We start from the raw sequence: 57,671 nt of genomic DNA, 5'->3' as shown, positions 1-57,671 counted from the left end.
TTCCAGTTGTGCCACCAGTGTGGCGATCTCTCTGTCCAGACGCAGGTAAGTGTCTTGTAGCTCCTTCTGACTGACCGACACCGGTCGGTGCCCGTAGGTACCGGCATAATAGGTCAGACATAACAGGTCGGTCACACCGTCATACCCCATGGCGAGGTTCGACTGACTATGCAGCGCCAGCTCCGTGATGTCGGCATTGATCAGTCCCGATGTCTGGTAGTCCTGATGCCGTCGGTCGCCCTTGAACGTATAACGGAAGTCGGGCTTCTGTTGAACAATCAATGGCTTCCATTCCCGCTTCCTGCTCTTATCTTCGTAAGAATATAACTCATTGAACGACAATAGCCATTGCGGCACTTCATTCATGTAATACTGCGATGTTGTCCAGCGCCCAGTCTGGGTGTCCAGCCACACCGCCCCGTCGGCGGCATGACCGGCCGATAGGATGGCGGCATCCTCAAACGGGGCGACGGCAAACACCTTCGCCTCCCCGTGCGTGGCCACCTTCAGTTCGTCGCCCATCGTCGACACGGCCATCTGCACGGGCGAGGGCACACTGTCCTGCTTCTGACTGTCCGTGCAGAGCACCGGTCGCAGGGTGGCCTTGTCCAACCACCGTGTACCGACGATACTATGGTAATAAGGGGTAGTACCTGTGACGACTGACGATATGGCAGAGGCCCTGTCGGGCTCGAAGAACGGATAGGTGGCATTCTCATAGACCACACCCTCCGCCAACAGCTTCTTGAAACCATTCGGCCCGTAGAGTGGGGCGAAGGTCTCCAGGTAGTCACTGCGCAGCTGGTCGATGGTGATGCTCACCACGAGCCGCGGTGCCTGTCGGGCACCGTCCTGCGCCAGTGCCTCGGCATGCCAGCCAACTACCGCCAGTAGTGTGATATAAATATATTTATTTTTCATTCACTAGCCCCCTTAACAGCAAACATAGTGCCACAATCATCATTCCCTCGGCATAGTGCTGGAAAAACCGTCCTACGGCAAACAGCACGACCATCACGATCAGGAGAGTCCACCAGTGCGTGCGACGCCGTCTGAGAACGGCTGGCAGGAAGAACAGTGGCAACGGGTTCAGCAACAGGATCTGCAGGTTGAGACTCGTGGTCGGGTGCTGTGAGAAGATCATGACGAAGAGCACACAGCCCGCCAGTCCTTGAACCGTCATCAACAGGGCATCCCAGTACTTAAATGTCTTCTTTCTGCGCCATTCCATCGCTACGATGACCAGTGAGAGCACCAGTAGCACATAGGCGCAGGCGGTCGGCGACAGCGGGAAATCCTCCTCAATCACCTGTACCCCCGGTTTGACCGCCATCCGACGCTCCTTGACCAAGGGCCGACGGCTACCGTCGCTCACGATCTGAGCCCTGTCGAAGTCGTACATCAGGTTGCCCGGCAGGAACTCCTGTTCCCGGAGTGTCGTCCTTCGGTCGGCCTTCACGCCCAACAGCATATCATTGCCGAAGGTAGCCCAGGGATGGTTCCTCGTACACACACTGATCATATCCCGATGCGATGGTGTATAGTCTTCACGCTGAGCATATTCTATTTTTCCGTTTAAGCATTTCTCAATGATGTCCCGAGGCCGTGTCGAACAGTTGTCGAAGAAGAAGTTATACCGGTACACACGGTTCTCCGGCTGCATATTCTCCGACAGAGCCAGATACATCGCCTCCTTCTCCTCGGCTGTCAGGTCGAGCACCTGTTCGGTGACACTACTGCCACATTGTCTGTATTCTTCGAGGAAATACTGGTAGGGCACCACGCCCAGCTCATAGTCGGTCAGTCCGAACACGAACCGCAGGGCGAAATAAGGCTTCTTGAAGTTGAACATCCCCCAGTTGAACGCCAGGTCGGTGTCGTTCCGTTGGTCGTGCCATCTGATGGCGGCATGACCGTACAGACTGTATATCTCCTCATGCGGCGAGCAGGTCAGTAGACTGACCTCCACGGAGTCCATGGGGTGCTTGTCGATGACATCCCCGTCAGCCGACACGGTCTGTGCCTGTACGACGGAGGCCGACATCATCAGAATGATGCCTAAAAATGTACAAAAATCCTTTCTGAAATGTTTCACGATGCAAAAATAGCTTATATTTTGCAGTAAAAAGCCATTTATTCCATTTTTTTTCAATAATTTTGCACGCTGAATAGATTTTCAACAGAATAAACATAAAAGACATGAATAGAATCATAGGTGGTCTGGTCTTGTCGGCCATCACCGCAACCGCCTTCGCACAGAGTAGTACCAACTCCCCGTATAGTCAGTTCGGCTATGGCGATCTGACCGATCAGGGCGTCGGTTTCAATAAAGGTATGAATGGAGTCGGCCTGGCTTTCCGTAAGGGAAACGAGGTGAACCCCCTGAATCCGGCTTCCTATTCCGCTGCCGATTCCCTCACGATGATCTTCGATGCCGGTCTGTCGGGTCAGATCACGAACTTCAAGGAGGGCAGCACCCGTTTCAGTGGCAAGGGGGCTGGCTTCGACTATGTCGTGGGTCTGCTCCGTGCTGCCAAGAACTTAGGCGTGTCGTTCGGTGTCCTGCCTTATTCTAATGTCGGTTATAAGTATAGCACCACGTCGTCCATCCCCGGGTCGCAGGCCATACAGTCCAGCACCTACGAGGGCGACGGCGGCATGCATCAGCTGTTCCTGGGTGCCGGTTTCCGCATCTTCAAGCCCCTGTCGGTCGGTTTCAATGCCGCCTATCTCTGGGGCGAGTTCGACCGCTCGTTTACCGGAGTCACCAGCATCAGCTCGGCGAAATACCTGGTGAAACAGTATTCCGCATCCGTCAGGAACTACAAGCTCGACTTCGGTATGCAGTACGAGCAGAAGCTTGGCAAAGGTGATCTGCTGACGCTGGGAGCTACCTATAGTCCCGGTCACAGTCTCAAGACCGATCCCACCTGTCGTATCATCAGTGTCAACACCTCTGCGAGTCAGAACGATACCACCTCTTATGTGGTGCACGACGGTCTGTCTTTGCCCACCGCCTATGGTTTCGGTCTGGCCTACAGCCATCATGACAAGCTGCGTGTGGGTGCCGACCTTCAGGTGCAGAAGTGGGGTTCTGTCGATATGCCCTCCGACGAGGGTGGCACCTATGCCCTGCGGAGCGGTCTGCTGAAAGATAGTTACCGTGCCAACCTCGGTGCCGAGTGGATTCCCAACCCCCAGAGCACCCGTCATGTCCTGAGTCATGTGCGCTATCGTATCGGTGCCGGCTATGCCACACCTTATTATAATATAAACGGTCAGGACGGTCCTAAGGAACTGAGCCTCAGTCTCGGTTTCGGTATTCCCATCATGAATGCCTATAACAACCGTTCCTTCCTGAATATCAGTGGTCAGTGGTCGCACCGTTCAGCCGATAATCTGATTACGGAGAACACCTTCCGTATCAACATCGGTCTGACCTTCAACGAGCGCTGGTTCTCTAAGTGGAAAGTAGAGTAAACATCCATGTTCAATAAAAGAACCCTCCCTCTCGCTGCCATCGTGCTGCTCGTGGTCGCCTGTAGCGACGTACAAGAGCATACCGCCCCGGCCGTCCACGACCGCGATTCCGTGTCGGTGATGACCTCCTATGGCGTGAACACCCTGATCAGCGACTCCGGTGTCATCAAATACCGCATCGTCACCGAGCGTTGGGATGTGAACACGGCGAAGAACCCCTCACGCTGGTCGTTCGAGAAAGGCGTGTTCTTTGAGCAGTTCGACGAGAAGTTCCATGTACAAGGCTACATCCAGGCCGACACCGCCTGGTACTACGACCAGAAGAAGCTCTGGCATCTGCGTGGTCGTGTCCGCATCCGTAATGTCAACGGTATGCTCTATGAGAGCGAGGAGCTCTACTGGGACGGCATAAGCCATGAGTTCTATTCTAACGTCTTCTCGCGGGTCACCACCCCCGAGCGCACGATGGAAGGCACCTACTTCCTCAGCGACGAGAAGATGACCCACTATACGGTCAGCAACTCCAAGGGCTCTTTCGAGCGTGAGGACATGACAGGCGAGACGAAGGACGAGGCGTCGAAGGGCGCCGCTCCCGCCGACACCGCGCAGCACCTTGCTCCCCAGCGCCCTCAACTCACCAAACACGCCAAGCGCCAGTAATGACCGTCCTGCTCATCTCCCTCATCATCTCGATGCTCCTCTCCGCGTTCTTCTCAGGCATGGAGATCGCCTTCGTGTCCAGTAACCGCCTGTTGGCCGAGATGGACCGTGAGAAGAACGGCCTGTCGCAGAAGGCCCTGGCAGTGTTCTACCAGCATCCCAACAACTTTGTGTCGACGATGCTGGTGGGCAATAATATCGCCTTAGTCATCTACGGCATCCTCTTCGCCCGTCTCTTCGATGCCACCCTGTTTGCACCGCTCAGCGACGGACTCCGTGTGATGGCCGACACCCTGCTCTCCACGGTGGTCGTGCTCTTCACGGGTGAGTTCCTGCCGAAGACCATCTTTAAGAATAACCCCAACACCCTGCTCACCGTCTTCGCCATTCCGGCCTACGTGTGCTATGTCATCCTCTATCCGATATCCCGCCTGGCCACCCTGTTGGCCAAGGGCCTGCTCCGCCTCTTCGGCATCCGCATGAGTCGTCAAGACGCGGAACACGAGTTCACGAAGGTCGATCTCGACTACCTCGTGCAGACCAGCATCGACAGTGCCGGCAATGAAGACGAGATCGGTGAGGAGGTACGTATCTTCCAGAACGCCCTCGACTTCTCTGAGACGAAGGTGCGCGACTGTATGGTGCCCCGTACCGAGATCGATGCCGTCGAAGATACCGCCACCCTCGAGACCCTCCGTCAGATCTTCATCGAGAGCGGTCACAGTAAGATTATCGTCTATCACGAGGATATCGACCATATCATCGGCTATGTCCACTCCTCCGACCTCTTCCGGCTCGATGCCGTGGCCGTGGCCGACAAGTCCCTGACATCGCTCCGTGGTCAGCTCTCCATCCGTGAGCTGAACTTCGTGCCCGAGACGATGCTCGCCTCGAAGCTCATGAAACTGCTCATGCAGATGAAACGCTCGTTGGCCATCGTCGTCGACGAGTTCGGCGGCACGAGCGGTCTGGTATCCCTCGAGGACCTCATGGAAGAGATTACCGGTGAGATCGAAGACGAGCACGATACCGATAGTGCCCTCGAGGCGAAGCAGTTGGGCCCCGACGAGTATATCCTCTCGGCCCGTCTGGAGATCGAGCGCGTCAACGAGCTCTACGACCTCGACCTGCCCGAGAGCGACGATTATATGACCCTCGGTGGTCTTATCCTCCATGAGTACCAGTCGTTCCCGAAGCTCAACGAGGTCGTCAGGGTAGGGCGCTACGAGTTTAAAATCCTGAAGAATACAGCTACTAAGATAGAGTTAGTGCGACTAAAGGTGATGGAATAGAATAATTTTAATGAAAAATTTCGCCGTTTCATTCCTTTTTTGTAATTTTGCACACGTTTGTTTTACAGAATTAAAAATTTAAAATTAAAATATTAGAAAATGGCAGCATTAGGAAAAATTAGAAAGAGGGGAATCACCCTCGTGATCATTATTGGTCTTGGCCTGTTTGCCTTCATTGCCGAAGAGGCGTTCCGTTCTTGCGAAGCAACCAAGAACCAGCAGCGCCAGCAGATCGGTGAGGTACTTGGTAAGAAGGTCAACGTGCAGGATTTTCAGGCACTTGTCGATGAGTATCAGGATGTGTTGAAGATGACCCAGGGCATCGACAACTTCTCTGAGGATCAGCTCAACAGCATCAAGGACGAGGTATGGAACTCGTATGTCAGCGAGCAGATCATCAACCACGAAGCCGAGCAGATCGGTCTCACCGTCACCGACGAGGAGATGCAGACGATCATGAAGGAGGGTCGCGACCCCATGCTGCTGCGCTCACCGTTCGTGAACCAGCAGACCGGCCGTTTCGACGTGACCATGCTCACGAAGTTCCTGGCCGACTATAAGAAGAACGCCACCAACCCGCAGCTCACTGAGTCCTATCAGAAGATCTACAAGTACTGGCAGTTCATCGAGAAGCAGCTCCGCCAGCAGACCCTGTCACGTAAGTATCAGGCACTCATGGCCAACAGTCTGCTCTCTAACCCCGTATCCGCAAAGATGGCCTTCGAGGGTCAGAACCAGGAGAGTGATATCCTGCTGGCTTCTGTCGCTTATTCGAGCATCAATGATAACGACGTGAAGATCGACGAGAGCGACCTCAAGGCAAAGTACAATGCCGAGAAGGAGATGTTCAAGCAGAGCGTCGAGACCCGCGACATCAAGTATGTCAGCTTCCAGGTTGTCGCATCTGCCGCCGACCGTCAGGGTCTGATGACCACCATGCAGGAGGCTTCTAACAAACTCCAGAGTGGTGCCAACCCCGCCGAGGTCGTCCGCAAGGCCCAGTCGCAGTTCCCCTACACGGGCATTGCCGCTACCAAGCGTGCTTACCCCTCAGATATCGCCGCTAAGCTCGATTCGATGGCTGTGGGTCAGACCACAGCCCCCTTCGAGACCAAGCTCGATAACACCCTTAACGTGGTGAAGCTCATCTCCAAGACGATGATGCCCGACAGCATCGAGTATCGTCAGATCCAGGTAGGTGGTGCTACCGCCGAGGCCGCCCGTAAGACCGCCGACAGCATCTACAACGCCCTTAAGGCAGGTGCCGACTTCGAGGCGCTCGCCAAGAAGTACGGTCAGACCGCCGCTAAGCAGTGGCTTACCTCTGCGATGTATGAGAACGCCACCACGATGGACGAGGAGTCGAAGAACTACCTCAACGCCATCAACAACCTCGGTGCCGGTGAGCTGAAGAACCTCGAGTTCTCTCAGGGTAACATCGTCATCCAGGTGACCGCCCGTAAGGCTATGGTCGAGAAGTACGACGTGGCTGTCATCAAGCATACCATCGACTTCTCTAAGGGCACCTATTCTGATGCCTATAATAAGTTCAGCCAGTATGTCAGCGAGAACAAGACCCTGGCCGACCTCGAGAAGAACGCCGCCAAGAGCGGTTTCCAGGTGCAGGAGCGCAAGGACCTCTTCAACTCAGAGCACAATGTGGCTGGCGTCCGCGCCACCCGTGAGGCCATGAAGTGGATCTTCGACGCCAAGGAGGGACAGGTGAGCCCGCTCTATGAGTGCGGTAACAACGACAACCTCCTCGTGGTAGCTCTCACCAAGATTCATCCTGTCGGTTATCGTTCACTCGACGACGTGAAGGATGCCGTCCGTCAGGAGGTGACACGTGACAAGAAATTTGACCAGATTAAGGAGAAGTTTGCCGGTGTGGCCGACATCGCTGCCGCCAAGGCAAAGGGTGCCCGTATCGATACCGTCAACCAGATCACCTTCTCTGCGCCTGTCTTCGTACAGGCAACAGGTGCCAGTGAGCCTGCTCTCGCAGGTGCTGTCGCTGCCAGCAAGCAGGGCGCATTCAGTAAGACACCCGTCAAGGGTAACGGTGGAGCCTACCTGTTCCAGGTGCTGAAGAAGGGCAACCGTCAGGATGCTAAGTTCGACGCTGCTGTCATGGAAAAGCAACTCCAGCAGAAGGCCATGCAGGCCGCTGGTCGCTTCATCCAGGAGCTCTATCAGAAGGCCGGTGTGGTTGACAACCGCTACCTGTTCTTCTAAGCGAGAAAAGTATTAAATTTGTCATATAAAAGAGCAGACATCTCCGGGTGTCTGCTCTTTTTGTGTTTCAATCATCCTATATCAAAATCTTTCAAAATACGAAAATTAACCATTTTTCCTTGGTTGAATGGATAAAATGTCGTATTTTTGCAACCAAGTCATGCGCCATTCATTTCGAAGAAATGGGCTTCGTGCCTTTCAATCAAATGAGTGTCAGGCGTTTGCGATAGGCTTATTTGTCGCTGTATGTCAGTACAAATTCACCGAATCGTGCCAACTGTATCACTGTTTTGTGCGCCCCACCATCAGGTTGGGTGACCCTCTCCTTTGTCTTTTATAATTTTTAAACAATATGAAACGAATACTTTTTTCCCTGTCGTTTCTGGTCTTGGCCCTGACGGGCTCTGCCCAGAGCATGAGTGACAGTCAGGTGCTCCAGTACGTCCAACGCGAGATGAAAGCTGGAACGAGTCAGTCACAGATCGTTGTCAAGCTGATGCAGAAAGGTGCCACCGTTCAGCAGATCCAGCGCCTGCGTAACCAGTACGAGAAGGCCGGCGGCAGCGTGTCCGATCTCGACGGCGCCTCCGCTTCGTCGTCATCCCTGTTGAAGGGCTTCTCGTCCAGCCGTTCTTCTGCCGCCACCTCTACGGCACTGCGTCAGAACAATGGATCGGTGATGGTCGACGAGGAGGGTAATCCGCTTTACTCGTCCACGAACGGCTTCATGTCAACCGACATGAGCGATCTCGACAGCCGTCCCAACGTATATATCCCCGACATGGTGGATAACACCGTCAACGGCAAGCCCGTCTTCGGTCGTGACATCTTCAACAAGCGTACCCTGTCGTTCGAGCCGAATATGAACATCGCCACGCCGACCAACTACATCATCGGCCCGGGCGACCAGATCGTCATCGATGTCTATGGTGCCTCTCAGAAGAGCGAGACCCTCTCTGTCTCTCCCGAGGGAACAGTCACCGTGACAGGCTACGGTCCCATCCAGGTGGCCGGTCTGACGGTTGCCGCCGCCCAGGCCAAGATCCGTCAGCAGCTCGGTCAGCGCTATAGCAGTTCGAAGATCCGCATGACCGTCGGTCAGACCCGCACCATCCAGGTCAACGTGATGGGCGAGGTCGCCGCCCCCGGTACCTATACGCTCTCAGCCTTCGCCTCGGTGTTCCACGCCCTGTATATGGCAGGTGGTGTCAACGCTATCGGTACGCTGCGTAGCATCAAGGTTTACCGTGGTGGTCGTCAGCTCACCGTGGTCGACGTCTACGACTATATCCTCAACGGCCGTCTCACCGGTAATGTACGCCTGGCCGACAACGACGTCATCGTCGTCGGTCCTTACGACTGCATCGTCGAGGTCGCCGGTAAGGTGAAGCGCCCGATGCTCTACGAGATGAAGAAAGGCGAGAGTGTCGCCTCCCTGATCAAGTATGCCGGCGGTTTCACGGGCGACGCCTATACCAAGGCCGTCCAGCTCAACCGTACCAGTGGCGACAAGCACTCCGGCTATAATATCCAGGAGTTCGATATGACCACGTTCAAGGTCCAGGATGGCGACTCCGTCACTGTCAGCTCCACACCGCTGCGCTACGAGAACACCGTCACCGTCACCGGCGATGTGTTCTATCCCGGTAACTACGACCTCGGCAATGGCGTCAACACCGTGCGCTCCCTCATCGAGGCTGCCGGTGGACTCAATGAGTATGCCTTCACCGGTCGTGCCGTCATCCGTCGTATGAACGCCGACCGCACCCGCCGTACCATCTCCGTCGATCTCGACGGTATCATGTCCGGCACCACCGCCGATATCCCCCTCGAGAACGAGGACGAGCTGATCATCGCCTCCAACGCCCAGCGCACCGGTGCCTACACCGTGGCCATCCGTGGTGAGGTGTACCAGGGCGGTGAGCTCGAGTACTCAGCCGACGAGACCATCGAGGACCTCATCGTCCGTGCCGGCGGTCTCACCGATGCCGCCTCCATGGCCCAGGTCGATGTCGCCCGTCGTATCGTCGATCCGAAGGCCACCGGTCAGTCCAAGGAGATCGCCAAGACCTACACCTTCCAGTTGAAGGACGGTCTTGTGGTCGATGGCGACCGTTCGTTCACCCTCCAGCCCTACGATGTCGTGACCGTTCACCGCAGTCCCGGCTATCAGATTCAGCGCGAGGTATCCATCGATGGTGAGGTGCTCTTCCGTGGATCCTACACCATGACCCATAAGAACCAGCGCATCTCCGAGATTGTCAAGGCCGCCGGTGGTGTCACCGACGAGGCCTACCTCCGTGGTGCCCGTATCGAGCGCCTGATGACCGAAGCCGAGAAGTTCCGTAACAAGCAGGTGCTCAAGCTCGTTGAGCAGCAGAAGGAGAACATGGGCTTCGAGGAAGAGCAGATCGACTCCGCCGAGGTACGTTACTCCGTCGGTATCGAGCTCGACAAGGCCCTGGCCAACCCCGGTTCCGACTATGATGTCGTGCTCCGTGAAGGCGATAAGATTATCATCCCCGAGTACAACGGTACTGTGAAGATCAACGGCAACGTGATGTTCCCCAACACCGTGGCCTTCAGCACCGGCAAGAGCTGGAAGTGGTACGTCAACCAGGGCGGTGGCTTCGGTGCCCATTCCAAGAAGAGCCGCACCTTCATCGTCTATGCCAACGGTATGGTGTCCAAGGCCAGCAAGGGCAAGGTAGAGCCTGGCTGTGAGATCATCGTCCCGAGCCGTACCAACACTGCACAGGAGACCATCTCGATGATTACCGGCATGGCTTCCTCATTTGCAACCATGGTCACCATGATTGCCACCGTCACGAACCTCATCAAATAGCATGAGGTTCGTGCCCCCTCCGGGCACTCCCCCCTCCGCGGTCCCTGAGCCTGTCGAAGGACAGAAGCGTAAAGGCATTGCGGGTGCTGCACCATCATCAATGCGCAGCCGAGAGCGACAAGCGGGACCTGTGATGGTCTCAGCTTACCTTAATGTAAGAGCGACAGGAGGAGCGGTTAAGCCCCTTGACAATGATTGGCGAGGGGTTTGGGGAGTGGTTCGAAGTCCCTTCTTAAGGACAAGAAGGGGTTGGGGTTGTTGGTGAACCTGCAGGGTGCAACCCTGCAAATAAAAAGAATTTTCTTAAAACTTTTCTTTAATGGAAGAAAATAAAAACAAAGAATTGAACTTTGAAGAAGAGAGTTCAATCGACTTTTCAAAGATCTGGGAAGCTTTGAAGAAACACAAGCGTCTCTACTATAAGGTGCTCCCAGCAACCTTCATAGTCGCCTGTTTCTTTTTGTTCAGCATCCCCAACTACTACAGTTGCACGGTGAAGCTTTCCCCAGAGCTCTCCAGCACCAAGAATGTCGGAGGTTTGGCCTCTTTAGCCAGCTCGTTCGGAATCAATCTTGGTGGTGCCTTGGGTAATGGCTCTGAGGCCCTGTTCCCGACGCTCTATCCCGACCTGATGAACTCCGTCGATTTCAAGACCTCGCTCTTCCCCGTGAAGGTCCGTCAGAAAGACAGCACCGAGTGCATCTCGTACTACGACTACCTGAAGGACCGCCAGCGTCGTCCTTGGTGGTCGTCGGCCGTCCGTGGCCTCTTCAGTCTGCTTCGCAGTCAGGAGGAGCAGCCCGACACCATCAACACCTTCGAGCTCACGAAGGAGCAGACCCGTATAGCGAAGTTCCTTGACAAGAAAGTGTCGTGCGATGTCGACAAGAAGACCATGGTCATCACCATCGATGTGATTGACCAGGATCCCCTGGTCTGTGCTTTGATGGCCGACAGCGTGAAGGAACGCCTGCAGAAGTTTATCACCGACTACCGCACCCAGAAGGCCCGTGTTGATCTCGAGTATAACAAGAAGCTCGCCCGTGAGGCCCGTGAGCGCTATGTCCATGCCCGTCAGCTCTATGTAGAGTTCGTCGATGCCAACCAGGCCTTGATCCTCGAGAGCGTCCGTGCTAAGCAGACCGATCTGGAGAATGAGATGCAGCTTCAGTACAATGCCTATAACACCGCCTCTGCCCAGCTCATCGCCGCCGAGGCGAAGGTGCAGCAGGAGACCCCGGCCTTCACCACGTTGCAGAGTGCTACGGTACCCGTCAAGAAGGCCGGTCCCCATCGCGCTAAGATTGTGCTTATCTGGCTCTTCCTGGCTTTCCTCGGCACCTCAGTCTGGATTCTCCACAAGGAGAACCAGCTCAAGCCCTTATTAGGTCTGAGTTAATGGCGATCACGCAGCTGTCGCTGATTCGATTATTGCTCGCAACGAATCCTAACACTCTTTGCTATTTTGAACGTCAGTTCTAAGCCTGAGTCGCATTACTATACTAATGATGATGTGGCTAATTGAAGTTTTTAGGCCAATGCGAGTTGAGTGTGGCTATCTGTTAAATCGAGAGTAATAGGTTATCCAATGAAGATTTGAATCATGAGATCCTTTGTGAAGGATATCATTACCCGTTAATGACACAAACAACAAATAGCATAACTTTTCCGTCATCTTCAATGACAACAGTGAATGTGAGAGATATTGACAAGGTCTTGCCCTTAATTGCGGCGGTATGGTTCTTTGTCTGTATAGACTCTATCTTTGTTTGGAACCCTTTTACTTCTATCATACATATATTTGCAGCATTAGGTGTTATTTGGGGATCGATGCTTTCTAAGTCTGTTTCGTATGTACGGAAGTATCGTCTTCTCTCTATTTTAATGCTATGTTATTTAATATGGTTATTGATATGCTTAACCAGTAATCTTGGTAATTTCGTAAAGCAAATATGTGTATTTGCACCAGTATTATTTCTTTTATTCTGGTCGAAAGATTTGTTAACCGGTTCTTATACAATTATCAAGAAGGTTGTTGTTTTCTTTGCAATAGGAGCTTCCATTGTATCTATATTAAGTCTGGTAGGCTTGATTTCATCTATTCCTCATTTCGTCGTTCCTCCGCAGGAAGCCTTGCATGAAAGGTTAGGATATGTCTATTATGTATATGGGCTGTTTGTCACTATTCAGGATCCCGCCCAGATGCTTATCTATAGAGCGTGTGGAATGATGAAAGAACCTGGCCATTTTGCTGTCATTCTAGGTTTTATATATCTGATAGACCGATATCAAGGCCAGAAGATTAACTTATGGCTTGTTTTATGTGGCATATTGACTTTCTCATCGAACTTTATTTTGATAGCCCTTTTTACAGAGCTTCATAACATATTTAGGATAAAGAATGTGAAGAAAATAGTGAAATGGGTTTTAATAGCAATATTCGCCATCTATATTATATATCTATTCTTGCCATCTGATATTCAAGATCAGATATATTATCTCATATATGGTCGCAATCTTGAGAAAGTGATGGACATATTGGCTTCTTCTTCCTCTATTAATGAAGCATTGGATGAGCGTGCCAGTGATCTTCCTTTGGCCATTTACAATAAGATGTCCTTTAATGAGATGATGGTAGGTGTTGGAGCTTATGACTCTGCTTATTGCCTTTCTGATTATCGTGGAATGATTATGGCCATCGGATGGATCGGCATGGTTCTGTCCATTTTCTCTTATCTGTTTCTTATTCGGGGTAGTCGCAAAGCTATGGCATGTTCTTTGTTAATGACTTTCGTTTTGATTATGATGCATCGTTCATGGATGTTATACTATCCTTATGTTTATTTTCTTTCTATGCTGGCAGTTGTAACGACATCTCCCCAGCATTTATACCGATATCATTCTAATGGAAAATGAAAATATAAAGACCCAAACGATATCTTCTATGTTATGGAGTGCCGTTGGCAGATTCGGAACCTTGGGGATATCATTTGTGTCAAATATGGTTTTGGCCCGTTTGCTTTCTCCTCAAGATTTCGGATATATAGGTATGCTATATATCTTTATTGCTTTATCTGACGTCCTGATTATTGGAGGATTTGGTGCAGCTTTGATACAAAAGAAGAATCCTACTCATTTGGATTATACATCAGTATTTTATTGGAATTTATTTGTTGCGATTATATTATATTTTATTTTGTATTTATCAGCTCCCTTAATTGCTGATTTTTACAATATGCCATTATTGTGCGAAGTCTTTAGGATACAAAGTCTTTCTTTGATCATTGGTGCCTTCTCGTTAGTTCAAACCACTCAGTTACAAAAGCAGTTAAGATTCAAGGAATTTTCTGTTAGAGGTATCGTTTCTGCATTATGTGGAGTAACGGTTTCAATTATCATGGCTTTTATGGGATATGGCATCTGGAGTCTTGTGGCCTTGTCACTTGTGATGAGTTTATCTAGTGTAATACTTCTCTGGAAGATGAGTGAATGGCGACCTACCTTGGAGTTTAGTATGCAGTCATTGAAGTCTTTGTTCTCCTTTGGAGGATTGATGGCTTTATCATCATTTGTTGAGACTCTATATACTAATGTTCAGGGTTTGATTATAGGTAAATGGTTTACCCCTCAGGACTTAGGTTATTATACACAAGCCCGAAAACTAGAGCAGGTTCCTACAAGTGCGTTATCAATGATTGTCGGCCAAGTCGCATTTCCTGTTTTTTCTATGCTAAATGAGGAAAAGACAAAGTTGAGAAATGGAGTGAGTAAGAGTATTAAGTCGATATCCTATCTGAGCGTCCCAATGTGTTTTTTGCTTATTGTCATAGCTAAACCACTTATATATCTCTTATATGGTCCTCAATGGGGTGCTTCTGTTTTGTATTTTCAAATCTTATGTCTTTCAGGTGTTGTATATATCATTAATTGTTTGAATTTGAATGTTATTAAGTCACTTGGAAAAGGAAAAGTGTATTTAACTATGCAGATGACAAAGCGATTGATTGGTATCTTCATGATATTTTGTGGTATTTCTTTCGGCGTAATCGGGGTGGTAGCCTCTGTTGCTATAACATTTTATATCGATTTTCTTATTAACGGATTTATAAATAAAAAGATGATAGGTTATGGCATCAAGAGGCAGCTGTATGATATTAAGGAAATAGTAGCCATAGCCCTAGCGTTAGGCGTTCTGATTTACTTTATAGGGCAGATATTACCACTTCAACAATATATTGTGATGTTCATTCAGATACTATTGTTTGTGTCATTGTATTTGTTGATTACCAGTATGTTGAAGTTTGAAAGTGCTAAAGTATATCAAAATGTATTATTCAATTTATTTATTTGCAAATTAAAAAATGGAACTAAAAGATTTTATTGAGAATTTTGCGGCTCAGTTCGATGATACTGATGCAAGTGAGATTAAGGCAGAAACAGTGTTTAAGGAGCTTGATGAGTGGAGCTCTCTGATTGCTCTTTCTATTATAGCTATGGTGGACGAGGAATACGATGTAACCCTGCAAGGTGAAGATATTCGTGCTGCCAATACCATTGAAGAGCTCTATCAAATCGTAAAGGGTAAACTTTAATGTCTTTGCTGACAGTAAAAGGAGTCCGGATTGCTGGCTTTTCAGCAGGTGTTCCTAAGCAAATAGTCTCAAAGATTGATTCAATCAATTCTTCCGACTATGATGCTTCTGAGTTTATAGAAAAGACAGGTATTAAGGAGGTTCATGTATCTGATGATTTCGCAGCCTCTGATCTTTGCCTTGCGGCAGCAGAGAAACTGCTTCAGGATCTCGGTTGGGAAAAGGACTCTGTAGAGGGAATCTTCTTTGTATCCCAGCATCCTGACTATATCTTGCCTGCAACATCTTGTATACTACAGGAACGAATGGGACTCAGCAAGGAGTGCTATGCGATGGACATCTCTCTCGGTTGCTCCGGATGGGTTTATGGACTGAATGCAGCTTCTTCTGTTTTGGCTGGTCATGGTATGAAACGTGCCCTGTTGTTGGCTGGCGATGCCCGCAAACGTGCAAAGTGCGATTTTGACCCATTGTTCGGCTTTGCAGGAACTGTTACCGCATTAGAATATACAGGGCTTGAAGAGGACGTGATGCGCTTCCATTTAGGAACAGATGGTAGTGGCTATGATGCCCTTATCATACCGGATGGCGGTAGCCGGAATCCTGCCACTGTTGATTCCTTTAAGATGGAAGAGGTAGATGGTAAAATGATGCATCGTATGCAGGCACGAATGAAAGGTATGGATGTCTTCTCTTTTTCCATATCAATAGTTCCTAAATCCATTAAGAAACTGATGGCTGAGGAGAAGAAAACAGCAGAAGACTATGATTATTTCGTTCTTCATCAGGCGAATACGATGATTAATGAGATGATCCGCAAGAAGATTAAGGCAAAGCCAGAACAGGTGCCTTATAGTCTCCATGAGTTCGGAAATACTTCCATGGCCTCAATACCGCTCTCCATCGTTACCCAACTGAAGGGGAAGGTGGAATCCAAACCAATAAGTTATATTGCTTGTGGGTTTGGTGTCGGCTTGTCATGGGGAACAGTTTCTTTCAGGACAGATGGACTGGTGATTTCTGATTTAGTAGAATTGTAGGATGAGTGCGTATTACAACCCGTTTTCATTAGAGGGTAAAACAGTCCTTATCACAGGAGCATCTTCTGGTATAGGTAGGGAAACAGCAATACAGTGTTCAAAGTTAGGGGCCACAGTGGTTTTGACTGCAAGGAATGAGGAGCGCTTGAACGAAACATACCGTCAGTTAGAGGGCTCTGGACATATACAGATCCTGGCAGAATTGACAGACCCGGAGCAAGTCATGTCTTTAGTTGACAGTCTGCCTGTTCTTGATGGTATTGTCTTGTGTGCTGGCAAAGGAATGACTTTGCCTTTCCCTTTTTGTACAAGAGAAAAATATGATGAGGTTTTCGATGTGAACTTCTTTGCTCCTGTTGAGTTACTCAGACTATTGGTTAAAAAGAAGAAGACAGCAAAAGAATCCTCTGTCGTTTTTGTTTCCTCTGTTGGAGGAAATACTTCGTTTAATCTAGGTAATGGGGTGTATGGCGCTTCTAAAGCAGCACTTAATTCTACAATGAAATTCTGTGCCCGTGAGTTGGCTGCGAAAAAGATCAGGGTAAATAGTGTCAATCCAGGAATGGTTAATACCAACCTTATTCATGGTGGAGTTATTTCTGAGGAGCAGCATAAACTTGACATGGAGAAGTATCCTTTGAAGCGTTATGGTGAGCCTGCAGATATTGCGTATGGTATTATCTACTTGCTTTCTGATGCTTCATCATGGTTGACGGGACATGCTTTAGTTATAGATGGAGGTTTAACAATATAATGGAAAGACTTTTAGAGAATAAGGTTTGCATCATCACGGGTGCGGCGCAGGGTATCGGTAAGGGCATCGCAGAGCGGTTTGCCGCTGATGGTGCCATCGTCTATGCCTGTGATCTCCGTGAGGGCAGCATGGACGAGTGGGCGAAGGTGTGCTCGGAGCAGAACAACACCCGTGTCATCCCGATGTATTTCGACGTGGCGGATGCGCCGGCCGTGAAGAATGCCCTGATGGCGATCTTCAAGGCTGAGAAGCGCATCGATGCGTTGGTGAACAACGCTGGCGTGGTGTTCAACAAGAAGATTGGTATGATCGTGCGTCAGGAGACGGAGCTGATGTTCCGCATCAACGTGATTGCGGTCATCGAACTGGTACAGTTGTGCTCTCGTCTGATGGCTCGGACGGGTGGTGGCTCGATTGTGAACATTGCCTCGGTGACGGCTGTGCTCGGTTCTCCAGGACAGTCGGCTTATTCGGCCACGAAAGGGGCTATCATGTCGTTCACGAAGTCGGCCGCCAAGGAACTGGCATCGCAGGGTGTCCGTGTGAATGCCGTGGCACCGGGCATCGTGAAGACGGAGCGCTTCGCCGAGCTCTATGAGAGCGACGGGGCGAAGATCGACCAGCGTATCTCACGGATTGGTCTTGGCAGACTGGGTACACCTGAGGATATCGCCAATGCCTGTGCGTTCCTGGCCTCCGACCGTGCGTCGTATATCTCGGGTCAGATCCTGGGCGTTGACGGATGCGCCTCAATCTAATGGTTTGTTGATAGATGATTTTAAATTTAGATAAATGGCAGCATGAGGCGGTGGCTGCCATCGATGCGCAGGGTAGCCAACTGACGTATGGCGGACTGCGTGACTTTGCGGTACAAGCCGGGATGCTGATGCCGGCCCGGTCGTTGTTCTTCCTGTTGGTGGAGAACAATGTGGGGGGCATCGCATGGACCATCGGGAATATCTGTGCAGGGAACGTGCCGCTCATTCTGAACGCACATCTGGACGAAGGATTATATAAGAGTCTCTTTGAGCTCTATCAGCCGCCTTTCGTCTGTATGCCTGAGGCGATGGCCGAGCGGTTCGACTATGAGGTCGTCTTGACGTGTTTCGGTTATACGCTGATGAAGACAGGTTGTGAGGCGTGTCCGTTGCATGAGGATCTGTCTCACCTGTTGCCGACGAGTGGTTCTACGGGCAGTCCGAAGCTGGTGCGCCACCAATACGCGAATATCGAGGCGGCAGCCTTGAATATCTCCACGTTCTTCGAACTGACAGAGAATGACCGCCCGTTGATGGTGCTGCCGTTGTATTACACGATGGGGCTGTCGATGGTGTTCAGTCATCTCTATGTCGGAGCAACCATCTTGATTACCAATCAGAGCATGACCGACCGGAACTTCTGGCGGTTCATGAAAGAGGAGCATGCCACGAGCTTTACGGGTGTGCCCTATAGCTTTGAGATATTGAACCTCATGCGGTTCTTCCGCATGGATCTGCCCGACCTGACCCTTCTGACACAGGGTGGGGGCCGGATGACCAAGGAACTGAACCTGAAGTTCGCGGAGTTCTGCCGTGACAACGGCAAGCGGTGGATAGCTACTTACGGCCAGTCGGAGTGTACGGCTCGTATGGCCTGGTTGCCCGCTAAATGGGCCGTCGAGAAGGTGGGTAGCATCGGTATCGCCGTGCCCAATGGTGAGCTCTCGCTCATCGATATGGATGGTCAGCCCATCACCACCCCTCATACCGAGGGAGAGATGTGCTACCGGGGTAAGAACGTGACGATGGGCTATGCCCGCAAGCGTGACGATCTGCTCTTAGGTGACGAGCGTCATGGCTTTATCCGTACGGGCGACCTCGCTTATTTCGATGAGGATGGCTGTTACTATATTGTCGGTCGTATGGGGCGTTTCCTGAAGCTCTTTGGTATGCGTGTCGGCCTCGATGAGTGTGAGCGTATCGTGAAGGGCGCGTTCCCCGGACTGGAGTGTGCCTGTGTCGGCACCGATGAGAAGATGCTGGTCTATCTCACCGACGAGAGCTACAAGGATCGGGTGAAAGAGGAGCTGGTCAACCGCCTGAAGCTCGTTGCCACCTCCTTCGAGGTCCGCATCATCCCCGCCATCCCCAAGAACGAGGCCGGCAAAACCCTCTATGCCCAATTAAGTAATCAATAACCTCCTTCCACGGTCCCTGAGCCTGTCGTAATCGACCTCTGGTCGCTTGGCTCGTCCAAGAAGGGGAAACCGCGGATAAAGCATCGAAGGGAATACCACAAAGAAAAAACAAAAAACACAAAATAAAATAATGGAAAATTTAGAAAAGTACAACCAAGCATTTATAGAAGTGTTCGGCGCCAAGGCCGAAGAGTTGAATGACAGCTACAGCAAAGAGACCGTAGCAGAGTGGGACTCCGTACATCAGCTGAGTCTGATCTCACAGATGGAGGATGCTTTCGACATCATGTTCGATCCCGAGGATATCATGGAGATGACCTCCTATGCCAATGGCAAGGCCCTCCTCCAGAAATACGAAGTAGAATTGTAATTCTTCAATCCTTCAATTTTTCAATCTTTCAATCCTTCAATTTTTATAGATGGCTAAGTGGGAAATTAAGAACGTCAACATCGCCGGTGTGGCCATGGCCGTACCGGAACACACGGTGAAGACGGCAGATATAGACCTGTTCACGGCAGAAGAGGCAGAGGTCTTCGACAAGACCGTCGGCATCAAGTCGCGTCATATCGCCCCCGATACGATGTGCGCCTCGGACATGTGCCAGGCGGCAGGTGAGAAACTATTAGAGGAATTAGGGTGGGAGAAGGACAGTATCGATGCGCTGATCTTCGAGTCGGTGACCGGCGACTATCGCACACCGCCTACCTCCTGTCTGTTACAGTACCGCATGGGCCTGTCGGAAGACTGTTTTTGTGTGGATATCCCGATGGGATGCTGCGGTTGTATGTATGCCATCACGGTGGCAGGCAACCTGCTGACCACAGGACAGATCCGTCGTGCCCTGCTGTTGGTCGGTGATACCGCCCTGCGCATGGGCTCCATGAAGGACAAGAGCCGTGTGCCCTTGTTCGGTGACGGTGGTACGGCCATCGCCCTGGAGTATGACGAGACCGCCCATGATATCATCATCGACTTCCATACCTTAGGTAAGGGCTATGAGGCCCTGATGACGCCTCATGGCGGTTTCCGCCATCCGGCCACCCCTGAGAGCTTCGAGTACGAGGACTTCGGCAATGGCATTGTCCGTGCCCCCATCCATACGATGATCAATGGCATGAACGTGTTTTCCTTTGCCATCAGCCGTCCCCCGAAGTCAGTGGAGCAGTTCCTGGCGGATCATCATATCGACAGGAATACCGATATCGACTATTTCCTGATCCATCAGGCCAATAAGATGATTGTCGATAGGGTGGTGAAGAAGCTGAAGCTGCCACAGGAGAAATGTCCTTATAACCTCGAGGAGTTCGGTAACCTCGGAGGTGCCAGCATCCCGTCGCTGATGGTGACGCGTATTGCCGATAAACTGAGAAAAGAAGAGACCACGATCCTTGGCTCTTCCTTCGGTCTCGGTCTGAGCTGGGGCACGATGCTCCTGAAGACCAAGCCGATGGTGGTGCCGGAGATGGTGGTATTGTAAAATATTTGTCTAGTGGATACTGGTGAAAATAATAGTGAGATATGTCAGAATTAGCAATTCAAAGAGTCTCATATAAAGAGTTAAGTGAATTCAAGTACAAAAGTTTCGATGACCCATACGAAATTGTTGCTTTCATGACCGACCATCTTCGAGAAACAATGTTAGCCTGTCCGAATAACGAGGATAAGAGTAAGACCGCATTGTATATTGCTACAGATGGTAATGTGGCTGTGGGTAGAGTGTTGCAATTTGGTACAAAACTGAAGGCTGACGGTGAGATTGTTTCTGCCCAAACAGGTGGAAGTACATATGTTGAAGAAAAATATAGGCCTTTAGGCGTGGGTGCTTCTCTTTTGTTTGCATCAAAGAAATCTGATGAATATGACTTTAAAATCAACTCTCTATTCTCAAAAATGATAGTACCGATGTTGCTCCGGTTGAAATACATCATATTTGAGATCCCTCAGTATGGGATTTTGCGAGATTTAACCCCCATGTTCGCATCTGTCGGTTTGAAAGGTATTCCATTAAATGTATGTGGAACGATAGCGAATCTGCCCATCCGTTTGATGGATGTTATTAATAAAACCAAAAGGAGGAAATTACTTAAGAAGTTCGTAGTTCGGAAAGTTACTGAAGTGCCAGAATGGGCAGGCGAAATAGCTTCTAATGATAGCCATAAATATATGGAATTGCATGATAAGAAATGGCTTCAATGGAATCTTGACTATAACATGAATGGTTATCCAGATGACAAACAGTCTTTTTATACAATTACTGATAAATCGGGGAAACCTGTCGGTTTCTTTATGACAAAAGAAAGATTCGAAGAAAAAGCCGGACGTTATCATAATGTATTGCGCGGAACGATTGTAGAATGGGGGACGGTTGATCCTGATGTGTTGAGTGAGGCGGATATTAATCTTTTAGCATTATATTCTTTTTCACCGAAAATATTTCTTGTTCTGACAGTTACAACTGAAACAAAAACAGCCAAGATGTTAAAAAAAATGGGCTTTTTAAGGCATGGAATATTACAAATGGCTATTTATGATAAGAAAAAGAAGTATGATGATATTGGTAACATCAATTTGTGGCGAATCCGCTATGGAAGTTGTAATACAATCATTTATGGTCAGACTCCGCATCAAATCAGTTAACTTGTACCAATTTTATGGGTATCTTTTTAACTGGTCATATGTCTAATGGTTGAGCCGATTATCCTAGAAAGTGAAGAGATTTTAGATAATGTGATAGAACTGTGAAATATGAAAGAGTTCGAAGGAAAAAAATTATTGGTATTGGGGGGATTTACACTGGCCTGTGACATTGTTCGTGCTGCCCAGAATCTGGGAGCATGTGTTATTGTCGCAGATTATAATCCTGAAAGCCCTGCTAAAGATGTAGCTGACAAGTTCGCCTTAATCAGCATATTGGATATAGATGCGCTGGAAAAATTCTGTCGTGAGGAAGGTGTTGACGGTGTGACAACCGGTTTTGTTGATATATTGCTAAAACCGTGTTACGAACTCTGTCATCGTTTGGGACTGCCTTGCTATATGACCCCAAAGATGATAGAGGTTAGCACGAATAAAGTGGAATTCAAGACGGAGTGTAACAAATATGGAGTTCCTGTTCCACAGACATATTTGGTGGGAGGTGAGATTACTGAAGAAATCTATCAGAAGATTAGTTATCCTGTATTTGTAAAACCTCTTGACAGTAGCGGTTCCAGAGGTGCCGGAGTATGTTATAACAGAGAAGAGTTAGACGCTCGTTTCGAGGAGGCTCTGAGCTATTCCGTATCGCACAATGCAATCATTGAGGACTATATTACAGGACGAGAGTTCCTCCTTGATTATATTGCTGTGGATGGCGAGTTCAGGCTTCTATCCATGTTCGATAGGTATATGACCCCCGATAGAGGAAGTGCCGTGAACTATTCTAATATAAGCATGACGCCTTCAAAAGCTATAGACAAGTATCTTGCTGAAATCAATGATAAAGTCATTGCTATGTTCAAGGGACTAGGCTTTAAGGATGGAGTGTTGTTTATGCAGGGCTACTTTGATGGTAATAAAATAACGTTCTTCGAGATGGGATGTAGATTGGGAGGAAGCTATTATAATCATCAGCGCGCTTGCCTTGGCCATAACGCTATAGATATGGTTGTACGTTATGCATTAAAAGGAATTATGACCGAAGAAATACAGTCAATACCAACGGACATTGCAAAATATAAAGGTAAATATGCGTTGGATTGTGACTATCTTCTGAAGGGATCAGACGAAACAATCGCCCAAATTGTTGGTCTTGAAGAAATTAGGAAGATGAGTTGTGTTGTCGAGATTCAACAGTTCCATGACGTAGGTTATCATTATGTGAAAGACCGTACCGTCGATAAGTGCGTAGTTGATGTAGAAATCGTATGTAATTCGCGCGAGGAGGTGATAGAAAAAGTCAACTATCTGAATAAGACTTTTGATGTTCTGAATGAAGAAGGTGAGTCACTGCTTATAACTAAACTGGAACCTGAAGAATTATTTAAGGATTAGTATATGGAGAGAAAGAAACTTGTTGTATGTGGTGGCGGTAATAGTTCACACATACTAATTCCTTTTCTGAGAGATTCTATATTTGATGTATATGTCTATACGTCTCGCCCTGAACAGTGGTCAAAGACTATCGAACTGGAATGGCAGGATGCGACAGGAAAATGTCTTGATTCCTATTATGGAGAAATTGTAGCGGCATCGAATAATGCTTCAGAACTGTTTCAGGATGCAGATTACGTGGTTTTTTGTATGCCCGTACATAAATACCGCGTGGCATTGCATGACATTGCACCATATTTGAATAAGGAAAAAGACGTATTTCTTTGTACTCTATATAGTCAGGGCGGATGGAACTGGATGGTAAATGAGGTTAAGCAGAAGTTCGGTTTACAGAATGTCGTAACCTTTGCGTTTGGACTAATACCTTGGATTTGCCGTATTAAAGAATATGGTCATAAGGGTATTGTCTTTGGTGTATCTAAAATTGCAAACTTTGCAGCGGTTTATCCCCAGCATTATTTTAGCCAAGTTTCAGAAGAATTGATAGTTCCTATTTGTCATAACAAGATAGTTAATGAGCAAGTAGAACAAAGTCCAAACTTCTTATCGCTTACTTTGTCAGCAGATAATCAGATTATCCATACATCCAGATGCCTTGGCCTTTATAAGGTTTATGGAAATGAATGGGATAAGAAGGAAGACGTACCTTGGTTCTATAAGGACTGGGATGATTTATCTGCTGATATACTGAAGGATGTTGACGCTGAATATACAGCTATAAAGAATGCTATTAAGAATAAGTATCCAGAGAAGGACTATTCATATATGCGTGACTACATGGAGTTGGAGCGGTTCGGCTATAATTCGGAGATACATGATATAAAGGCTTCATTTACAGATTTTGGCACCTTGGACTCTATTGCGACGCCTGTTGTTCAAAATGAGAGGGGAAAGTGGGAGATTGATAAGAACTACCGGTTTTTCCTTGACGATATTTATTATGGAAATTGTGTTGCGAAGTGGATGGCAGAGCAGTTGAGGATAGAAACACCAACAATTGATGAGATACTTCGATGGGCGCAAATAATGAGAGGTGAAACAATTATTGATGATAGTAATCATCTGGTTCTTGGGTCAGATCTTCTACAACCTTTAAAAACCGGTATTCCTGTGGTTTATGGTTTTAATTCAATAGAGGATTGTATTGATTGATAATGTTTTACATTAAACTTAAAAATGTATGAACATAAGTAACTTAATATGGCATGGGGTGTACGATTGCCTGCGTGAGAGAAAGAACGTTCGTAGAGAATTTCATCATATTAAAGACCCTCGTTTTCTTGAAATAGCCAATTCTTATATCCTTACTAAAGAAAACAAGGAAGCCATAGATGAATTCTATACGACCAACTATGGCGAAAGGATTCCTTATATATGGCATCAATACTTTTCTGCCCACTCTGGGGTTTTTGATCCACGTTATTTCCCAAATCTTCTGCTTCATCCATATTTTGAGCATTATATAAACATGAATCGCCATTATGCTTTTGTGTTTGAAGATAAAAATGTGTTGCCTTATATAGCTTCATGTGCTGGTATAAAAATGCCACAGACGATTCTTTCAAAGACATGCGGAATAATGCGAGATGGGGATAGCCGAATAGTAAACGATAAGAAAGCACTGGAGATCTTAACCGCAAAAGGGGAAGTTTTTTGTAAATTATCAACAGGCTCTTATGGCGGCAGAAATTGTTTTGTGATAGATTTTGAGGACACCAAAGAACCGCCAATGAAAATATTGAATGGTTTAGGCTCAAATTTTGTAATTCAAGAAAAGATACAATGTCACGAATCTATTGCTAAGATATATTCAAAATCAGTCAATACATTTCGTGTGATTACATATCGTTGGAAGGACGAGTTCCGTCAATTGCCGGTCTTTATGCGAGTAGGACAGGGAGGTGCTGTGGTTGATAATGGTGCAGCAGGAGGCATGTTCTTAGGTGTTCACGCAGATGGAACTTTAACAGAAAAAGCTGTAATGCCATACAAAACATGTATACTATCTCATCCTGATTCAGGTTTGGTTTTCAAAGGGCATAAAATTGATAATTTTTATAAAGTGTGTAGCTCAGCCATCCGTATGCATCAAATGATGCCACAGGTCGGAATGGTTTACTGGGATTTTACAATTGATAGAGTTGGAGAACCTGTTTTAATAGAATGTAATATATTCAATGGTACAATTTATGCAATACAGATGACTCATGGAGTTCCTGCTTTTGGAGAACATACGGCAGAAGTTTTACAATGGATAAAAAAAATGAAAAAAACATCTTATAGCAAGCGCAATGATTATGCATTTGGCTATTAGCGGTTAAAATTCGGATAATGAATAAACAGGATTTGCTGTAGTAAAAGTTGTTTCTTCAGGTGTTCTGCTAGCATAAATCAAAAAGATCATATTGAGAGTAAAGTATGAAAAAAGCACTATTTGAAGGTTCATCAGTGGCTATTGTGACTCCATTCAAGAATGGAGCGATAGACTATAACAAGTTTAAGGAACTAATTGAATTTCATGTTGCAAATGGAACTGCTGCAATAACCGTTGCAGGTACAACTGGTGAGAGCTCAACGCTTTCAGATAAGGAACATATTGAACTTATCGGAAAATGTGTTGAGTTTGTCAATGGACGTATAAAAGTAATAGCAGGTACAGGAAGTAATGAAACTGATCATGCTATTTTCTTGAGTAAAGCTGCAGTAGATGTTGGCGCAGATGGTTTACTCGTTGTTACACCATATTATAACAAGACTTCTCAGCATGGGCTTATAAAACACTATCTGCAGGTCGCAGATTCTGTCTGTGCACCCATAATTCTCTATAGCGTACCAAGCAGGACAGGAATGTCCATAAGTGTAGAGTCTTTAAAGATATTGTCAGAACATCCCAATATTAACGGTCTTAAAGATGCTAATAGTGATTTCGAAAAACTATTGGCAACTTTTGCTGCGTGTGGTGATAATCTGAATATTTGGAGTGGTAATGATACAGAAATTGTTCCAATGATGGCTTTAGGAGCCAAGGGGGTAATATCTGTTTGGGCAAATATCGCTCCTTTAGAAGTGGCAGAATTGACAAATGCTTGTATGGAGGGAAATTATAAGAAAGCTGCTAAAATGCAAATTGATGCATACGAATTGGTAAGGGCATTATTTATTGAGACCAACCCTATGCCTATCAAAGCGGCCATGAATATGATGGGCTATAATATAGGAGAGCCTAGGATGCCACTTTGTGAATTGATACCCCAAAATGAGGAATATCTTAAAGAAATCCTACGTAAGTACAATTTGTTGAAATAGGTGGTGAGCCATAATGTGATAAAATTTTTCTTTTCAATATTTTGATATGTATATACATTTCCTAAAACGGATGCTGGATTTCTGCATTTCTCTAGTTGCGATAATATGTTTATCGCCGTTATTACTGATTGTAACTATATGGCTGCATTATGCCAACAAAGGGGCTGGCGCTTTCTTCTTTCAGGAGCGAGTCGGCAAGAACTGTAGAACCTTTACAATTTATAAATTCAAGTCAATGACTGATGAGCGGGATGATAATGGAGATCTGTTACCTGACGCAAAGAGATTGACAAAAGTTGGTAGATTTGTACGCTCTACAAGTATTGATGAGCTACCTCAATTCTTCAATGTTTTGAAAGGGGACATGGCCTTGATTGGTCCGAGGCCATTGCCGTTGTCTTACAATCCATATTATAACAAAACAGAGCTACGTCGTTTTGATGTTTTACCAGGCATTACTGGCTTAGCTCAATTGAATGGGCGCACGAGTTTGACGTGGCAGCAGAAACTGGCTTATGACGTGGAGTATGTCGAGCATTTGTCGTTTATTCTTGACATGAAGATATTCTTGCTCACTATCTATAAAGTGTTGAAGCGTTCAGATGTAGGCGTAGAAACCAGTGGCACGGTAAACTTTTATGATGTACGTGAAGAGGAATGGCGTAAGGCTGGTAGACAAGACCTGATAGATCACGCAAGAGCAGAAGTTGAACGAATGGGATTGTCTCTTTGACAGTTGATTCAAGTTAACAAAATGACTATGCTTGTTCATCCAGTTCACGAGTAATGAAAGGAATATTAGCAGCGGAAGTAGACATATGGCTTTTAAAGAATTAGGTAGTGAGTTCTGGATAGTAAAAAATTCTTTTTCAGAAAAGGATAAGAAATACGTTCTTGCTGGTAGAACTGCTATTGACTTAATTATTCAAGATATGATAGCCTGTGGCGGTAAACATAAAAGTGTATGTTTACCAGCCTATTGCTGCGAGTCGATGTTACAACCGTTCATAGACAGGGGCATAGATATTCAGTTCTACGATGTTACGTATGAAAAAGGAGAATTGAAATATCACTTTAATGATCAGACTGCTGATATTCTCTATGTAAGTAATTATTTTGGTTATAACAATACACTTCCCGTTAGCATTGTTCGGGATTACAAGCTTAAAGGGGTGACAGTTCTTTATGATCGCACTCATTCTCTTTTTAGTGATGATCACTTTCATCGGGAAATGGCTGATTATTGTTTTGCCAGTATTCGTAAATGGATGGGTGTTCCATGTGGCGCATATTTCTCAAAGAATAAAGGCAACCTTTCCTTGTCTAAATTAGAAGACTGTCCTTATCTGAAAGAGAAAGTTGAGGCGATGCAGATGAAAGCTGCGTATATGCGAGGTGATAATTCTGTAGAAAAACAGCAGTTTCTGAAATTATACAGTAGCTTTGCTTATCATTTGTCTGAAGATTACCGAAATTATGGAATGGATGGATTGTCTTTGCAAATTTGGCAGGATACAGACTTGCAAGAGTTAAGAACGAAACGTAATGCAAATGCAGCTTATTTACAAAACAATTTAAAAGAAATACCTCAGATTAAACTGATGTTCTCACTAACGGAGAATGACTGCGCTTTATTTGTACCAGTGCTGTTTGCGACAAAAAATGTGCGTGATGATGTAAGAAAGTATCTCATAAATCATTCCATCTATTGTCCTGTTCACTGGCCAAAACCATCCTTGATTCCATCAGCAATGAGAGCAAATGACCTCTATGACCGCGAGCTTTCGCTTTTGTGTGACCAGCGGTATGGCATAGAGGATATGCAACGCATAGTGGATACCATCAAGGAATACTTTGAAATCAAGAAATATAGACTAATATGAAAACAATTCTGATTACGGGAATCGGAGGATTAACCCCTCGTTCTATCACAGGTATTATCCGTGAAAATCATCCAGACTATCATTTGATAGGGGTTGATATCAATAAAAGGGCAGTAGGATTTTTTATGAAGGGACTGCTCGATGAGTATTATGTGTGTCCCCGTTGTACAGATGATGCCTATTTCCCCTTTATAGAGAAACTTGTGGCTGAGAAGCATATAGATTATGCTTTTGTCCAGCCAGAAAGTGAAATAGTGGAGTGGGGTGATTATTATGAGAGAAATGGCAAGTATCCATGTCCTGTGTTTATGGGATCTAAGTTGCTCTCTGTTTCTTTGAAGGACAAGAGTATCATGGCTGATTTGTTGGAAGGAACAGAGTTTATCCCTAAAACTATTAAGGTTACACAGGAGAATCCTCGATATGAGGATGTGGAAAAGGAGATAGGCTTCCCTTGTTGGATACGTGCTACGGAAGGTACAGGTGGCTTAGGTTCACTGAAATTAGAAGACCTGAGTAGTTACAAATCATGGTTGTTTATTAACAGTCGTATTCCGGAGTTCACAGTGAGTGAGTTCCTGACAGGTCGTCATCTGGCCAATGAGATGCTCTATTATAATGGAGAATATGTCAAGGGAGCAGCTCTGGAGTGTGTAGAGTATGTGATGGCTAGTACAGCACCGTCGCATGTGACAGGCAATACTGCTTTTGGCCGATTTTTGAATGAAGATCGTATTAACGAGTTCTGTGACCGTTGTATCAAATATTTGGAGCAGAAACTAAACGTTCCTGCTCATGGTATTCTTTCCTTCGATCTGAAAGAAGACAAAAATGGCGATATTAAAGTGACGGAGGTGAATATCCGTCACATGGCTTATGCAGGTGTAATGGCTCATGTGGGATTTGACTTGATTGAAGATACTATCAGGATTATGGAAGACGGCAATGCTGATCGTGTAGAACGAGCACCTTATTATCATTATGAAAAGCCTTATGTCTTTTTGAGAGATGTTGACGTTGAGCCTATCATTCTTGAGAATGAGTATTTATTCGGATATTAAAAATAGCATACCTTTTATCAAAGAAACTTCTCGAGCGGCGAATTACTATTATATGATCTCGGATTTGTATGTAGATGGGAAAAAAATCAAATTGGTATGTGCTCACACAACCAACGGGGCGATAAAGATTTGTCGGGCCCAAATCAAAGAACTGATTGAAGAATTCGCGACGTATGATAGGGTGATCATGTGTGGTGACTGGAATACTACCAACTTCTCTCAATTCAAGAAAGCTGGATATTCTTTAGCGAATGATAGTTCTTTGATTACATTCCCATCGAAATCCTATGCTCTTGATAATATTGTGGTAAAAGGCCTTCACATTGATGATGTGAAAGTCATTAAGACGAATTTGAGCGATCACTATCCGTTAGTGTGTAGAATAACCGTGCATTAGTTGTTTTTATTATGATAACAAATCTAAGGGAGTATCTGTGGCGTAAATTAGTCAGGTTCTATCCCTGGTATCTACGTAAAGTCTATAAAATGGATATTGGTCATGTGCTGATCTCATGGAAAGCACATTTGGATAAATCCATTAATCCTCGAGGTATCCATATTGGTGATGGTACTCGTGTGTTGAATGGATCAATGATCCTGTCTCATGATGCTTGTCGCAGCTTAAAAACGGACACATACATAGGCAAGAATTGTGTGATAGGCGTTCGTTCTATTATTCTTCCTGGGGTAACGATTGGCGATTCATGCATCGTAGGTGCAGGAACTGTTGTTACGAAAGATGTTCCTGCAAACAGTGTTGTTGTCGGAAATCCCGCAAGAATAGTAAAGACGGGTGTCATCGTAGTGAAAGGAAAGATTGTTGATCCTGGACGAAAGTGTAATGAATAGGCTGCGTTGAAGGTCGGAAAACTGGAGGAGCAGTCGTACTCGTATGTCATAGAAAACCATTTCTCCCCGGCCATATCGGTCGGGGAGAAATGGTTTTAGAGGGTAGGGGCTAGAGATCCTCGTATTCTGTCTTCGCGTCGAAGCAGGGACAGGCCTTGCGGACACCGGGCAGGTCGCGGTGGCCGAGGATACGGGCATTGGGGTAGTCGGTCTTCAGGGAGCGCAGCAGGGCTGTCAGCGCGGCCTTCTGGGCCTGGGTACGGGTGTCGGCAGGCTCTCCTCGCTCGTTGAGACCGCCCTCATAGCAGATACCGATACTGTGGGCGTTGTACTTCCTGGCATGGGCACCGGCCACCTCCTCGGAGCGGCCTACATGCAGCTGGCCGTCGCGGGTGATATAGTAGTGGTAGCCGCAGGAGGCGAAGCCACGGGCCCTGTGGCAGGCCTCGAGGGCTTCGAAGGGGAAGCGCTGGTCGCAGCGCGTGGCACTGCAGTGGATCACGATCAGATGGATCGTTCGCATGGTTTGGAACATCGTGTGTGGCATAGGGCTACATGTTTTAGAGAAACGTTCTAAATGCATCAGGAGGGGATGCAGCTTTGGACAGCGATGGTTCCAAGGACTGTGGTTAGGATGGTTGCGATCAGGCGCAACACTTTCTTGATTGTTGAAAGTTTTATTTTCATCGATCTTTGTTTAAAGTTTATTATTCAATAAAAGGAAGCCATGCTTCGGGCTGCATTCATGACAGGGATTGGAGTTGTTTCTGTGCATGGACAGACTGGTGTGTCATTGCATCACCCCGGAAAGCATGGCTAGGAGACTTGCGGTTTTCTCTGCGGTATACCCTTCGACAGGCTCAGGGACCGCAGAGGGCGTTAGTCGCCGGAGGCGGTGGAGGTGGCGGCGTTCACGGCGTTGTCGTGGGTCTCCTCGAAGACCACATCCTTGATGAGGGTCTTGGCCACGACGTACTTCTGCTTCACCTTGCCGTTCTTGTTCTCCTGACCGACGACGACACGCTCAGTCTCGGGCTGGAAGAGCACGCGGCGCGAGGTGATGGTGGCGGCACCGCAGTCCTCCTTCTTGGCGACACCGATGCTGGAGAAGCCGACCTTGAAGATGCCGATGCCGGTGAGGTGGACCTTCTGGCCGAGCTCGAAGTAGTGCTTCATGGCCTCGCCCAGCTCGGTGAGCACGGCGATGATGTCGCTTCGCTTCACACTGGCCTGCGACTGGATGTAGTCGGCCAGGTCCTCGGTCTCGATGAACTTGCTGTCGTACACGGCCTGGGCGTAGTACTTGCCGTAGGCGACCGACTCGGGGTTCTTGTTCTGACTCTTGATAAACTTCTGTGACATGTGAATAAATGATTTAGTTAAACATAGGCCGTTGATGCCGAGGGGGGATCTTTGGCTTAAGGAGATGCCTTCTATGAGCTATCCGGATAGGCTCTATGGGTCATGGAGATAGGGTCTATACCCCTATAGGGATTATCTCCATCAGTCGTAGATGACGTCTCTTTCACCGAAAGGGATTATCTCTTTCACCCTTACTTGGGGGGTGCTCGGCCCGCTGGCGTTATCGGTTACAAAGGTACAACATTTCAAAGAGCGATTTTCCGTAGTAGGGCGTAGTAGGACGCAGAAGGGCGTACTTTTCCTTACTTGGGCGTGGAAGGGTCACTACCTTGCTTCGACATGCTCAGCAACCGTGACCCCTTACTTTCTGCGGTCCCTGAGCTTGTCGAAGGGAATACCGTGACCCTTCTAGGTGTCGCCGAGGTCGATGCAGAACTTGTCGCTGATCCACTTGACGATGACGGGGGGCAGTACGATCATGCCGGGCCTCAGACCCAGAGCTTCCAGCTCCTGACGGAAGGGACGACACCAGTTGGTAAGGGTTTTTACAGAGACGCCGGCACGGTGGGCGATTTGTTGACGGGTCATGGACTTCATGAAGTTAAGAGTTATGAGTTATGAGTTAAGAGTTAAGAGTTGAGTGGAGTTATGAGTTAAGAGTTAAGAATTAAGAGTTAAGAGTTAAGAATTGGGAGGGGTGGGGTTAGATGAAGGTTAGGAGGTCTGAGGGGGGATCAGCGGGGTGACCGAGGTCCAGGAACTCTATCAAGTCGATCTTGGCGGCTTTCTGGGCTGGGGTGGCTCGCTGCTCCAACAAGGAGCTGATGGTGACGGGATGACCGAACACGTCGCTGGCGGCCTCGGCGACCTCATGCCAACGGCGATAGGCTGTGCCCTCCGGATCGGTGTCGGGGAAGAGTATCAGCTGCAGGTCTTCCAGCGGCATCAGCTTCGAGACATTGAGCTCCGTCAGTCCGCCGGAGGCCATCCACAGATAATCGGGAAACAGCTCGGAACAGATGACGGCGGTCTTCTCGGCCTCGACAATCGCGACGGTCTTCGGGGCGTTTCCTACTTGTGGATAGAAGTCGGGCGACAGGAGGTGGAGACCGAAGAGACAGTGCTCTGACTTATGGTCGGCGGGGATGCTGAGGTGCTGCCGTCTCATACGACTGACAATCCAGTCGGGGGTATGGTCGTGGTCACGGTGACAGTCGTCTCGGTAGAACATGATCTTACCGTCACGCACCTTTCCTTGGCGGTCGGCCTGCCAGAAAATGACACCGCCGTCGTCGGAGGTGGTGAGCTGATAGCGGATGGCTGCATGGAGCATCTGGTCGTCGGTGAGATAACCGTTGGCGACGGCGGCCTGACAGAACAAGCTTGAGGTGTCCCCCTTTATACTGGCCCCCATTAGGGGGCTTAAGTATAAGGGGGCCTCGGCTAATCTGTCAGTCTGGGAATAGGGTTGATTGTACTGGTTCATGTTGATGGGGGGTGTTTTGACGTTCTGGATTTAGGGTGTAGATGATTCGGCCAACATGGTCGCGTGACTTGAGGATGATGCCGAGGTTAACTGCCAGTGCCATGATCTCATGGTACTGCTTGTAGTGGTTGATATGACCAAGTTTCATGACACGATCCTGCAGCTCTTTATACGACAGAATGGCTCCTTTGGCGAGGGCTTGGGAGTAGAGGTCGAGGATCTCGTCGGTCGACATCTTATGGGCCAGCTTCTCGTAGTCGACAGGCATGCCTACCTGTCTCGGCAGACCGTCGTCGCCGACGGTGAAATACAGGCGGTCAACGATGTCATACTTCCGGGTGTGGGTCTGCTCCAGGGCGAACGTACGGTTGGCATCTTTCTCACAGACATACACCTCGAAGGCTTTATTGGTCAGCTCGGTACCAATCCAACCACGTAGGTTGCGGTCTTCCGATGACTTGTTCTGGTGAAGCACACAGACGATGCAGCAGGCCGTCTTAGACGCCAGTCGCATGAGGCGTTCGACGATCTCCTGTGCCAGGACGCCGTCGTTGATGTCGTCGACAAGGTCGCGGATGCCGTCGACGATGACCATGTCGGGACGGTAATGCCCGACAGCTTGTTCCAAGAGTCCCATACGTTGCTTCCAACTGGTGGATCGTACGTTGAAAATATCAAACAGGCTGGCATGATAATTCTCCGGACCAACCATCGGGATGATTCGGTGACGGAGAATGTCTTGTGTCGACTCCTCGCTCTGCTCAGTATCATACCAGAGCACCCGCATCTGGGGCTCTGGCTGACGACTGAAGCTGAGCACATCTGAACGGGCACAGCAGCTCATCAGCATCGAGGTGACGAAGGTCTTACCCGACTTCGCCTTGCCGGTGATGGCCACCAGCTCGCCACGCGGGAAACAGGGTCGTCCGAACAGTCGGAAGAGGAAGTCCATGGTAGGCAGTTCCTTCTCAGGGGTGATGCGTAACTCCTCCAGGAGCAGCATCTCTGGTGTGAGACCGGACGTCTCGCCGGCATGCGAGAGCTCGATCTCCACCAGATGAAAGGCCTGACTATCCATTGGTCTCCTTCTTGGATTGTTTTTCGGGCTTCTTCTTGGCGTGGGCGGCGTTGATCTGGTCGCCATACTTCTCGGCTATCTGCAGGATTTGCACACGCATGGCCTCCCACAGACGGTTAAACTGCGACTCGTTGACCACCATCGCGAAGTTGATGATGATACGGAGCAGTCGGAGTCCCCTCATGTACGATAGCCGTTTGATAGTTAGCTCCTGACGGTTGAGACGACCGTTGCTTGAGATTTTCAACCTGAGGCCACGGCTTTCCTTGGCCTCGAACATCATGATCACGGGTTTAAAAGAGATAAGGAAAACATGAAAATCTTTCATAGTTTTCGTTTTTTAGTTAAAGGGTTTATTGGTTGGTATTATACAGAGGAGACTTTCTCCACTGCAACCTCAATGTTAGAACACATTGTATTGGTGGTGCAAAGATACACAATTTTGACATATAATTGTTAGAACATGTCTTAACAATTTGAGGTGTGATGATACTCTTTTAACGTAGATTAACATAGTCCCGCGGTCTCTATGCCCCCATCTGCGGTCCCTGAGCCCCCCATCTGCGGTCCCTGAGCCTGTCGAAGGGACGGAGCTTGTCGCGCTCGAGCTTTGCTCGCTTGAATCGCCCAAGAAGGGAAAAATTCTACGCCATGCAAAACCGCATGGCGTTTTTTTTTGCTCAAAATTTGATAGTTACAAAAAAATACGTTATCTTTGTCAGTAATTACTGTTGGCATCGGTGGAATGCTTCTACACCCGAATATACAAATGAGAGTATTATTTGTAACAAGAGGTTTCCCCTCAAAGGAAGATCCCATGTCTGGCAATTATGAGGCCGTTCAGGCTAAAGCAATTGCCGCAAAAGGATATGATGTCTCTGTGATTGCCATTAAATGGAGAAATCCTCTTCATATTTTTGAGTGCAACAAGGTGAATCATCGGGTTGTTGATGGTATTCATATATACGAGTGCGTAAGAATAACGATGTTCATCCCTCATATCTACTTTCCTAAATTAGAACGATGGGTTAGACAAAGGCAGTTTCTTGGGGTATTTCGTAGATATATGAAAGAAATGGGAATGCCTGATGTTGTGCATGCTCATATGATTCTTTGTGCTTCACCTGCTATGGTTTTAAAAGAGAAATACCAGTTGCCTGTTGTTATTACTGAGCATTGGAGCCAAATGAACAAAGAAAGGACGCTTAGATGGATTCTGAATGATACATCAGCATATACCCAAGCAGACCAAACGATATGTGTTTCTGATGCTTTGGCTGAGAGCGTTAAAAAGAAGTGTCATGTGGATAGTATTGTCATTCATAATATGGTGAGTGATCAATTCTTTGAATCTCAAAAGATAAAGCACCAAGAAGGTTCGTTTAAGTTTGTTGCAATAGGCGCTTTACGTTTTGATAAGAGGTTTGATTTGCTTGTAGATGCATTCTATCTATGTCATTTCCCCAATCATGTATCATTGGAAATTGTTGGAGATGGCAAGGAACGTCCTTTGATTGAAAGTAAGATTAAACAGTATCATCTTGAACAACAAGTGAGGCTGGTGGGGCTGAAGACACCTGAAGAGGTCAATGAGCTGCTTGGTCATTCTGACTGTTTGGTTCTTTCCAGTCGTATTGAGACATTCGCCATCGTGCTTATAGAGGCGATGGCAAAAGGCCTTCCTGTCATAGCCACGAGATGCGGTGGGCCGGACACCTTCGTCCGTCCGGAAGACGGCCTCCTTGTTCCTAATGAAGACGCGGAGGCGTTGGCCGGGGCCATGACGTATATGAAGGATCATTATCAGGAATATGATGCGGAGGAGATCCGACAACATTGTCACGACAATTTCTCTCAGGATGTCATCGCGGATAAGATAATTGAGGTATATAAACAAGCAATGTCGTCTCCACGACAAGATCCGGTTGGGGGCTAAATCTACGTCATGCAAAACCGCATGGCGTTTTTTTTTTGCCCAAAATTTGATAGATACAGGAAAATGAATTATCTTTGTATCGAGAAAGAGAAACTAAATGAACAACCTAATCATCATAGGAGCGGGGGGCATGGGACGCAGCCTCTATGACAACGCGCTGGAAAGTGTGGGGTACGGTGAGGTATTCGTGGTCAAAGGATTCATCGATGATAACCTCGCCGCATTGGATGGGTACCCGAACTATCCGCCGGTTATTGGTACCATCAAGGATTATATACCGCAAGAGAATGATGTGTTCGTGTCAGCTATAGGTGGGGCCTCGCGACGGGCCTGCATGGAGGCGGTGATAAGTCGGGGCGGGACGTTCATAAATCTGATACACTCGACGGCGCGTATACGTAAGAACGTGAGACTGGGCACGGGGAACTTCATAGGGGCTTATGTGGCGATCAGCAATGATACGGAGATAGGCGACTATAACATGATACAGACTTACACGGTGATAGGACATGACTCGAAGATCGGTAACTGGAACCGGATCGACACTCACGTGGTGTGCGTGGGTGGCATCGTCATCGAGGATGAGACGGTGATCCATACGTCGGCGGTGATCAGTCATAATGTCACCGTAGAGACCGGTGCCCATGTGGGGGCGCTGAGCTTCGTCATTAGGAAGGTGAGGGCAGGTACGACCGTGACAGGTAACCCCGCAAAGAGATTAGTATAGAAGCATCCCCAGCCACAACAAGGCTGGGGATTTTTGATATGTCATCTTTTAAGTGGCTATAGATGCAAAGGGAGGCAATGATAAATCGCAATATACTGCGATTTTTGTAAATTTCAATAGCCGCAGAGGATTAAAACTGCTAAAAATCGCATTTTCAGGGGCCGCAGGCTCTGGGCTTGGGGAAAGAAAATATCGGTATTATGATGGCGTTTTCAAATCTTTTGCTTAAATTTGCAGCAATATTCTGTCCGGGATCAAATGGGACTCGGTCGTTTTATGTATTAGCACTTCATATGTTTCAAACATCATGGCAAAAGAATTTCCTGAGGATGTGAATGAGGGACTGGCGTGGCTCCGGTTCTCCTTGTCGCAGCAGGCGGAACAGCCTGTGGTGACCGACTGGGAGGCGCTCTATCAGTTTGCGAAGAAACAGCGGATTCTCGGGGTGTGCGCTCCTTTCCAGTATCAGGTGGAGATCGGACAGCAACTGCTCTTCCAGTGGCTTGCGGAGGTTCAGCAGATCAAAGGCTATAATGCGCTGCTGAACAAAAGGGTTATCGAACTGTATCGTGTCTTAGAGGGCGACGGGTTCCGGTGTTGTATCCTGAAAGGGCAGGGGAACGCGGAGATGTACCCTGAGCCGTCGTCAAGGATGTCCGGGGATATCGACGTGTGGGTGGATGCCGACAAGGAGACTCTCCAGCAATATGTGAGAAGCCGCTTCCCGGATGCGAAGGCGTGTTTTAAGCATATCAAGTTCCCGATATTTAAGGATGTGGAGGTGGACGTGCATCTGACACCGCTGAAACTGTATACTCCTTGGCTCCAGAAAAAGCTCCAGAGATGGATTAGCGAAAACAAGGAAGTGCAATTCAATCACGAGGTTATACTGTCTGGCACTGACATGCCCATCCATGTGCCGACGGTGCAGTTCAATGCGGTCTATCAGTTGGGACATATCATGATTCATCTGTTTGATGAGGGCGTCGGCTTCCGGCAACTGATCGATTACTATTATGTGCTGAAGAAGGCTCAGGAGCTCTCGGCAGAGGAGCGCCAGGAGATCGTTGACACGTGGAAGCGTCTGGGCATGTACCGACTGGCTACGGCGGTGATGTGGATCGAATATGCGATCCTCGGTCTTCCAGAGGATGCGCTGCTGGCCTTCCCGCATGAGTCGCGTGGCAGGTTGCTCTTGGCTGACATCCTCGAGGGTGGTAACTTCGGCCATTACAGTGTCCGTCGGGAGTATAAGAGGAGTGGGAAGGTATTCTCGAAGCGGATGATGTCTCTGCTTCGCTTATTACGTTTCTCACGGATCTTCCCCAGCATGACGTTCTTCAGCATCATCTACAGAACGATTACCGTCCTCCGCCTTTCTGTCAAATTTCCAGGACATGGTTGTTGATTGGAACTGTGTTGGAAATGATTTGTCGTCGTATTTGTTTTGAATAGACTGCCATGGACGTCTAAGAAAAAGGAAGAAGAGGAATAGAAAAGCATTTCCCCACAATAAGATAACAGTATCCCCCGGCTTTCTTGGCTGGGGGATACTGGTTTAGAGGGTTGGGGCTAGAGAGACTTATTGCCGGGTCACTACCTTGCTTCGACAAGCTCAGCAACCGTGCCCCTTCTACAATGTCGAAGGGAAATGTGGTGTTGGGTGGATAAATCTGTCGTTGGGTGGATAGTGGGGGCGTTTTTGATGTAGTTCTTCTATATTCGCACTATCAACGTTGATAGGCGGAATCCGAAAAGCCTAAGAATGAGTAGGAGAAACTAAAAATCTTGATTATGACTGAGTTAGAATTAATTGAAAACGCGAAAGTGTTTTTGAGTAGGACCATCGAGAGGTATGGCGCTAACATGAAAAATCAAAGGCTGCCCAATATTAGATATAGAGGCGCTGATGATTTTAATTTGCGAGGGGTCTTGCCTGCGGACAACATTCTTCAACTACATGCCCAAATGGATTATGGACTTACCGTTGATGATCTTATCTATGAGTTTTTTATCGTAAAGAACCATTTGTCTGACGAATACCCGAGAGATACTATTTTTATCTTCAGAAAGCCTGAGACAGCTGGTATAGAGTTATCTATATTGTGTCATGAACTCATGCATTTCTTCTTTAAAGGTATTGATAATAGTACCGATGAGGGACAAGGCTTTAATGAGGCTTGTACGGATTATCTTGCAGCTGAGATCTATGGAGAAGGTTATACAACGACCTATCCTGAATTTGCCAGAAGGGCGACAGAAGGGCCGATGATCTTTTATCGGAAATTCTTAGGTTTAGATGAAGCGGCCAAAAGACAGATTCTAAACATATATATGGGCTTATAGCCAAGAATTCAAACAATAATTAATAACCTAACATTTTAAACTTATGGCATTAGATTCATCACCGTCGCAGGTGGCAACCAGTGCGTTGCAGGCGATACCATTTGGTTCTATTATCGGAGGACCACTGAAGGCTTGTATTGAAGCGCAGGCTATGGCTGCGCAGACATCATGGCAGTTTATCCAGGAGGTCGGACTGAATACGGATACTTCCGGCAGAAAGGAGGCTGTAAACGTGACTTTCGAATTCCTACAGAATGGCCGAAAGTCTAAATTGAACGTCCCTCTGCTGACAATCGTGCCGATTCCGTACATCGCTATCCAGACCATTGACATCAACTTCAAGGCGAATATCTCCGCTTCTGCTTCTTCGGTCTCGGAAACATCGTCTTCTGAGAATCTTGATGTGGGAGGAGAGATCACGGCTAAGTTTGGGAAAGGTCCGTTTAGCGTTGAGGCTAACATCAAAGCGAATTATTCGTCGAAGAAGGACTCTAAGGCGACGCAAGAATCACAGTATAGCGTGGAATACACGATGGACGTGGCTGTTCATGCTGGACAGGACAGTATGCCGGCTGGTCTCGCCAAGGTTCTCGAACTGCTCGGAAACACGCTCGATGTGGTTAATCCGGATGGTGAACTTGAGGTGAGTGATACCTCTCTCGTCGTGCCTACCACCGGTTCTGTCAAGCTGATTGCTACCTATAAGAATCCTGACGGTCTCTACAAACCCGATGAGATTACGTTAAAACCGGATTCGACTTCTGGCAGTGAAATAAAAGGAACGGGTGACGGTACTAACATGGTATTCGATCTGAATGCTACCAACTGTGCTGATGGATACTACATCGTTTCTGCCGGTGACAAGAAGACGGTTAAAGTCAATGTGCAGATGGCCAAGACATCGTGATGTTTTAACTAAGTAATGTTATCTTATGGCTCAATTAAGTTCTATTATCAGCTCTGTCCTTCGGGATATGGTCTATGCGCAACATCAGGCAAACATGTACGCCGTGTCTCTCGAGGATCTGTACCGTAAGGATGAACGACTTGAAAACTTTGCCTTGCCTTCTGTGGCGATGGGCGAGATCGAGTTCTCTCTCCAGTATGGTGTGACGGATGCTGCCGTCAATGTCGAGCAGTATGAGATCAACTATCCTGTCATGCGTGGCATGATGAAGGACGTGTCAAACTCGTGTGCCGACTTGTTGCTAAGTAGTGCTATGCCTGTCTTCTATGATGCTCTTCCACCCAATAACGCTGAGGTGGACCTCGTGATGGGCTCATTAGGTGACGACATGAAGAAAAGGCGTGATTTTAGTGCTTTTTTGAGCCGTAAGATGATGAGGTCTCTACAAAAGGAGTCAACGGCCATCATCAATGACGACGGAACGTTGAACCAGTCAACCATATTGAAGGTTATCCTCGATGTAGGCAACAGGTATCTGCTGAACCAGGAGGATATCAAGGAGATCCTTGACCAACATGGTCATGATGACTTCAAGGAAAAGGCTTTGGCTTCGATGAAGACGGCCGTGGAGAACGGGTTGCCCGCCTTGCTGAAGGATGTCAATGTGATGCGAAAGCGGATGGTACCGTCGGTGGATGTGTGCGTATCGTCGGAGGAACTGTCGAAACTACCGGAAGAGGCTATCCACACCTTACGTTTCAAGGTGTCGCCGAACAATATCAATCTTTATATGAATGAGGAGTAATTTTTGTGCGTATGAAAACGGTTGTCAAAAATGCAAGTAGGCAGATCATGGAACTGAAAGACTTGATCTCAGGTCCTTTGGTCGCAACGATTGATGCGGATAGCATTTCTGCCAGAAGGTATCTCAGTTATTTCTATGAACTGGCTTTTGACTCCTATAACCACGTGACAGGCGAGGTCGGCAATCTGAGGATGCTGGAGTTCACTTATTCCGTACAGGAGGGGAGGGTTACGCAACAGAAAAAAGCTTCCATCCCGCTGATGACTCTGGTGCCGTTGCCTTTGCTTCAGGTCAAGGAGGCTGACTTCGATTTCGATATCCAGATTATCGATGCAGTGGATCCTGACGATCATTCCACGTTCTCTCTGAGGGACAGGGGGGACAACGCCGCACCGAAGCAGGAGGGGGTGAAGCTCAGGGTGTCCATGGCTGCGTCGCGTATAGAAGGGGATGCTGAGAGTAAGGCCAGACAGGGACTGGCTGCGAATATGAAGGTGAAAGTGAAGATGCGGCAGGCCGATATGCCTGGCGGACTGTCTAACCTGCTGAATCTGGCAACCAACAATCTACAGGTGGCGGATGTGGTTGAGAAGAAAGAGGAGCCCCAGAAAAACGATAATTAAACAATATAGTCAATGGAAACAAAGATAACAACAAGTCCTCAGGCACAGCAACGTGTACCGGGCTTCGCATGCCCGCGTTGTGGTCAGTTCATGCCTGTTCCTATCCATCATCTTCTGTATCAAAGGAGCTTGTCTTGCCCGTGGTGTCACCAAAGGTTGGATATCGACCGACAGGCGTCTGCAAAAGCGCTTTCTATACTGGCCAAGGTCGAGGAGGCACAGCAGAGGGTCAATAACGCCGGTTCTATCTAACCGTTAGTGAGGAAGATGTCGTTGATTCGTACATGGGGAAACTGGATGAGGTCGGTGTTCTGTCTGTTGTTTCGACGGGGATCTGGAAGACGCGAAAATGATCTCTATGTCGAAACATTAACAGAATACCTTCTCCAGCGTTCCCCTCTGCGGCCCCTGAGCCTGTCGAAGGGTATACCGCAGGGGCACGGCCTTGTGCTTCGACCTGCCCTTCGACAAGCTCAGGGACCGCTCAGCACCCGCAACGCCCCTGGTCATCGCCGCTGGAAAGGGACGGTGTCATCTTTGACGGAGGCCTATACCTTTCTCCTGAACCTCCCTGGCGTTTGTCTTTCACGTGTCGAGTGTTATATGATAGCCGACCGTCTGCTCTATCAGGTCCAGATCAATCGCCAGATGGAAATCATTATGCGGGAACATACGAAAGGCTTTGACAGGTGGGTCTGTCTGACGCTTCTTGAAAGCAAGAAACCAAGACTGCAGATCAGGTTGCGTTTATGCGAGGTGGAGACTCACGAGTTGGTCAGTTATTAGCATGATGAGCTCTTTTTAACACGTTTCCTCGAGCCAATCAGCACGAACGCTTCTTCAACATTATAACGGTATTCCCTGCCAATGTTGAGTTCAACACCATTGTCCATTCTTATCATGTTACCGGCAAATAAGGTGACATGCTCAATGTTGATGGCATAGGAGCGATGGATACGTACAAACAGAAGAGGGTTCAGGTCCTCTAACACTTCGCACATAGGGATAGATACAATCTTCTTTCCGTTGTTCGGGGAAAGATGTATGTAACAATAGCTTTGTTGAGCCTCCAAGTAAATAATATCATGAATGCTGACTCGTTTGTAGCCCCATTCACTCAAAATAAAGACGTGTTCGCTGAATATTCGCTCAACCTCATGGACAGATTTCTTCTCCTCCTCCATACATACGAGATATAGTTGATTATTTTATTAACTGGATTGTGTTGGCATCTCTAAGTATCGTAAGATATCTTGTTATGTTTACCTAAGTTACAAATTTCGACAAAAAATCTGATATCTGCAAGAATCTTTATCTTTTTTTTTGCCTGCCATCTCCCTGAGCTTGTAGTCCCTGAGCAATCCCCCTCCATACATTTTTATTCGTTTATTTGGTGGGATAGAAGAAAATGATTATCTTTGCCCACGATGTTCGAGAAAGAGATTGAACAATACGAAAGCATCCGACAGGAGTATCAGAGGAAAATCTCAAAGAGGATGAGTCAGAAACAGTGGATGGAATACAACGAGATTCTGTTCTCTGCTCATTCTTGTGCCATTGAGGGAAACTCGTTTACGGTCGATGATACGAGGATCCTCAGGGAACAGGGTATGGCGATGGTGCCAGTGGGGCGCTCGCTTCTGGAGTGTACGGAGATGGCGGATCAATTCCGGGCGTTCGACTATATGGTGACTCACTTGGATCATGCCTTCGATGAGATGTTGCTAAAGGAGATCAATCGTCTGGTGACGGAGCACACCTTAAGCTATCGTGTGCCTGATGCTGTTGCAGGAGCTTATACAACAGAGGATATGGCTGCTGGAGATACGGTCTTCGGCAATCATGAGGAACTGATCGCTCGGGTGCCGAAACTGATGGCGTCAACATGTCGGGCACTTGATGATGGACAGCATCCGATGGTCGTGGCTGCCAAATGGCATGGGTATTATGAATATCTGCATCCTTTCCGCGATGGTAACGGCCGGACGGGAAGACTGTTGTCGAACTTTATTCTTCTGAAGACTGGTCATCCTCTTTTGATTATCAGGATTGAAGATCGCGCAGCTTATATCTCGGCCTTGAAACAGATACGTACCGAGGGTACGGATGAACATCTGGTCGCTTTCTTCTTTAAGACGGCCATCGACCGAATGACTAGTGAACTGGAGCAGAAGCGTAAGAACTCTCTGCCCACGATGTTTTTCTAGACTGCCCATACTGTCTTACACTCCTTGAGTCTGTCGCGCTCGAGCTCTGCTCGCTTGGCTCGTCCAAGAAGGGCCATTCTCTCTTGCGCCAAGAGTGGCGGCATAGTGCAGGGTTATACCCTGCAGGTTCACCAACAACCCCAACCCCTTCTTGTCCTTAAGAAGGGGCTTCGAACCACTCCCCAAACCCCTCGCCAATCGTTGGCAAGGGGCTTAACCGCTCCTCCTGTCGCTCTTACATTAAGGTAAGCTGGGACCATCACAGGTCCCGCTTGTCACTCTCGGCTGGCGCATTGATGATGGCGCAGCACCCGCAACGCCTTTACGCTTCTGTGCTTCGACAGGCGCAGCAAATATCGAAAACACTCCGCACGAGGAGGTCTTTAGAGACTGTACTATTTTCGGAGCCATATTGAGTCTTGGCTTGCTGTGCAAGACAAGCAACGAAATACGAAATGCTGTTTGAGCGAAGCGAGCCCATTGAGTGGCTACTAAAATCGGACAGACGGCCTCCGAGGCAGGACGTTTTCGCACTCTTTCTTTTGCTTCGGTTTTCTTTCTGGTGACAGAAAGAAAATGAAGGCTATTAGCACCCGCGACGCTCGGTGATCGTACTCTTGTATTAACAGGAAATGTTAAATAATGATATAAAATAGCAATATATTTGCCATAACTTATCATAAAATAAATAAAAACCTTTATATTTGCACACATAATTAAGTGTTGTGATTGTTATGGGTAAAACAACAATGGGTACAAAACTACCCCGTAAACTGGAACAGAAGATGCAGACGGTGGGCGAACAGATAAAGCTTGCACGACTGCGAAGAAATCTAAGTGTGGCACAGATCGCAGAACGTGCGACTTGCTCTCCGCTGACTGTGGCACGAATAGAGAAAGGTGCCCCGACAGTTGCTATGGGTATCTATCTCCGTGTGCTTTATGCTCTTCAACTTGATGATGATATCCTACTACTGGCACAGAAAGATGAGATGGGTCGTGCCTTGCAGGACCTCGCTCTCAAACATCGTGAACGCGCGTCGAAGAAATAGTGAACTATGCGGACGGTATATATATATGCAGATTTTAACTGGCTGAATGAGCCTTTGTTGATAGGTGAACTGGGCTACGAAACACTTCGTGGCTCAGATAGCTATTCGTTCAAGTTCGATAATGATTGGTTACGGCAATATGGTAGCATATTCCTGAGTGCCGATATCAATAATTATCCTGGTCAGCAATATACCCAGCCTGGCAAAGATATCTTTGGGTGTTTCAGTGATGCGTTGCCTGACCGTTGGGGACGTCTTCTGCTTAATCGTCGTGAGCAGATTCTTGCCGCTGAAGAGCAACGTCCAGTCCGCAATCTTTCATCCTTTGACTACCTGATGGGTATTGATGACTTCTCTCGCATGGGCGGTTTCCGTTTCAAAGAGTCGAAGGAGGGGGATTTTATTAATTGTGCCCCTTCACTACGTATTCCGCCTTTGACCGATATCCGGGCATTGGTGGCAGCAAGTATGGAGGTAGAGAAGAGTGAAGAACTGAACCAACTGCCTGAGAAGAAATGGCTTCTGCAACTGATACAACCAGGCACTTCTTTAGGTGGAGCGCGTCCGAAGGCTGGGGTGATGGATGAGCAGGGGAGACTGTGTGTGGCAAAGTTCCCGTCAAGGCATGACGATTATGATGTTTCACTATGGGAACATCTCAGTCATCTGTTAGCTAAAGATGCAGGAGTCGTTACTGCCGAAACAGCTGTGATCAAGTCTGGGGATAAATACCACGCTTTGCTCTCCAGACGTTTTGATAGAACCGAAGACGGACGTCGCCTTCACTTTGCATCAGCCATGACTCTTTTGGGGTTGACAGACGGTTGTGATGCCAAGACGGGGCATGGATATCTGGATATTGTTGACTTCATTCTCCAAAATTGTTGCGATGTGGAAGATAACCTGCGTCAGCTCTATCGTCGTGTGGCATTTAATATCGCCATAGGCAACAGCGATGACCATTTCCGTAATCATGGCTTCCTGCTCACACCTAGTGGCTGGACGCTTTCACCGGCGTACGACATGAATCCGACCTTAAACGACCATCAGGCATTGCTCATCAACTCCACAACGAATCATGCAGACTTGCAAATCTTACTTGATTCTTGTGAGGAATATATGATTGGCAAGAAAGATGCACAGAACATCATTTCTGAGGTGAAAGAGGGTGTGAAGCATTGGAGATCGATAGCCTCTCGCCTTGGGATAGCCAAACGAGAGGTGGATGTGTTTGAACAAGTGTTCCAACGCTCGGTTTAACCACCGAGCGTTTTTTATTGTTTAAAATTTTGCCGTTACAAAAATATCCACTATCTTTGTAAGCGGTTATTACTAATCATGATGCATTCGGACATCAATCATCAATGACAATGTTGACCAACCATAAATATACTAACCATTATCCTCCCCGTTAAATAATGGAATCTGTATCATTAAAATTATACAATAATGTCAAATAGAAAAGAAATACCCGATTTTGGATATAAATCTGAGGAGAAAAGACACTTTGATCAAAGAGAGTCAATTGCATTCCTTCTTGGGGCAGGATTCTCTATACCTATGGGCTATCCTAAGGGTGCTGATGTTAATAATGGCATACTTGATTTTGACAAACAACCTGTAGCCTTTTCACCCGCTGGTGTGTTGGCTACTAATACGGATGGAACTAAACCGGATTTTGGATATACAAACAATCATGAGCAGGCATTTTGTTTGTGCAAAGATCTGATAGCTGCATACAACAAAAGAGTGGTAGAGTTTGACTACGAGCAATTCATGGATGTGTTGCGCTCAAAAGACTTACACACAGAATATGCATCAGTCTTTGAAAAATATAAATCAGAAACAGACTATCCATATTTGTTGTCTGGTAGTTTGCCTGATATTTATAGCCAGATGGTGGCTCATCTGTTGAAAGATGCTGATAATAAGTCTTGGTATGAGGGTGAGCCCACTCACATAGGGCCGTATGGTACAAAGCCTAGAGCATTATATAATAACTTTCTACAATATCTCAGTAAATTGAAGGAAGAATATCTCGTCAATATACATACACTAAATCACGATTTGTTTTTAGAATCATTCAATCGGTCAGACTATATCAACGGCGATATGTCAGATGGTTTTGATGACTATGGGTCAAGATATTATGGAATACTGAATATTAAAGGTCGGGATTCCTATCGTTGTAGATTGGAAAGATATACAGGCCGATATTATGGCAAGCCTATCCGTCTATATAAACTTCATGGTAGTCTTAATTATGTGATGATACATAGAGGAACTGGATATGTGCTAGTTGATGATTGTGAGGTGAAGTTCAGATATGGAATGGGATTAATGGATTTGGAAAGAGAACGCTCAAAGAAGAATGGATATGATAATGATTTCATTTCCTCTCATGCAGACTTCTTGACAGGTGCTACCACTAAAACACCATTTTATCGTTCTAGATTTTATAAGAGGTTGTTCCGCAAGTTTAAGAACAACCTGATTAATGCGAAGGTGTTGATTGTGATAGGCTATGGCGGAAAGGATAAAGGAATAAATGACTATCTGTTGAACTATTTCGATTATCATAATAAGCCTTGCTATTTTATAGATCCAGGAATAAACCATAATACCCAACTATTGGCATTGGCTGATATAATGAAAGCTAAGAAGATTGATAAAAGTATCAGTGACTTTGATGAGCGCGAAATACACTTTCGAACATATTGTTAATGTTATGACAGCAAAAGAGCAAATACTCTGCCTGGATGTGATTCAAGGACTTAGAGATAGATTTATCTACAGAGGATGGATTACCGTTAGTGATAAGGCCGTGCATTCCGCTCTTGTTCTGGATAACAAGGTTGGGGAGTGTATGCATGATTACCAGTGGGATTTATTGCGAGGCCATGGTGCCCCTTCCGTTAACTTATGGAGCGATGGTTCATATGAATACGTAAGAAACAATGAGGATGTTGAGCCTTTTGTAATATACAGGGACAGGTACGGTACCCATCCCGCTTATGTGGAGTTGTCAGAAGAGTTTCGTCTCTTTTGTGGCATACATGAGAAATACAAGTCGGAAGATGAGCGTGAGTTTATAACGATAGACGAGAATGGTAATAAAGATGTTGTAGCAGTCATAAAAGGAATCCAAGTAAAGATGAAGGCCAAACTGCTACGCTCTTATCTTGCTGCAAGGAGGATTAACCTGTTGATCTTCATTGATATAAAGCGCTATTCGGAGAATTCGTTTTTTGAACTTGGCATCAAACCGGTTCAAAATGAGATTGTAAATGAAGAGAATCTCATCTACAATTATACTAGCCTTATAGGGAATCTTGCTGATGGAAATAAATCTGGAGGCTGGGTAATGGGGAAGTGTCTTCTCAGATATAATACAGATGATTTCGATGCTGACCAATATCCTTACTTCCATGATGAAACCTATGAAGAATTTATTATTGGATATGATAAGAATGGTGATGAGCGTTCTTATACTTGTAATGAAAGACAACTTTCAAATTATTTTATGAAACGAGACGACGCCCCCCTAGCTGTGATTCCTGTTTTCTTCAGGAAAGCGGTTCTTGACAAATATTATAAAGACCCTAGTAGATATCAGGTAACAGATGGGTGTATTTATTGTGAAGGAGTATGGGATCTGAGGGTGGACAACGACCAGCGCGACTATGCAATTGTCATTTTGGGTGATTTGGGAGGATTACCACACGAAGAGCAACTTTATTGGAAAGGATATAATATAGCCCCCCCACCTGATGCTAAGGTTAGTAATACCGCTTTTGCAAGATGGTATGTAGGACGATCCTACAATCCTGAATTTCCAGATTTGAAGTTCAAGTATCAGTTCAAAGTGTTTAACGAATCGTGGGGAAAGAAGTATGCTTGGCCATTATTCCTACCGTTGGCAGCTGATGATGAACACAGATTCAAGACGTTGCATTGTTTGACTCAGCAAAATAATCCTAGTGACTTTGAGGAACAGATACTGTCAATGACCAAAATTCTTATTGATTCTTTGAATGAAGATGAATTGGTAAAGAGTATAGATGAGACCAATAGTAATGTTCAAGCAAGGTTGAAATCGTTAAATGCATCAGACAAGAACGCTGTTAAAGGTGGGATAAGCAAGTTTGAACTTTTCCTTCTATCCGAAGAGAAGGACATACACGACTCCATTTCTTTTCTCCGTAATCTACAAGAATTACGTTCTTCAACTACTGCTCATAGAAAGAGCAGAGGTAAGAAGAAAAGTTGTGAAGATTATTTTCAGATGGGAATTAAGACGCAGCAGGAAGTACTTGAAGACATTTTTTGTAAAGGCATAGAGATGATTGCGGTGTTGAAGAAACTCGTATGGGGCAGAGAATGATGTGCGAAAATCAGATATTGACTCGTGGTGGTGTATTAATAATATAAGATAGATGAGAGAATAACAGGAAAGAAACAACAGAAAGCCGAGAAGTTCGTTGCTACGCTCATGGGGCGGTAGTCTATTAGATTGTTAGCTGTTGTTAATACAAGGTGCAGTGAATGATTATTGGATATAATCGAACAACACAAACGAAAGAATCTGTATCAACAGAATGAAAGAAAGCCTGCGAAAGGGCTGGTCCCCTTAGTGAATAAAGCCTACTAATAAAGATTTATGTTGTAGATCTTTATTAGCCCCATACCGAAACATTTGGAAAAATACTCATGGGTAATCTTTTCACCGGACTTCACGGTATCGTTGTGTAATTCAGAAATAACGTATCTGATAAAACAATCATCGGGTTTAGAAGGAAGATTAGGAATTGATTTTTTCCTTACCATTTTCCACATGGCTAGAATGTTCTTCTTGTCTGCCTCCAATCTTATTGTTTGCAATTTGTTGATTAGTCTTGAATTGGTGATGTCTAATATACTCGCATCGACATTAAGGATTGCTTCATTGCAGGAACCATCATTAATAGATGCATTTGGGAATGTTTCTTCTAGACCGTGAAAAGAGTACTTATCAAATGAACCATTTTTGTGGAATGAGAAGCAAGCTGCTACATCGCCAAGGAGCAGTGTGACTACCTTGGATTTACAATCATACTCGTAATAGATGAGTCCGCCATGATGTTTAGAATAATCCTTGCAGTATAAGACTTTGTAGCAGAACGGAAGATTGCTCATTAGTTGAGATGTATCGCTTTTGTTGTCTTTGGCTACGATGAAGGCGTTTAGTCTTTTTCTAAGGGATTTCTCTATATGGGTAGGTAACTTAAAGTTTATTCCCTCGAACACTGAGATTCGCCAAAGGATCGATGCCCAAAAGAAATAAGCTGAGGCAGGGCTAATCTTTCTGTTGTTAAACAGATGATCGTGCCAAGGTGATTCAAGATACTCACCAAGCTTCTTTTCACAATGAGGACAGAAGATATAATCTTTTGAGACGGTGTTGTCATTCATCATGGCAAGGCGCTCGTCTGTTATTGAATCGAAACTGCTGAGTAATTCCTCTTCTCTAACTGCATGGCCGATATATGGCGTAGTAATACGGTCGCCAATGGTATATAGTAATTCCTTATCCCGTTTATAACTGTTGTCAATACTGGATACCATAGCGACAAAGAAACTTGGAATTATATGGGAGTTGGTTTTATCTGCAGGTTGAGACTTGCAGATAGCGCAAGGGGTGTGATGCGTTGTCTTATTTTTCATACTGTTGTTGGTTTTTGAGGTTTAAGGAAATAATAATCTCGCCCTTCCACACATTCTGGTGGTATCTCAATTTTTGTGTTTATCTTTAAGCTTGTGGGTGTGATGCCATGTAACTTCATAGGTTGTAAGTTGACGTTAGGCATGACGTTCTTGAGTCCATTGAGGAAAAAATTCACGCGGGTTTTACTAACAAACTTGTATTTGTCGCGGGTACAAAATGGGATAATGAATAGATGCTGATGCCCTGCGATGTTCAGAATAGCCCAGCAATAAGGAATGTCCTTATGATTGTGCTTGCGCTGCATGACAACTAGATAGGGCGTATCGGTGCTGATAGGGGTACTATAATACCAGACGGGAGGTAGGCGGCGTTTGGTCGGAGGCTCGTTAATCCAGTCGATAGTACCTTTGAAATAGGGTAGGTACTTGCTGTCAATTACACTCAGTACATATTTGCAGAAGCATTTGTAGATGTTCTGAGGGATATATTTGATGCTGGAGAAACCGGAGAATAATCCCGATATGAACTTCGCGATTTCTTGCGGGTCGTGTGTGTCTGGCATATTTGGTACTTTCAGAACCAAGGTGCTTCTCCCAAGTGTTGATTGTGAGAATGGATCATTCTTTATGGAAATACCATCGCCTTGTAAAGTTGGATTGCCGTTCTTCCCCTTGATACCTTTCAAGATAAGAATGAGTTGGAATAAACGGGTAACGTCTTGCTCGATGGTCTGATTGAAGCGTGTGTTACAATCATCACATTCTTCGAGGCATACCAGGCCTTTATTACCAAGGGATTCTGAGATGGCATGGGCTTTCTGCTTGAATTTTGCTTCTGGCATAGAACGGCCACAAAAACGGCAAACACGTTTTTCTTTATCATAAACGCCAATTTTGAGGCGCTCATTACCGTTGAAAGTACGAACCTCATAATGTTTATAGAGATAAGGGAAGACTTTACCTAAATCTACAGATTTGAGAGATACACCATCCAGATTCGCAAGTTTCAATGTGTGAAGGTAGATTAGGAGACAATCATCAATGTGACCAGGGAGGAAAAGAAAATGCTGGCCAAAAGAAATTTCATTAAAGAATTGCTTTGCAGAATAAGCTCTTTCGCCAATGACATCCAGGAGATGGAACCTGTTTTTAAAATCTTCTGTAACAGTCAATACACGAGGAATTCGCGTGGCAGCAGAGTTACCAGTTAACAATTCAGCAAGGAGGCGAACTGATTTTTTGTCGTGCATTTCAATATGGAGCACTGGACTTTGCTTGTTTGCTATGATGGTAAACTGTGACATATGGATTTTTGATAAGCATTCAACCAAAGAGTGCAAATAGAGTGCCAAAGAAGGGGGGCGTGACATAATGACAGGAAGATAACATGAAATGAAAGCGGAAAAGAAATGATCGCCATGAGACAGCGACGTACGGGATGTATGCCTGGGGGACAGGTCATAGACATCAGATAAATTAAGGGTACAATTTTTAAGTTATTATCTCTTCAATTGTATGCCTAGAAAGTCGCGTAAAGTCTCTGGAACAGGTGTCTGCCATGTGATGATGTAAAAAACGTAATGCAGTAAACTAGTGACATTAACCGATGACATTAAAGAATAAGGAATACTACATTTTGATATAATTAATGCTAAATAAAGATGTAATTCTTTGCATGATTGGATGATTTGTTGTATTTTTGTGCCAAAATCGTAACTTTCTTACGAAAATCGTCTTAAAATTAAGTGAATTATGATTAGAGAGTTCTGGGCAGAGAATTATAAGTCAATCCGCGACAAGCAGATTCTGAACTTTGAATGCAAGGGGAATGATGATTCCGTCGCATCTGTTGAGATGGCAAATGGAACCAGGCTTAATAAGCTTGGGATTATCTATGGTGCCAACGCTTCTGGTAAGTCGAATATCCTGTATGCTCTTCAAAACGTGTTTGACATCTTGTTCGCTTCTCGTTCAGGAAAAGAGGATGCAGTCATTGGAGGTGGGCCTTTTGCACTGAACAGAGACCAGCCGACGAAACTGTTCGTGTCGTTCTATGCCAATCAGATTAGGTATGACTATCAGGTGGCTTATTTCCCGGATTATATATTGAAAGAAGAGCTCTATTATTATCCGAATAACACGAAGGCGCTGTTCTATGAGCGTTCATATACTTCTGCTGACACTCAGGCTGACATCCGATTTGGTAATAGTCTTAAGCTTCTGTCAAAGACTCAGGACGCAATTATTCAGAACACTCTGAATAATCACTCTGTTTTGTCAACCTTCAACAAGGTGGCTTTGGGAGATGATGCTTTAGGGATCGCTAACCTGTATAATTGGATAGCGGCTCATGTTCATGAGGTTGATGGCGATTATCCAGACACTTTCAAGAAGAGAATCGGTAACGTGACTCATGACGAGAAGAAAAAGAAGTTCTTCCTGCAGTTATTGAAAAAGGCTGATTTTAATATTGAGGATTTTAGCTATCGATATGAGGAAACTGTATTGAGTACGAAATTTAAAACGATATTTGAAGAGGTACAGTTCTTGAATGGGTCAGAGCTGGGGCTGTTCGTCTTGGGGGATGAAAGTCAGTCTAAAGGTACTAAGAGGTATCTGATGATTCTTGATTTCCTTTATGATATGGTGACTGGTGACCATGTCTATATGATGGATGAACTGGATGTGGAATTGCATTATGATCTTTTGCTCTATTTCCTGAATGTGTTCTTGTATAATTCAAATGAATCGCAGTTGATCTTTACGTCGCAGGAGATTCTCTTGCTGAAAGAGGATTTCTTAAACGAAAATCGTAATCTGGTGTGGTTTGCCGAGAAATCGTCAAAGACTGCCACTTCAAAGTTCACACGTGCCGATCAGTTCGGACTGCATAAGAATCTGTCGCTTTTCCGTTCTTATAAGATCGGAAAGTTAGGCGCATTGCCGTCATTGGGTTCATTCCTGCTGGATATAGATGATAAGGAGTGAATGATTATAATACTCATTCCACCCCAAGGCACTAACACGCCTTGGGGGGGAAGTGTTATTTGTATACTTAAAATGGGCGAATTCCTTGCAGGGTTCGTTTTTTATTTTTACCTTTGTGGCGATTTATCTTGATCAGAATCTTACAAGGAAAAAAGACGTGCATAATCATGGCAAATAAAAGAATCTACCTCTGTCTGGCTCATATGAGTGAGGCCGGACTGGAACAGAAATATATCAAAGAGGCGTTTGATACCAACTGGGTGGTGCCCCTCGGGCCGAACGTGAACGGGTTCGAGGAGGACCTGAAGGCGTTCGTGAACTCCGAAGGACAGGAGAAGGAGGTGGTGGCACTGTCGGCAGGTACGGCAGCCATACACCTGGCACTCATCGCCTGTGGGGTGGGACCTGGTGACGAGGTGATCGTGCAGAGCTTCACGTTCTGCGCCTCGTCGCATCCAGTCACGTACCTGGGTGCCACACCGGTGTTCGTCGACTCTGAGAAGGAGACGTGGAACATGGATCCGGAGCTGTTGGAGACGGCCATCAAAGACCGTATTGCGAAGACGGGTAAGAAGCCGAAGGCCATCGTGCCGGTGGCGTTGTATGGTATGCCTTATCAGGCCGACCGTATCATGGAGGTTGCCAACCGCTACGGGATCCCTGTGATCGAGGATGCCGCGGAGGGTTTCGGTTCCCGTTACCAAGGACGGGTGTTGGGTACGTTTGGTGCGTACGGTGTGCTGTCGTTCAATGGTAATAAGATGATCACGACCTCTGGCGGCGGTGCCTTGATCTGTCCCGACAAGGAGGCCTGGCAGCGGGTGATGTGGTTGGCCACGCAGGCACGTGAGAGTTATCCGTATTACCAGCATGAGACCATCGGCTATAACTACCGCATGTCGAACATCTGCGCCGGCATCGGACGTGGACAGATGACCATCGTCCAGGATCATATCGCTCATCATCAGCATGTGCAGGCCTTATACGAGGCGTTGCTGAAGGATGTGAAGGGGGTGACCGTACATGGACAGCCCGCCAACGGCGACTACGACTCGAACTACTGGCTCTGCACCATCACGCTCGATCCGGAGCTGAAGGTGAAGGGACAGGAGAACGCTTATAAGACAGTGGTGACAGGGGCCGTGGGCGGTGCTGCCGGCGTGATCCATACGGCATCGGTGGCTGTGACCGACTGTCAGCCTAACGATAATGTGGAGGCCATGCGTATGGCGCTCGACAAGGCGGGCATCGAGGCCCGACCGGTGTGGAAGCCCATGCACAAGCAACCGGTTTACAAAGAGGCACCGGCCTACGTGAACGGGGTCAGTGAGGCCATCTTCAAGGTGGGCATGTGTCTGCCGGCAGGTCCTTACGTCTCCGACGAGGATGTGCGGTACATCGTTGACAGCATCAAGGCAAGTATTGAGGGATAAGATGATGCAAGACAACCGGTTGGAGACGTTTCCGTTGGTGGATGAGAACGGGGTGGTGATCGGGTCGGCCACGCGTGGCGAGTGTCACGACGGGTCGAAACTGTTACACCCGGTGGTACATCTGCATGTGTTCAACTCCAAGGGGGAGCTGTACCTGCAGAAACGTCCGGCATGGAAGGACATACAGCCCGGGAAATGGGATACGGCCGTAGGCGGACATATCGACTATGGTGAGACGCCCGAGGAGGCACTGACGCGTGAGGTCCGTGAGGAACTGGGCATCACGGCGTTCGTACCGGAACGGTTGGGGATGTATGTCTTCGAGAGTCAGCGGGAGAAGGAACTGGTGTATGTGCACCGTACGGTGTACGACGGTCCGGTCTGTCCGTCGGAGGAGCTCGACGGTGGACGGTTCTGGTCGGTACAGGAGATCCGCGAGACCATCGGGAAAGGGGTGCTGACACCGAACTTCGAGAATGAGTTCCAGCGGTTCTTCCCGAAGACACAGCGTTATTTCATCACCCTCTGCTATGACGGCACACGCTATCACGGTTGGCAGATACAGCCGAACGGTGAGTCGGTGCAGGAGCGCTTGCAACAGGCGCTCTCGACCTTGTTGCGGGAGTCGGTGGCGGTGACGGGTGCCGGACGGACGGATGCCGGCGTACATGCCAGGATGATGGTGGCCCACTTCGACTACAGGTGCGGGGTGATCGACTGCGACCAACTGGCGTATAAGCTCAACAGACTGCTGCCTTATGATATCGCTATCCAGAAGATTGAACCGGTAGAGGATGAGATGCACGCCCGTTTCTCGGCGGTGTCTCGTACCTACCATTACTATATCCACACGGTCAAGGAGCCGTTCCTGAGGGCTTACTCCTGTGAGCTGCATTACCCGCTCGACTTCGACCGAATGAACGAGGCGGCTCAGACGCTGCTGGAATATGAGGATTTCGGGGCCTTCTGCAAGAGCGGTGCCGACGTGAAGACGACGCTCTGCCGGGTGACGGCCGCGCGGTGGCATCAGACATCGCCCGACAGCTGGTACTTCGAGATCACGGCCAACCGCTTCCTGAGGAACATGGTGAGGGCCGTGGTGGGTACGCTGGTCGATGTGGGGCGCGGGCGACTGTCGATCGAGGAGTTCCGACAGGTGATTGAGGGGCGGCGGCGCACGGAGGCCGGAGAGAGCATGCCGGGGCATGCGCTGTTCTTAGAGAAGGTTGAGTATTAAGGTATGTGGCTGATATTGGCATTTATGTCGGCAGCACTGTTGGGCTGCTATGATTCGTTTAAGAAACACGCGTTGAGAGAGAACGCGGTGATTCCGGTACTGTTCCTGAACACGTTGTTCTCATCACTGATATTCCTTCCTTTTATCGTCCTGAGCGGTTCGTCGACGGTGCTCGACGGAACGGTGTTCCATGTGGCCAGCGGCGGTTGGGAGCTGCACCGTTATATCCTGTTGAAGGCCCTGATCGTCCTGTCGAGTTGGATACTGGGCTATTTCGGTATGAAGCATCTGCCGCTGACGATCGTAGGCCCGATCAATGCGACACGACCGGTGATGGTGCTGGTGGGTGCGTTACTGGTGTTCGGCGAGCGGTTGAACCTGTGGCAGTGGGTCGGTGTGTTACTGGCCATCGCCTCGTTCCTGTTACTGAGTCGCAGCGGTAAGAAGGAGGGCATCGACTTCAAGCACGACCACTGGATCTATATGATCGTGGGTGCGGCTGTGTTCGGTGCTATCAGCGGTCTCTATGATAAGTTCCTGATGGCACCGCCCGAGAGCGGGGGCGTAGGACTGGACCGGATGATGGTGCAGTCGTGGTATAATATCTATCAGTGTGGGATGATGGGTGTGATGCTGTGGCTGCTTTGGTGGCCGAAACACGGGGAGACGACACCGTTCCACTGGTCGTGGTCGATCCTCGGCGTGAGTCTCTTTCTGTCGACCGCCGACTTCATGTATTTCTATTCGCTGAGTCTGCCGGAGGCCATGATCAGTATCGTGTCGATGATCCGTCGCGGCAGTGTGATTGTGAGCTTTATGTTCGGTGCCCTGTTCTTCCACGAGAAGAACCTGAAGGCGAAGGCCTTCGACCTGGCGCTGGTACTCCTTGGAATGGTGTTCCTCTATATCGGTAGCCGATAGTTGTTTAGCTGATGTTTGGTCACTTCGATTTTTTTTGTTTATCTTTGTACCCAAATTCAACATAAAACTTAAAACAATGAAAACAAGACAAGAGAAGCCTAAGTACATGAAGCCTGCCATGCAGGTGTACGAAATGAGACAGACGTCGCAGTTGCTGGCGGCCAGTAAACCGGGCTACGACCCCGAGGAGTGGTAAACCTGGAGTTATTATTTCTTGTCTTTGTGCTTGCGCTTCTTCTTGATCGTGAAGAGGTCGCGGAGTCCGTTGAAGTCTTTCTTCATGATGAGACCGATGCCCTGGGTGTTGAGCGACGACTTGGTGAAATAACGGTCGTTGGTCTGGTTGTACACCTTCAGGGCCAGGTTGCCGTTGGGGTAGAGCAGGTACTGCACGTCGAAGTCGCCGATGAACGACGGGTTGGCCTGGGTGGCATTGTCACGGTAGCCGAACTGTCCGTTGAACAGCAGACGGTTGTTGAGCATACGACCGTTGATGATACCCTCGTACTCGGCGTTATGCCATCCCTCGTTACCAGTGGAGATGTTCGCACCGAAATTCCAGTTGTCGTTCTTGATGATCTGGTTCAGCAAGGT

At 47.2% G+C, this 57,671-nt stretch carries 54 protein-coding genes and 1 pseudogene (2 of these 55 running past the window's edge); 42 read left to right on the top strand and 13 right to left on the bottom strand.

Going from position 1 to position 57,671, the window contains the following annotated elements; all coding sequences use genetic code 11:
* Positions 1-921 carry the 5' portion of an alkaline phosphatase family protein gene (locus BMY63_RS02020; protein ID WP_091914394.1) on the bottom strand. The gene continues 609 nt to the left of window position 1, outside the view, so only the first 921 of its 1,530 coding nucleotides appear in the window; it begins with the start codon at positions 919-921; its stop codon lies off the left edge, out of view.
* On the bottom strand, positions 911-2,095 hold the full coding sequence (locus BMY63_RS02015; protein WP_256218897.1) for an Lnb N-terminal periplasmic domain-containing protein: 1,185 nt from the start codon (positions 2,093-2,095) through the stop codon (positions 911-913). Before BMY63_RS02015 ends, BMY63_RS02020 begins: the two co-directional genes overlap by 11 nt.
* A 104-nt stretch (positions 2,096-2,199) precedes the next feature.
* Between BMY63_RS02015 and BMY63_RS02010 the strand changes: the two genes are divergently transcribed.
* The 24 genes from BMY63_RS02010 (at position 2,200) to BMY63_RS01890 (ending at position 30,266) form a co-directional block, all read left to right on the top strand.
* Positions 2,200-3,480 (top strand): BamG family beta-barrel-assembly machinery protein, encoded by a 1,281-nt coding sequence (locus tag BMY63_RS02010; RefSeq protein WP_091914392.1) that lies wholly within the window; start codon positions 2,200-2,202, stop codon positions 3,478-3,480.
* 6 nt (positions 3,481-3,486) lie between these two features.
* Complete coding sequence (gene lptC / locus BMY63_RS02005) at positions 3,487-4,140, top strand: LPS export ABC transporter periplasmic protein LptC (protein WP_091914390.1); 654 nt, start codon at positions 3,487-3,489, stop codon at positions 4,138-4,140.
* Complete coding sequence (locus BMY63_RS02000; RefSeq protein ID WP_091914388.1) at positions 4,140-5,432, top strand: hemolysin family protein; 1,293 nt, start codon at positions 4,140-4,142, stop codon at positions 5,430-5,432. The genes lptC and BMY63_RS02000 overlap by 1 nt, the downstream gene beginning before the upstream one ends.
* A gap of 99 nt (positions 5,433-5,531) precedes the next feature.
* A complete protein-coding gene (locus BMY63_RS01995) occupies positions 5,532-7,667 on the top strand; it encodes a SurA N-terminal domain-containing protein (protein WP_091914386.1) in 2,136 nt (711 codons plus the stop codon).
* Positions 7,668-8,019: 352 nt separating this feature from the next.
* Positions 8,020-10,512 (top strand): SLBB domain-containing protein, encoded by a 2,493-nt coding sequence (locus tag BMY63_RS01990; RefSeq protein ID WP_091914384.1) that lies wholly within the window; start codon positions 8,020-8,022, stop codon positions 10,510-10,512.
* 394 nt (positions 10,513-10,906) lie between these two features.
* The gene (locus tag BMY63_RS01985) at positions 10,907-11,911 is read left to right on the top strand and encodes a chain-length determining protein (protein ID WP_371113567.1); all 1,005 of its coding nucleotides are present in this window, start codon (positions 10,907-10,909) and stop codon (positions 11,909-11,911) included.
* A 296-nt stretch (positions 11,912-12,207) separates the two neighbouring features.
* Complete coding sequence (locus BMY63_RS01980) at positions 12,208-13,428, top strand: hypothetical protein (RefSeq protein WP_143065695.1); 1,221 nt, start codon at positions 12,208-12,210, stop codon at positions 13,426-13,428.
* Positions 13,418-14,896: a lipopolysaccharide biosynthesis protein gene (locus BMY63_RS01975; RefSeq protein WP_091914379.1), complete on the top strand. Its 1,479-nt coding sequence runs from the start codon at positions 13,418-13,420 to the stop codon at positions 14,894-14,896. The genes BMY63_RS01980 and BMY63_RS01975 overlap by 11 nt, the downstream gene beginning before the upstream one ends.
* Complete coding sequence (locus BMY63_RS01970) at positions 14,874-15,104, top strand: acyl carrier protein (protein WP_091914377.1); 231 nt, start codon at positions 14,874-14,876, stop codon at positions 15,102-15,104. Before BMY63_RS01975 ends, BMY63_RS01970 begins: the two co-directional genes overlap by 23 nt.
* Positions 15,104-16,144, top strand: coding sequence for a ketoacyl-ACP synthase III (locus BMY63_RS01965; RefSeq protein ID WP_091914375.1), 1,041 nt, complete (start codon positions 15,104-15,106; stop codon positions 16,142-16,144). The genes BMY63_RS01970 and BMY63_RS01965 overlap by 1 nt, the downstream gene beginning before the upstream one ends.
* Before the next feature lies 1 nt (position 16,145).
* Positions 16,146-16,898 carry an SDR family NAD(P)-dependent oxidoreductase gene (locus BMY63_RS01960; protein ID WP_091914373.1) on the top strand — a complete coding sequence of 251 codons (753 nt, stop codon included), beginning with the start codon at positions 16,146-16,148 and terminating at the stop codon, positions 16,896-16,898.
* A complete protein-coding gene (locus tag BMY63_RS01955; protein WP_091914371.1) occupies positions 16,898-17,656 on the top strand; it encodes an SDR family NAD(P)-dependent oxidoreductase in 759 nt (252 codons plus the stop codon). Before BMY63_RS01960 ends, BMY63_RS01955 begins: the two co-directional genes overlap by 1 nt.
* A gap of 14 nt (positions 17,657-17,670) precedes the next feature.
* Positions 17,671-19,074, top strand: a complete 1,404-nt coding sequence (locus BMY63_RS01950; protein WP_091914369.1) for an AMP-binding protein — start codon at positions 17,671-17,673, stop codon at positions 19,072-19,074.
* A gap of 130 nt (positions 19,075-19,204) precedes the next feature.
* The gene (locus tag BMY63_RS01945; RefSeq protein ID WP_091914367.1) at positions 19,205-19,444 is read left to right on the top strand and encodes an acyl carrier protein; all 240 of its coding nucleotides are present in this window, start codon (positions 19,205-19,207) and stop codon (positions 19,442-19,444) included.
* Between the two features lie 49 nt (positions 19,445-19,493).
* Positions 19,494-20,552 carry a ketoacyl-ACP synthase III gene (locus tag BMY63_RS01940; RefSeq protein ID WP_091914365.1) on the top strand — a complete coding sequence of 353 codons (1,059 nt, stop codon included), beginning with the start codon at positions 19,494-19,496 and terminating at the stop codon, positions 20,550-20,552.
* Positions 20,553-20,593: 41 nt separating this feature from the next.
* Entirely contained in the window at positions 20,594-21,712 is a 1,119-nt protein-coding gene (locus tag BMY63_RS01935; RefSeq protein WP_091914363.1) for a hypothetical protein, read from the top strand.
* 108 nt (positions 21,713-21,820) lie between these two features.
* Complete coding sequence (locus BMY63_RS01930) at positions 21,821-23,107, top strand: ATP-grasp domain-containing protein (RefSeq protein ID WP_091914362.1); 1,287 nt, start codon at positions 21,821-21,823, stop codon at positions 23,105-23,107.
* 3 nt (positions 23,108-23,110) lie between these two features.
* Positions 23,111-24,319, top strand: a complete 1,209-nt coding sequence (locus tag BMY63_RS01925) for an NAD/NADP octopine/nopaline dehydrogenase family protein (RefSeq protein ID WP_091914360.1) — start codon at positions 23,111-23,113, stop codon at positions 24,317-24,319.
* A gap of 28 nt (positions 24,320-24,347) precedes the next feature.
* Entirely contained in the window at positions 24,348-25,481 is a 1,134-nt protein-coding gene (locus tag BMY63_RS01920; RefSeq protein WP_091914358.1) for a sugar-transfer associated ATP-grasp domain-containing protein, read from the top strand.
* A gap of 104 nt (positions 25,482-25,585) precedes the next feature.
* Positions 25,586-26,473, top strand: coding sequence for a 4-hydroxy-tetrahydrodipicolinate synthase (gene dapA / locus BMY63_RS01915; protein ID WP_091914356.1), 888 nt, complete (start codon positions 25,586-25,588; stop codon positions 26,471-26,473).
* A gap of 46 nt (positions 26,474-26,519) precedes the next feature.
* Complete coding sequence (locus BMY63_RS01910) at positions 26,520-27,206, top strand: sugar transferase (RefSeq protein ID WP_091914354.1); 687 nt, start codon at positions 26,520-26,522, stop codon at positions 27,204-27,206.
* Between the two features lie 85 nt (positions 27,207-27,291).
* Positions 27,292-28,356 carry a DegT/DnrJ/EryC1/StrS family aminotransferase gene (locus tag BMY63_RS01905; protein ID WP_143065694.1) on the top strand — a complete coding sequence of 355 codons (1,065 nt, stop codon included), beginning with the start codon at positions 27,292-27,294 and terminating at the stop codon, positions 28,354-28,356.
* Positions 28,353-29,417, top strand: coding sequence for an ATP-binding protein (locus BMY63_RS01900; protein WP_091914350.1), 1,065 nt, complete (start codon positions 28,353-28,355; stop codon positions 29,415-29,417). Before BMY63_RS01905 ends, BMY63_RS01900 begins: the two co-directional genes overlap by 4 nt.
* A gap of 486 nt (positions 29,418-29,903) precedes the next feature.
* Entirely contained in the window at positions 29,904-30,266 is a 363-nt protein-coding gene (locus tag BMY63_RS01890) for an acyltransferase (protein WP_091914941.1), read from the top strand.
* Positions 30,267-30,375: 109 nt separating this feature from the next.
* Here BMY63_RS01890 and BMY63_RS01885 read toward each other — a convergent pair whose 3' ends face one another.
* The 7 genes from BMY63_RS01885 to BMY63_RS01860 all read right to left on the bottom strand — a co-directional run bounded on the left by BMY63_RS01885 (position 30,376) and on the right by BMY63_RS01860 (position 34,520).
* Complete coding sequence (locus BMY63_RS01885) at positions 30,376-30,801, bottom strand: N-acetylmuramoyl-L-alanine amidase (RefSeq protein WP_256218895.1); 426 nt, start codon at positions 30,799-30,801, stop codon at positions 30,376-30,378.
* Between the two features lie 47 nt (positions 30,802-30,848).
* Complete coding sequence (locus tag BMY63_RS12500; protein WP_177178358.1) at positions 30,849-30,953, bottom strand: smalltalk protein; 105 nt, start codon at positions 30,951-30,953, stop codon at positions 30,849-30,851.
* Between the two features lie 192 nt (positions 30,954-31,145).
* Positions 31,146-31,628 carry an HU family DNA-binding protein gene (locus BMY63_RS01880; RefSeq protein ID WP_177178357.1) on the bottom strand — a complete coding sequence of 161 codons (483 nt, stop codon included), beginning with the start codon at positions 31,626-31,628 and terminating at the stop codon, positions 31,146-31,148.
* 408 nt (positions 31,629-32,036) lie between these two features.
* Positions 32,037-32,216 carry a hypothetical protein gene (locus tag BMY63_RS12155; protein ID WP_143065693.1) on the bottom strand — a complete coding sequence of 60 codons (180 nt, stop codon included), beginning with the start codon at positions 32,214-32,216 and terminating at the stop codon, positions 32,037-32,039.
* A 115-nt stretch (positions 32,217-32,331) separates the two neighbouring features.
* Positions 32,332-33,042 (bottom strand): DUF6371 domain-containing protein, encoded by a 711-nt coding sequence (locus BMY63_RS01870; RefSeq protein ID WP_091899473.1) that lies wholly within the window; start codon positions 33,040-33,042, stop codon positions 32,332-32,334.
* Between the two features lie 37 nt (positions 33,043-33,079).
* Positions 33,080-34,192, bottom strand: coding sequence for an AAA family ATPase (locus BMY63_RS01865; protein WP_177178356.1), 1,113 nt, complete (start codon positions 34,190-34,192; stop codon positions 33,080-33,082).
* A complete protein-coding gene (locus BMY63_RS01860; protein WP_091914342.1) occupies positions 34,185-34,520 on the bottom strand; it encodes a hypothetical protein in 336 nt (111 codons plus the stop codon). The genes BMY63_RS01865 and BMY63_RS01860 overlap by 8 nt, the downstream gene beginning before the upstream one ends.
* A 441-nt stretch (positions 34,521-34,961) precedes the next feature.
* Between BMY63_RS01860 and BMY63_RS01850 the strand changes: the two genes are divergently transcribed.
* From BMY63_RS01850 to BMY63_RS12150, 8 genes are all read left to right on the top strand, one after another.
* Positions 34,962-36,128: a glycosyltransferase gene (locus BMY63_RS01850; RefSeq protein ID WP_177178355.1), complete on the top strand. Its 1,167-nt coding sequence runs from the start codon at positions 34,962-34,964 to the stop codon at positions 36,126-36,128.
* A gap of 97 nt (positions 36,129-36,225) precedes the next feature.
* Complete coding sequence (locus BMY63_RS01845; RefSeq protein WP_091914336.1) at positions 36,226-36,855, top strand: PglD-related sugar-binding protein; 630 nt, start codon at positions 36,226-36,228, stop codon at positions 36,853-36,855.
* 307 nt (positions 36,856-37,162) lie between these two features.
* Complete coding sequence (locus tag BMY63_RS01840; protein ID WP_091914334.1) at positions 37,163-38,263, top strand: nucleotidyltransferase family protein; 1,101 nt, start codon at positions 37,163-37,165, stop codon at positions 38,261-38,263.
* A 386-nt stretch (positions 38,264-38,649) separates the two neighbouring features.
* Positions 38,650-39,201, top strand: a complete 552-nt coding sequence (locus BMY63_RS01835; RefSeq protein ID WP_091914332.1) for a hypothetical protein — start codon at positions 38,650-38,652, stop codon at positions 39,199-39,201.
* A gap of 43 nt (positions 39,202-39,244) precedes the next feature.
* A complete protein-coding gene (locus BMY63_RS01830) occupies positions 39,245-40,108 on the top strand; it encodes a DUF2589 domain-containing protein (RefSeq protein ID WP_091914330.1) in 864 nt (287 codons plus the stop codon).
* A gap of 25 nt (positions 40,109-40,133) precedes the next feature.
* Positions 40,134-40,913, top strand: a complete 780-nt coding sequence (locus BMY63_RS01825; protein ID WP_143065691.1) for a hypothetical protein — start codon at positions 40,134-40,136, stop codon at positions 40,911-40,913.
* A 47-nt stretch (positions 40,914-40,960) separates the two neighbouring features.
* Positions 40,961-41,536 carry a DUF2589 domain-containing protein gene (locus tag BMY63_RS01820; protein ID WP_256218894.1) on the top strand — a complete coding sequence of 192 codons (576 nt, stop codon included), beginning with the start codon at positions 40,961-40,963 and terminating at the stop codon, positions 41,534-41,536.
* A 267-nt stretch (positions 41,537-41,803) separates the two neighbouring features.
* Positions 41,804-42,322 (top strand): hypothetical protein, encoded by a 519-nt coding sequence (locus BMY63_RS12150; protein WP_143065690.1) that lies wholly within the window; start codon positions 41,804-41,806, stop codon positions 42,320-42,322.
* On the opposite strand, the gene BMY63_RS01810 is transcribed toward BMY63_RS12150, so the two are convergent.
* A complete protein-coding gene (locus BMY63_RS01810) occupies positions 42,319-42,720 on the bottom strand; it encodes a LytR/AlgR family response regulator transcription factor (protein ID WP_091899454.1) in 402 nt (133 codons plus the stop codon). The two genes, BMY63_RS12150 and BMY63_RS01810, sit on opposite strands and share 4 nt — an antisense overlap.
* A 312-nt stretch (positions 42,721-43,032) precedes the next feature.
* On the opposite strand from BMY63_RS01810, the gene BMY63_RS01805 reads away from it, so the two are divergent.
* The 5 genes from BMY63_RS01805 (at position 43,033) to BMY63_RS01785 (ending at position 49,179) form a co-directional block, all read left to right on the top strand.
* Positions 43,033-43,743, top strand: a complete 711-nt coding sequence (locus BMY63_RS01805) for a Fic family protein (protein WP_371113566.1) — start codon at positions 43,033-43,035, stop codon at positions 43,741-43,743.
* A gap of 734 nt (positions 43,744-44,477) precedes the next feature.
* Entirely contained in the window at positions 44,478-44,795 is a 318-nt protein-coding gene (locus BMY63_RS01800) for a helix-turn-helix domain-containing protein (protein WP_036909573.1), read from the top strand.
* A gap of 6 nt (positions 44,796-44,801) precedes the next feature.
* The gene (locus BMY63_RS01795; RefSeq protein WP_091914320.1) at positions 44,802-46,055 is read left to right on the top strand and encodes a type II toxin-antitoxin system HipA family toxin; all 1,254 of its coding nucleotides are present in this window, start codon (positions 44,802-44,804) and stop codon (positions 46,053-46,055) included.
* Between the two features lie 189 nt (positions 46,056-46,244).
* Positions 46,245-47,519, top strand: coding sequence for a hypothetical protein (locus BMY63_RS01790; RefSeq protein WP_091914318.1), 1,275 nt, complete (start codon positions 46,245-46,247; stop codon positions 47,517-47,519).
* 4 nt (positions 47,520-47,523) lie between these two features.
* A complete protein-coding gene (locus tag BMY63_RS01785) occupies positions 47,524-49,179 on the top strand; it encodes a hypothetical protein (RefSeq protein WP_091914316.1) in 1,656 nt (551 codons plus the stop codon).
* 263 nt (positions 49,180-49,442) lie between these two features.
* Here the strand turns inward: BMY63_RS01785 and BMY63_RS01780 are convergent, their stop codons facing one another.
* Together BMY63_RS01780 and BMY63_RS01775 are read right to left on the bottom strand one after the other, a co-directional pair.
* The gene (locus tag BMY63_RS01780) at positions 49,443-50,498 is read right to left on the bottom strand and encodes a hypothetical protein (protein ID WP_143065689.1); all 1,056 of its coding nucleotides are present in this window, start codon (positions 50,496-50,498) and stop codon (positions 49,443-49,445) included.
* Complete coding sequence (locus BMY63_RS01775; protein WP_091914312.1) at positions 50,495-51,802, bottom strand: HNH endonuclease; 1,308 nt, start codon at positions 51,800-51,802, stop codon at positions 50,495-50,497. The genes BMY63_RS01780 and BMY63_RS01775 overlap by 4 nt, the downstream gene beginning before the upstream one ends.
* Positions 51,803-52,250: 448 nt before the next feature.
* On the opposite strand from BMY63_RS01775, the gene BMY63_RS01770 reads away from it, so the two are divergent.
* The 5 genes and pseudogenes from BMY63_RS01770 to BMY63_RS01755 all read left to right on the top strand — a co-directional run bounded on the left by BMY63_RS01770 (position 52,251) and on the right by BMY63_RS01755 (position 57,077).
* Positions 52,251-53,486: an AAA family ATPase gene (locus BMY63_RS01770; protein WP_091914311.1), complete on the top strand. Its 1,236-nt coding sequence runs from the start codon at positions 52,251-52,253 to the stop codon at positions 53,484-53,486.
* 167 nt (positions 53,487-53,653) lie between these two features.
* Positions 53,654-54,919, top strand: coding sequence for a DegT/DnrJ/EryC1/StrS family aminotransferase (locus tag BMY63_RS01765; RefSeq protein WP_091914937.1), 1,266 nt, complete (start codon positions 53,654-53,656; stop codon positions 54,917-54,919).
* Positions 54,873-55,346, top strand: a pseudogene (locus tag BMY63_RS12435) (NUDIX domain-containing protein); the annotation flags it as partial. The gene BMY63_RS01765 and the pseudogene BMY63_RS12435, both read left to right, overlap by 47 nt.
* Positions 55,347-55,376: 30 nt before the next feature.
* Positions 55,377-56,156 (top strand): tRNA pseudouridine(38-40) synthase TruA, encoded by a 780-nt coding sequence (gene truA / locus BMY63_RS12430; protein WP_256218927.1) that lies wholly within the window; start codon positions 55,377-55,379, stop codon positions 56,154-56,156.
* A gap of 3 nt (positions 56,157-56,159) precedes the next feature.
* Entirely contained in the window at positions 56,160-57,077 is a 918-nt protein-coding gene (locus tag BMY63_RS01755) for a DMT family transporter (protein ID WP_091899448.1), read from the top strand.
* A gap of 207 nt (positions 57,078-57,284) precedes the next feature.
* Here BMY63_RS01755 and BMY63_RS01750 read toward each other — a convergent pair whose 3' ends face one another.
* Positions 57,285-57,671, bottom strand: partial view of a translocation/assembly module TamB domain-containing protein gene (locus tag BMY63_RS01750; RefSeq protein ID WP_091914307.1) — the end only. It continues 4,230 nt past the right edge of the window; 387 of the gene's 4,617 nt are visible here — the last part of the coding sequence; the start codon falls outside the window, past its right edge — the gene reads right to left on this strand; the stop codon is at positions 57,285-57,287.

Source organism: Prevotella aff. ruminicola Tc2-24, assembly GCF_900110895.1.
In the GTDB taxonomy this organism is placed as follows: Bacteria; Bacteroidota; Bacteroidia; order Bacteroidales; family Bacteroidaceae; genus Prevotella.
Note: the sequence above shows the minus strand (reverse complement) of the source record. Positions and strands in the feature narration are given on the sequence as shown.

What these genes read in the sequence shown, in the direction of transcription:
- BMY63_RS02010 (WP_091914392.1), top strand. Translation starts at nt 2,200, where the DNA reads ATGAATAGAATCATAGGTGGTCTGGTCTTGTCGGCCATCACCGCAACC.
- lptC (WP_091914390.1), top strand. Translation starts at nt 3,487, where the DNA reads ATGTTCAATAAAAGAACCCTCCCTCTCGCTGCCATCGTGCTGCTCGTG.
- BMY63_RS02000 (WP_091914388.1), top strand. Translation starts at nt 4,140, where the DNA reads ATGACCGTCCTGCTCATCTCCCTCATCATCTCGATGCTCCTCTCCGCG.
- BMY63_RS01995 (WP_091914386.1), top strand. Translation starts at nt 5,532, where the DNA reads ATGGCAGCATTAGGAAAAATTAGAAAGAGGGGAATCACCCTCGTGATC.
- BMY63_RS01990 (WP_091914384.1), top strand. Translation starts at nt 8,020, where the DNA reads ATGAAACGAATACTTTTTTCCCTGTCGTTTCTGGTCTTGGCCCTGACG.
- BMY63_RS01975 (WP_091914379.1), top strand. Translation starts at nt 13,418, where the DNA reads ATGGAAAATGAAAATATAAAGACCCAAACGATATCTTCTATGTTATGG.
- BMY63_RS01970 (WP_091914377.1), top strand. Translation starts at nt 14,874, where the DNA reads ATGGAACTAAAAGATTTTATTGAGAATTTTGCGGCTCAGTTCGATGAT.
- BMY63_RS01965 (WP_091914375.1), top strand. Translation starts at nt 15,104, where the DNA reads ATGTCTTTGCTGACAGTAAAAGGAGTCCGGATTGCTGGCTTTTCAGCA.
- BMY63_RS01960 (WP_091914373.1), top strand. Translation starts at nt 16,146, where the DNA reads ATGAGTGCGTATTACAACCCGTTTTCATTAGAGGGTAAAACAGTCCTT.
- BMY63_RS01955 (WP_091914371.1), top strand. Translation starts at nt 16,898, where the DNA reads ATGGAAAGACTTTTAGAGAATAAGGTTTGCATCATCACGGGTGCGGCG.
- BMY63_RS01950 (WP_091914369.1), top strand. Translation starts at nt 17,671, where the DNA reads ATGATTTTAAATTTAGATAAATGGCAGCATGAGGCGGTGGCTGCCATC.
- BMY63_RS01945 (WP_091914367.1), top strand. Translation starts at nt 19,205, where the DNA reads ATGGAAAATTTAGAAAAGTACAACCAAGCATTTATAGAAGTGTTCGGC.
- BMY63_RS01940 (WP_091914365.1), top strand. Translation starts at nt 19,494, where the DNA reads ATGGCTAAGTGGGAAATTAAGAACGTCAACATCGCCGGTGTGGCCATG.
- BMY63_RS01935 (WP_091914363.1), top strand. Translation starts at nt 20,594, where the DNA reads ATGTCAGAATTAGCAATTCAAAGAGTCTCATATAAAGAGTTAAGTGAA.
- BMY63_RS01930 (WP_091914362.1), top strand. Translation starts at nt 21,821, where the DNA reads ATGAAAGAGTTCGAAGGAAAAAAATTATTGGTATTGGGGGGATTTACA.
- BMY63_RS01925 (WP_091914360.1), top strand. Translation starts at nt 23,111, where the DNA reads ATGGAGAGAAAGAAACTTGTTGTATGTGGTGGCGGTAATAGTTCACAC.
- BMY63_RS01920 (WP_091914358.1), top strand. Translation starts at nt 24,348, where the DNA reads ATGAACATAAGTAACTTAATATGGCATGGGGTGTACGATTGCCTGCGT.
- dapA (WP_091914356.1), top strand. Translation starts at nt 25,586, where the DNA reads ATGAAAAAAGCACTATTTGAAGGTTCATCAGTGGCTATTGTGACTCCA.
- BMY63_RS01910 (WP_091914354.1), top strand. Translation starts at nt 26,520, where the DNA reads ATGTATATACATTTCCTAAAACGGATGCTGGATTTCTGCATTTCTCTA.
- BMY63_RS01905 (WP_143065694.1), top strand. Translation starts at nt 27,292, where the DNA reads ATGGCTTTTAAAGAATTAGGTAGTGAGTTCTGGATAGTAAAAAATTCT.
- BMY63_RS01900 (WP_091914350.1), top strand. Translation starts at nt 28,353, where the DNA reads ATGAAAACAATTCTGATTACGGGAATCGGAGGATTAACCCCTCGTTCT.
- BMY63_RS01890 (WP_091914941.1), top strand. Translation starts at nt 29,904, where the DNA reads ATGGATATTGGTCATGTGCTGATCTCATGGAAAGCACATTTGGATAAA.
- BMY63_RS01885 (WP_256218895.1), bottom strand. Translation starts at nt 30,801, where the DNA reads ATGTTCCAAACCATGCGAACGATCCATCTGATCGTGATCCACTGCAGT.
- BMY63_RS12500 (WP_177178358.1), bottom strand. Translation starts at nt 30,953, where the DNA reads ATGAAAATAAAACTTTCAACAATCAAGAAAGTGTTGCGCCTGATCGCA.
- BMY63_RS01880 (WP_177178357.1), bottom strand. Translation starts at nt 31,628, where the DNA reads ATGTCACAGAAGTTTATCAAGAGTCAGAACAAGAACCCCGAGTCGGTC.
- BMY63_RS12155 (WP_143065693.1), bottom strand. Translation starts at nt 32,216, where the DNA reads ATGACCCGTCAACAAATCGCCCACCGTGCCGGCGTCTCTGTAAAAACC.
- BMY63_RS01870 (WP_091899473.1), bottom strand. Translation starts at nt 33,042, where the DNA reads ATGGGGGCCAGTATAAAGGGGGACACCTCAAGCTTGTTCTGTCAGGCC.
- BMY63_RS01865 (WP_177178356.1), bottom strand. Translation starts at nt 34,192, where the DNA reads ATGGATAGTCAGGCCTTTCATCTGGTGGAGATCGAGCTCTCGCATGCC.
- BMY63_RS01860 (WP_091914342.1), bottom strand. Translation starts at nt 34,520, where the DNA reads ATGAAAGATTTTCATGTTTTCCTTATCTCTTTTAAACCCGTGATCATG.
- BMY63_RS01850 (WP_177178355.1), top strand. Translation starts at nt 34,962, where the DNA reads ATGAGAGTATTATTTGTAACAAGAGGTTTCCCCTCAAAGGAAGATCCC.
- BMY63_RS01845 (WP_091914336.1), top strand. Translation starts at nt 36,226, where the DNA reads ATGAACAACCTAATCATCATAGGAGCGGGGGGCATGGGACGCAGCCTC.
- BMY63_RS01840 (WP_091914334.1), top strand. Translation starts at nt 37,163, where the DNA reads ATGGCAAAAGAATTTCCTGAGGATGTGAATGAGGGACTGGCGTGGCTC.
- BMY63_RS01835 (WP_091914332.1), top strand. Translation starts at nt 38,650, where the DNA reads ATGACTGAGTTAGAATTAATTGAAAACGCGAAAGTGTTTTTGAGTAGG.
- BMY63_RS01830 (WP_091914330.1), top strand. Translation starts at nt 39,245, where the DNA reads ATGGCATTAGATTCATCACCGTCGCAGGTGGCAACCAGTGCGTTGCAG.
- BMY63_RS01825 (WP_143065691.1), top strand. Translation starts at nt 40,134, where the DNA reads ATGGCTCAATTAAGTTCTATTATCAGCTCTGTCCTTCGGGATATGGTC.
- BMY63_RS01820 (WP_256218894.1), top strand. Translation starts at nt 40,961, where the DNA reads ATGGAACTGAAAGACTTGATCTCAGGTCCTTTGGTCGCAACGATTGAT.
- BMY63_RS12150 (WP_143065690.1), top strand. Translation starts at nt 41,804, where the DNA reads ATGTCGTTGATTCGTACATGGGGAAACTGGATGAGGTCGGTGTTCTGT.
- BMY63_RS01810 (WP_091899454.1), bottom strand. Translation starts at nt 42,720, where the DNA reads ATGGAGGAGGAGAAGAAATCTGTCCATGAGGTTGAGCGAATATTCAGC.
- BMY63_RS01805 (WP_371113566.1), top strand. Translation starts at nt 43,033, where the DNA reads ATGAGTCAGAAACAGTGGATGGAATACAACGAGATTCTGTTCTCTGCT.
- BMY63_RS01800 (WP_036909573.1), top strand. Translation starts at nt 44,478, where the DNA reads ATGGGTAAAACAACAATGGGTACAAAACTACCCCGTAAACTGGAACAG.
- BMY63_RS01795 (WP_091914320.1), top strand. Translation starts at nt 44,802, where the DNA reads ATGCGGACGGTATATATATATGCAGATTTTAACTGGCTGAATGAGCCT.
- BMY63_RS01790 (WP_091914318.1), top strand. Translation starts at nt 46,245, where the DNA reads ATGTCAAATAGAAAAGAAATACCCGATTTTGGATATAAATCTGAGGAG.
- BMY63_RS01785 (WP_091914316.1), top strand. Translation starts at nt 47,524, where the DNA reads ATGACAGCAAAAGAGCAAATACTCTGCCTGGATGTGATTCAAGGACTT.
- BMY63_RS01780 (WP_143065689.1), bottom strand. Translation starts at nt 50,498, where the DNA reads ATGAAAAATAAGACAACGCATCACACCCCTTGCGCTATCTGCAAGTCT.
- BMY63_RS01775 (WP_091914312.1), bottom strand. Translation starts at nt 51,802, where the DNA reads ATGTCACAGTTTACCATCATAGCAAACAAGCAAAGTCCAGTGCTCCAT.
- BMY63_RS01770 (WP_091914311.1), top strand. Translation starts at nt 52,251, where the DNA reads ATGATTAGAGAGTTCTGGGCAGAGAATTATAAGTCAATCCGCGACAAG.
- BMY63_RS01765 (WP_091914937.1), top strand. Translation starts at nt 53,654, where the DNA reads ATGGCAAATAAAAGAATCTACCTCTGTCTGGCTCATATGAGTGAGGCC.
- BMY63_RS01755 (WP_091899448.1), top strand. Translation starts at nt 56,160, where the DNA reads ATGTGGCTGATATTGGCATTTATGTCGGCAGCACTGTTGGGCTGCTAT.